Source organism: Flavobacterium sp. DG1-102-2, assembly GCF_033042555.1.
Lineage (GTDB): Bacteria > Bacteroidota > Bacteroidia > Flavobacteriales > Flavobacteriaceae > Flavobacterium.
Genome location: NZ_JAWLIK010000012.1, coordinates 1 through 57,049, shown reverse-complemented (window position 1 = coordinate 57,049; position 57,049 = coordinate 1). Strand labels below are relative to the sequence as shown.

61 protein-coding genes are annotated in these 57,049 nt (G+C 40.1%); 31 read left to right on the top strand and 30 right to left on the bottom strand.

The window, feature by feature from the left end; genetic code table 11:
- Positions 1-131: 131 nt before the first annotated feature.
- The gene (locus tag R1T16_RS15565; protein WP_317502048.1) at positions 132-506 is read left to right on the top strand and encodes a hypothetical protein; all 375 of its coding nucleotides are present in this window, start codon (positions 132-134) and stop codon (positions 504-506) included.
- A gap of 69 nt (positions 507-575) precedes the next feature.
- Here R1T16_RS15565 and R1T16_RS15560 read toward each other — a convergent pair whose 3' ends face one another.
- The 7 genes from R1T16_RS15560 to R1T16_RS15530 all read right to left on the bottom strand — a co-directional run bounded on the left by R1T16_RS15560 (position 576) and on the right by R1T16_RS15530 (position 6,326).
- Complete coding sequence (locus R1T16_RS15560; RefSeq protein ID WP_317502047.1) at positions 576-1,412, bottom strand: GIN domain-containing protein; 837 nt, start codon at positions 1,410-1,412, stop codon at positions 576-578.
- A gap of 82 nt (positions 1,413-1,494) precedes the next feature.
- Positions 1,495-1,980, bottom strand: a complete 486-nt coding sequence (locus R1T16_RS15555; RefSeq protein ID WP_317502046.1) for a nuclear transport factor 2 family protein — start codon at positions 1,978-1,980, stop codon at positions 1,495-1,497.
- Positions 1,981-2,021: 41 nt separating this feature from the next.
- Positions 2,022-2,756, bottom strand: a complete 735-nt coding sequence (locus tag R1T16_RS15550) for a head GIN domain-containing protein (RefSeq protein ID WP_317502045.1) — start codon at positions 2,754-2,756, stop codon at positions 2,022-2,024.
- 11 nt (positions 2,757-2,767) lie between these two features.
- Entirely contained in the window at positions 2,768-4,543 is a 1,776-nt protein-coding gene (locus tag R1T16_RS15545; RefSeq protein WP_317502044.1) for a PspC domain-containing protein, read from the bottom strand.
- Between the two features lie 2 nt (positions 4,544-4,545).
- Positions 4,546-4,878, bottom strand: a complete 333-nt coding sequence (locus tag R1T16_RS15540; protein ID WP_317502043.1) for a PadR family transcriptional regulator — start codon at positions 4,876-4,878, stop codon at positions 4,546-4,548.
- A gap of 60 nt (positions 4,879-4,938) precedes the next feature.
- Positions 4,939-5,706 carry a GIN domain-containing protein gene (locus tag R1T16_RS15535; protein ID WP_317502042.1) on the bottom strand — a complete coding sequence of 256 codons (768 nt, stop codon included), beginning with the start codon at positions 5,704-5,706 and terminating at the stop codon, positions 4,939-4,941.
- A 167-nt stretch (positions 5,707-5,873) separates the two neighbouring features.
- Complete coding sequence (locus R1T16_RS15530; protein ID WP_317502041.1) at positions 5,874-6,326, bottom strand: DUF4870 domain-containing protein; 453 nt, start codon at positions 6,324-6,326, stop codon at positions 5,874-5,876.
- A 146-nt stretch (positions 6,327-6,472) separates the two neighbouring features.
- Between R1T16_RS15530 and R1T16_RS15525 the strand changes: the two genes are divergently transcribed.
- From R1T16_RS15525 to R1T16_RS15465, 13 genes are all read left to right on the top strand, one after another.
- Positions 6,473-6,928, top strand: coding sequence for a DUF4442 domain-containing protein (locus R1T16_RS15525; protein ID WP_317502040.1), 456 nt, complete (start codon positions 6,473-6,475; stop codon positions 6,926-6,928).
- Between the two features lie 73 nt (positions 6,929-7,001).
- Positions 7,002-7,907 carry a TIGR01777 family oxidoreductase gene (locus tag R1T16_RS15520; RefSeq protein WP_317502039.1) on the top strand — a complete coding sequence of 302 codons (906 nt, stop codon included), beginning with the start codon at positions 7,002-7,004 and terminating at the stop codon, positions 7,905-7,907.
- A 232-nt stretch (positions 7,908-8,139) separates the two neighbouring features.
- On the top strand, positions 8,140-8,730 hold the full coding sequence (locus R1T16_RS15515) for a nucleotide exchange factor GrpE (protein WP_317502038.1): 591 nt from the start codon (positions 8,140-8,142) through the stop codon (positions 8,728-8,730).
- Positions 8,731-8,756: 26 nt separating this feature from the next.
- Positions 8,757-9,875 (top strand): molecular chaperone DnaJ, encoded by a 1,119-nt coding sequence (gene dnaJ / locus R1T16_RS15510; protein WP_317502037.1) that lies wholly within the window; start codon positions 8,757-8,759, stop codon positions 9,873-9,875.
- 205 nt (positions 9,876-10,080) lie between these two features.
- A complete protein-coding gene (locus R1T16_RS15505; RefSeq protein ID WP_317502036.1) occupies positions 10,081-11,007 on the top strand; it encodes an ABC transporter ATP-binding protein in 927 nt (308 codons plus the stop codon).
- Positions 11,007-12,308, top strand: a complete 1,302-nt coding sequence (locus R1T16_RS15500; protein ID WP_317502035.1) for an ABC transporter permease — start codon at positions 11,007-11,009, stop codon at positions 12,306-12,308. Before R1T16_RS15505 ends, R1T16_RS15500 begins: the two co-directional genes overlap by 1 nt.
- Positions 12,309-12,460: 152 nt before the next feature.
- On the top strand, positions 12,461-13,624 hold the full coding sequence (locus R1T16_RS15495; protein ID WP_317502034.1) for a sigma-54 dependent transcriptional regulator: 1,164 nt from the start codon (positions 12,461-12,463) through the stop codon (positions 13,622-13,624).
- Between the two features lie 133 nt (positions 13,625-13,757).
- Positions 13,758-14,426, top strand: coding sequence for a DEAD/DEAH box helicase (locus R1T16_RS15490; protein WP_317502033.1), 669 nt, complete (start codon positions 13,758-13,760; stop codon positions 14,424-14,426).
- 9 nt (positions 14,427-14,435) lie between these two features.
- Positions 14,436-14,654, top strand: a complete 219-nt coding sequence (locus R1T16_RS15485; protein WP_317502032.1) for a putative signal transducing protein — start codon at positions 14,436-14,438, stop codon at positions 14,652-14,654.
- Positions 14,655-14,662: 8 nt separating this feature from the next.
- Positions 14,663-15,100: a hypothetical protein gene (locus R1T16_RS15480; RefSeq protein WP_317502031.1), complete on the top strand. Its 438-nt coding sequence runs from the start codon at positions 14,663-14,665 to the stop codon at positions 15,098-15,100.
- The gene (locus R1T16_RS15475; protein WP_317502030.1) at positions 15,090-15,581 is read left to right on the top strand and encodes a phosphoribosylaminoimidazolesuccinocarboxamide synthase; all 492 of its coding nucleotides are present in this window, start codon (positions 15,090-15,092) and stop codon (positions 15,579-15,581) included. The genes R1T16_RS15480 and R1T16_RS15475 overlap by 11 nt, the downstream gene beginning before the upstream one ends.
- A gap of 94 nt (positions 15,582-15,675) precedes the next feature.
- A complete protein-coding gene (locus R1T16_RS15470) occupies positions 15,676-16,281 on the top strand; it encodes an alpha/beta hydrolase (RefSeq protein WP_317502029.1) in 606 nt (201 codons plus the stop codon).
- Positions 16,251-16,466: an alpha/beta hydrolase family protein gene (locus tag R1T16_RS15465; protein WP_317502125.1), complete on the top strand. Its 216-nt coding sequence runs from the start codon at positions 16,251-16,253 to the stop codon at positions 16,464-16,466. The genes R1T16_RS15470 and R1T16_RS15465 overlap by 31 nt, the downstream gene beginning before the upstream one ends.
- On the opposite strand, the gene R1T16_RS15460 is transcribed toward R1T16_RS15465, so the two are convergent.
- Genes R1T16_RS15460 through R1T16_RS15440 form a run of 5 tightly spaced genes read right to left on the bottom strand, consistent with a single transcriptional unit; the run spans position 16,467 to position 17,467 of the window.
- Positions 16,467-16,649, bottom strand: a complete 183-nt coding sequence (locus R1T16_RS15460; RefSeq protein ID WP_317502028.1) for a hypothetical protein — start codon at positions 16,647-16,649, stop codon at positions 16,467-16,469.
- Positions 16,633-16,842: a hypothetical protein gene (locus tag R1T16_RS15455; RefSeq protein WP_317502027.1), complete on the bottom strand. Its 210-nt coding sequence runs from the start codon at positions 16,840-16,842 to the stop codon at positions 16,633-16,635. Before R1T16_RS15455 ends, R1T16_RS15460 begins: the two co-directional genes overlap by 17 nt.
- Entirely contained in the window at positions 16,826-17,029 is a 204-nt protein-coding gene (locus tag R1T16_RS15450; protein ID WP_317502026.1) for a hypothetical protein, read from the bottom strand. Before R1T16_RS15450 ends, R1T16_RS15455 begins: the two co-directional genes overlap by 17 nt.
- Before the next feature lie 8 nt (positions 17,030-17,037).
- The gene (locus tag R1T16_RS15445) at positions 17,038-17,250 is read right to left on the bottom strand and encodes a hypothetical protein (RefSeq protein WP_317502025.1); all 213 of its coding nucleotides are present in this window, start codon (positions 17,248-17,250) and stop codon (positions 17,038-17,040) included.
- On the bottom strand, positions 17,243-17,467 hold the full coding sequence (locus R1T16_RS15440) for a hypothetical protein (protein WP_317502024.1): 225 nt from the start codon (positions 17,465-17,467) through the stop codon (positions 17,243-17,245). Before R1T16_RS15440 ends, R1T16_RS15445 begins: the two co-directional genes overlap by 8 nt.
- Before the next feature lie 117 nt (positions 17,468-17,584).
- Between R1T16_RS15440 and R1T16_RS15435 the strand changes: the two genes are divergently transcribed.
- Complete coding sequence (locus R1T16_RS15435; RefSeq protein ID WP_317502023.1) at positions 17,585-19,219, top strand: ABC-F family ATP-binding cassette domain-containing protein; 1,635 nt, start codon at positions 17,585-17,587, stop codon at positions 19,217-19,219.
- A 43-nt stretch (positions 19,220-19,262) separates the two neighbouring features.
- Here R1T16_RS15435 and R1T16_RS15430 read toward each other — a convergent pair whose 3' ends face one another.
- Positions 19,263-20,225 (bottom strand): helix-turn-helix domain-containing protein, encoded by a 963-nt coding sequence (locus R1T16_RS15430; protein WP_317502022.1) that lies wholly within the window; start codon positions 20,223-20,225, stop codon positions 19,263-19,265.
- 152 nt (positions 20,226-20,377) lie between these two features.
- On the opposite strand from R1T16_RS15430, the gene R1T16_RS15425 reads away from it, so the two are divergent.
- Complete coding sequence (locus R1T16_RS15425; protein WP_317502021.1) at positions 20,378-24,841, top strand: Ig-like domain-containing protein; 4,464 nt, start codon at positions 20,378-20,380, stop codon at positions 24,839-24,841.
- Between the two features lie 65 nt (positions 24,842-24,906).
- On the opposite strand, the gene R1T16_RS15420 is transcribed toward R1T16_RS15425, so the two are convergent.
- The 4 genes from R1T16_RS15420 to R1T16_RS15405 form a co-directional block, all read right to left on the bottom strand.
- A complete protein-coding gene (locus tag R1T16_RS15420; protein WP_317502020.1) occupies positions 24,907-25,257 on the bottom strand; it encodes a hypothetical protein in 351 nt (116 codons plus the stop codon).
- A gap of 65 nt (positions 25,258-25,322) precedes the next feature.
- Complete coding sequence (locus tag R1T16_RS15415; protein ID WP_317502019.1) at positions 25,323-28,613, bottom strand: YfbK domain-containing protein; 3,291 nt, start codon at positions 28,611-28,613, stop codon at positions 25,323-25,325.
- Positions 28,597-29,115 (bottom strand): sigma-70 family RNA polymerase sigma factor, encoded by a 519-nt coding sequence (locus R1T16_RS15410; RefSeq protein WP_317502124.1) that lies wholly within the window; start codon positions 29,113-29,115, stop codon positions 28,597-28,599. Before R1T16_RS15410 ends, R1T16_RS15415 begins: the two co-directional genes overlap by 17 nt.
- A gap of 168 nt (positions 29,116-29,283) precedes the next feature.
- Positions 29,284-30,129, bottom strand: coding sequence for a DUF6929 family protein (locus R1T16_RS15405; protein ID WP_317502018.1), 846 nt, complete (start codon positions 30,127-30,129; stop codon positions 29,284-29,286).
- A gap of 72 nt (positions 30,130-30,201) precedes the next feature.
- Between R1T16_RS15405 and R1T16_RS15400 the strand changes: the two genes are divergently transcribed.
- Complete coding sequence (locus tag R1T16_RS15400) at positions 30,202-31,083, top strand: PPK2 family polyphosphate kinase (protein WP_317502017.1); 882 nt, start codon at positions 30,202-30,204, stop codon at positions 31,081-31,083.
- Between the two features lie 109 nt (positions 31,084-31,192).
- Here R1T16_RS15400 and R1T16_RS15395 read toward each other — a convergent pair whose 3' ends face one another.
- Both R1T16_RS15395 and R1T16_RS15390 read right to left on the bottom strand, forming a co-directional pair.
- Positions 31,193-31,522 (bottom strand): hypothetical protein, encoded by a 330-nt coding sequence (locus R1T16_RS15395; RefSeq protein WP_317502016.1) that lies wholly within the window; start codon positions 31,520-31,522, stop codon positions 31,193-31,195.
- Positions 31,523-31,618: 96 nt separating this feature from the next.
- Positions 31,619-32,134 (bottom strand): hypothetical protein, encoded by a 516-nt coding sequence (locus R1T16_RS15390; protein WP_317502015.1) that lies wholly within the window; start codon positions 32,132-32,134, stop codon positions 31,619-31,621.
- A gap of 192 nt (positions 32,135-32,326) precedes the next feature.
- Between R1T16_RS15390 and R1T16_RS15385 the strand changes: the two genes are divergently transcribed.
- Both R1T16_RS15385 and R1T16_RS15380 read left to right on the top strand, forming a co-directional pair.
- A complete protein-coding gene (locus R1T16_RS15385; protein ID WP_317502123.1) occupies positions 32,327-33,742 on the top strand; it encodes an MATE family efflux transporter in 1,416 nt (471 codons plus the stop codon).
- 126 nt (positions 33,743-33,868) lie between these two features.
- Positions 33,869-34,099 carry a hypothetical protein gene (locus R1T16_RS15380; RefSeq protein WP_317502014.1) on the top strand — a complete coding sequence of 77 codons (231 nt, stop codon included), beginning with the start codon at positions 33,869-33,871 and terminating at the stop codon, positions 34,097-34,099.
- 111 nt (positions 34,100-34,210) lie between these two features.
- On the opposite strand, the gene meaB is transcribed toward R1T16_RS15380, so the two are convergent.
- From meaB to R1T16_RS15365, 3 genes are all read right to left on the bottom strand, one after another.
- A complete protein-coding gene (gene meaB, locus R1T16_RS15375) occupies positions 34,211-35,296 on the bottom strand; it encodes a methylmalonyl Co-A mutase-associated GTPase MeaB (RefSeq protein ID WP_317502013.1) in 1,086 nt (361 codons plus the stop codon).
- 159 nt (positions 35,297-35,455) lie between these two features.
- Complete coding sequence (locus R1T16_RS15370; protein WP_317502012.1) at positions 35,456-36,103, bottom strand: NAD(P)-dependent oxidoreductase; 648 nt, start codon at positions 36,101-36,103, stop codon at positions 35,456-35,458.
- A gap of 56 nt (positions 36,104-36,159) precedes the next feature.
- Entirely contained in the window at positions 36,160-36,567 is a 408-nt protein-coding gene (locus R1T16_RS15365) for an Rrf2 family transcriptional regulator (protein ID WP_317502011.1), read from the bottom strand.
- 175 nt (positions 36,568-36,742) lie between these two features.
- Between R1T16_RS15365 and R1T16_RS15360 the strand changes: the two genes are divergently transcribed.
- The 5 genes from R1T16_RS15360 (at position 36,743) to R1T16_RS15340 (ending at position 41,399) form a co-directional block, all read left to right on the top strand.
- A complete protein-coding gene (locus R1T16_RS15360; protein WP_317502010.1) occupies positions 36,743-37,654 on the top strand; it encodes an AEC family transporter in 912 nt (303 codons plus the stop codon).
- A 9-nt stretch (positions 37,655-37,663) separates the two neighbouring features.
- Positions 37,664-38,890: an MFS transporter gene (locus R1T16_RS15355; RefSeq protein WP_317502009.1), complete on the top strand. Its 1,227-nt coding sequence runs from the start codon at positions 37,664-37,666 to the stop codon at positions 38,888-38,890.
- Positions 38,891-38,974: 84 nt separating this feature from the next.
- The gene (locus tag R1T16_RS15350; protein WP_317502008.1) at positions 38,975-39,508 is read left to right on the top strand and encodes a YceI family protein; all 534 of its coding nucleotides are present in this window, start codon (positions 38,975-38,977) and stop codon (positions 39,506-39,508) included.
- A 2-nt stretch (positions 39,509-39,510) separates the two neighbouring features.
- Positions 39,511-39,942 (top strand): DoxX family protein, encoded by a 432-nt coding sequence (locus tag R1T16_RS15345; RefSeq protein WP_317502007.1) that lies wholly within the window; start codon positions 39,511-39,513, stop codon positions 39,940-39,942.
- Between the two features lie 47 nt (positions 39,943-39,989).
- Positions 39,990-41,399, top strand: a complete 1,410-nt coding sequence (locus tag R1T16_RS15340) for an FAD-binding oxidoreductase (protein ID WP_317502006.1) — start codon at positions 39,990-39,992, stop codon at positions 41,397-41,399.
- Positions 41,400-41,435: 36 nt separating this feature from the next.
- On the opposite strand, the gene R1T16_RS15335 is transcribed toward R1T16_RS15340, so the two are convergent.
- The 7 genes from R1T16_RS15335 to R1T16_RS15305 form a co-directional block, all read right to left on the bottom strand.
- Complete coding sequence (locus tag R1T16_RS15335; protein WP_317502005.1) at positions 41,436-42,674, bottom strand: sodium:proton antiporter; 1,239 nt, start codon at positions 42,672-42,674, stop codon at positions 41,436-41,438.
- A gap of 221 nt (positions 42,675-42,895) precedes the next feature.
- Positions 42,896-43,468, bottom strand: coding sequence for a hypothetical protein (locus tag R1T16_RS15330; protein WP_317502004.1), 573 nt, complete (start codon positions 43,466-43,468; stop codon positions 42,896-42,898).
- A 51-nt stretch (positions 43,469-43,519) separates the two neighbouring features.
- Positions 43,520-44,242, bottom strand: a complete 723-nt coding sequence (locus tag R1T16_RS15325; protein ID WP_317502003.1) for a hypothetical protein — start codon at positions 44,240-44,242, stop codon at positions 43,520-43,522.
- 142 nt (positions 44,243-44,384) lie between these two features.
- A complete protein-coding gene (locus tag R1T16_RS15320; RefSeq protein WP_317502002.1) occupies positions 44,385-45,344 on the bottom strand; it encodes a transketolase family protein in 960 nt (319 codons plus the stop codon).
- Between the two features lie 85 nt (positions 45,345-45,429).
- Entirely contained in the window at positions 45,430-46,278 is an 849-nt protein-coding gene (locus tag R1T16_RS15315) for a transketolase (protein ID WP_317502001.1), read from the bottom strand.
- Positions 46,279-46,394: 116 nt separating this feature from the next.
- Positions 46,395-47,720: a serine hydrolase domain-containing protein gene (locus tag R1T16_RS15310; RefSeq protein ID WP_317502000.1), complete on the bottom strand. Its 1,326-nt coding sequence runs from the start codon at positions 47,718-47,720 to the stop codon at positions 46,395-46,397.
- A gap of 361 nt (positions 47,721-48,081) precedes the next feature.
- Entirely contained in the window at positions 48,082-48,567 is a 486-nt protein-coding gene (locus R1T16_RS15305) for a thioredoxin domain-containing protein (RefSeq protein WP_317501999.1), read from the bottom strand.
- Between the two features lie 174 nt (positions 48,568-48,741).
- On the opposite strand from R1T16_RS15305, the gene tgt reads away from it, so the two are divergent.
- The 6 genes from tgt to R1T16_RS15275 all read left to right on the top strand — a co-directional run bounded on the left by tgt (position 48,742) and on the right by R1T16_RS15275 (position 55,258).
- Positions 48,742-49,872, top strand: a complete 1,131-nt coding sequence (gene tgt, locus R1T16_RS15300; protein ID WP_317501998.1) for a tRNA guanosine(34) transglycosylase Tgt — start codon at positions 48,742-48,744, stop codon at positions 49,870-49,872.
- A 17-nt stretch (positions 49,873-49,889) separates the two neighbouring features.
- Positions 49,890-50,966: an LptF/LptG family permease gene (locus R1T16_RS15295; RefSeq protein WP_317501997.1), complete on the top strand. Its 1,077-nt coding sequence runs from the start codon at positions 49,890-49,892 to the stop codon at positions 50,964-50,966.
- Positions 50,953-51,927 (top strand): DMT family transporter, encoded by a 975-nt coding sequence (locus R1T16_RS15290; protein ID WP_317501996.1) that lies wholly within the window; start codon positions 50,953-50,955, stop codon positions 51,925-51,927. Before R1T16_RS15295 ends, R1T16_RS15290 begins: the two co-directional genes overlap by 14 nt.
- Positions 51,928-52,003: 76 nt before the next feature.
- The gene (locus tag R1T16_RS15285; protein WP_317501995.1) at positions 52,004-52,957 is read left to right on the top strand and encodes an acetyl-CoA carboxylase carboxyltransferase subunit alpha; all 954 of its coding nucleotides are present in this window, start codon (positions 52,004-52,006) and stop codon (positions 52,955-52,957) included.
- Positions 52,958-53,109: 152 nt separating this feature from the next.
- Positions 53,110-54,651, top strand: coding sequence for a replicative DNA helicase (gene dnaB / locus R1T16_RS15280; RefSeq protein WP_317501994.1), 1,542 nt, complete (start codon positions 53,110-53,112; stop codon positions 54,649-54,651).
- A 217-nt stretch (positions 54,652-54,868) separates the two neighbouring features.
- Complete coding sequence (locus R1T16_RS15275) at positions 54,869-55,258, top strand: tautomerase family protein (RefSeq protein WP_317501993.1); 390 nt, start codon at positions 54,869-54,871, stop codon at positions 55,256-55,258.
- Between the two features lie 38 nt (positions 55,259-55,296).
- On the opposite strand, the gene R1T16_RS15270 is transcribed toward R1T16_RS15275, so the two are convergent.
- Positions 55,297-55,473, bottom strand: a complete 177-nt coding sequence (locus R1T16_RS15270; RefSeq protein WP_317501992.1) for a histone H1 — start codon at positions 55,471-55,473, stop codon at positions 55,297-55,299.
- Positions 55,474-55,664: 191 nt separating this feature from the next.
- On the opposite strand from R1T16_RS15270, the gene R1T16_RS15265 reads away from it, so the two are divergent.
- Positions 55,665-56,927, top strand: coding sequence for an asparagine synthetase B (locus tag R1T16_RS15265; protein WP_317501991.1), 1,263 nt, complete (start codon positions 55,665-55,667; stop codon positions 56,925-56,927).
- Positions 56,928-57,049 lie beyond the last annotated feature (122 nt).

Genomic DNA, 57,049 nt, shown 5'->3' with positions numbered 1-57,049 from the left:
GTTTATAACCCAAATATACCAAAGCTGTCAATGTATTATTGGCAGCTTTTTTCATTGTATACAAACTCAGATTGTATAACTTCGTTTGAAAAATATAATATGCGCTACTTGGTGCAAACATAAAAATAGAAGTGAAAGCATTTGAAAATGATAATTGCATAAAAGCAATACGATTGTTTAACCTGCCTGATGGCAGCTGTACTTTTGAGTATGGAAGAATTCCGAATATGACTACCATTGAGTCGGCAGGTTTTTTTGCACAGACCCACGTAGATGAGTATGAAAAGGTACCGCATCCTGCACCAAGGAGGCAGTATGTTGTTACTTTAAAGGGCAGACTTGAGTTTAAGGTTACCAGTGGCGAAACATTTATAATTGAACCTGGTATTATACTTATTGCAGAAGATATGATAGGAGCAGGGCATACCTGGAATTTATTAGATGGTGACAAGTGGGAGCGCCTTTATATTATCCTGAACGGAAATGGCCATTTTATAAAGGACTGATTATAATAAATAACAAAGCGGGCAGTTCATAGAGAGCTGCCCGCTTTGTTTGTATAATGGATATGTTGATTACATTTCTTTCTTAAAGATGGTTGCGCTGTCGGCAAATTTAGAAATCTCGACTTTAGGATTTCCAAAAAGCTGTACCTGGGCTTTGCCCGATGCGCCAATGTTTGCAGTTTCTGTTGCATTAACATTACAGGTAGTATAGCTTTCGGCTACAAGCTGAAGATTTTTAACGGTAAACTTTTTGCCTGTAAATGTTGCATTATTATCTACCCGTATCTTGGCATTGGCAGCATCGCCCTCAATTATCGCTGTTGTTTTTTGGTACAGGTCTATCTTTGCAGATACTCCGGCGGCGATAAGTGCTTTTAGCTGCGAACTCTTGCTAAGCTCTATTGTTGCATTTTCGCCCTGAAAATTCAGTTCGGCAGAGGTCTTGTCATTCATGATCAAGGTAAAATTCGTCGACTTTACATTAAGGTATGATTTAGAATAATCAAGCGTTTTTATGGTTATGTTTTCCAGCTGAAGATCTGTAAGCGAGTTAAGTACAGCCTCATTTTTAGTGGTAATAGATTTAAGATTGTCTGTATATGTAACGCGTACACTTAGTTTTTTTGCGCCGCTAAGGTCTTTATCAGTATATAGCCTAAGTGTACCACCGTTTATATCTGTCTTTATGGCTTCGTGCAGGTTATCGTCGGCTTCTATCTCAAGGCTCTGGGTTCCCCCTTTGGCTAAAAATATCTCAATGTTGTCTTCAACTTCAAGATTTTCAAAACTTTCAACTTCTTTTTGGGTAACGGTTACGATTTTGCTGCCTTTAAGCTTTTCTTTTTTCTGGGCAAATGTGGTAGCAGAAAAAGATAGTGCCAGTAGCAGCAGGAGAACTTTTTTCATTGTGTAGATGCATTATTGGTTAAGGCAAATATATAAAAAACACCGGCAGGCTGTCGGTGTTTTTGTAATATGATGGTTAAAATTATTCTGCTGCGTGGTGGTCGTAACTCAGGACGCGCGCCATTTTCCAATAACCATCTTTAAGTATCCATAAATGGGTAAATTTTGCTGTGCCGGTTTTTTTCTCAATACCATTTTTTACGATATAAAAATCGTGGTCACCGGTAAGTAGGGCTCCATATCCTCCCATAGTATAAACTTTAAATGAATCTTTAACGGCTTTTCGCAGCACTTTGCCATTAAGATTATTACAGATATATTTGTTGGTGCTGTCAATAAATTTAGCAACTCCTGTAGTATATCCGCCTTTGTCATGATAGAATTCTAAGTCATCTGTAAAGTAAGTTTTAAATTTTTCCAGATTGCAGGAGTTGTAGTGCTCAAACGCATCATTATCCATCTGCATTATTTTTGCAGTCAGGGCAGCTTCTGTTGCAGGATAAATTTCCTTTTGAGCCCGGACAGCAACTGTTGCAAAAAGCGTAGCAAATAAAAGTAAAGTCTTCATAAATTATCCTATAAAAAAGCCTCCTTACGGAGGCTGATTAATTATTGTATTTTTGAGATGTTTCCTCCTGAATTTGCATTTTGCTTTAATTGCTCCGGAGTCGTAACATAATTTATATTAGCGCCACTTGTGGCCTCTGCCGTAAGATTCCTTACCGGGTTTACGGTGGCATTGGCACCGCTTGAAGCTTCAGCGCGAACATTTTCTGCTTTAAGCTTAATTGCATCAACAGTCGCTCCGTTTGAGGCATGGAACTCATAATTTTGAGTGGTTCCGCTGAGCTCAGTGTGTGCACCTCCCGAGCTATCAGACTTCACATTCCTGCAATCCAGAGAGGCTTTACAAAAGCTTCCTCCGCTTGACTGGATTTCAATACTGTCTTCTTTCAGAGTACCATTAGAAGATACAGTTGCCCCGCCAGCAGATTCTAAACGTTTTATTTGTGGCATAACAACAGTGATACGCTTTGCCTTTGCATGGCCTATGTTTGTATCGGCTGTAATTTCAAGAGTTGTCCCTTTAAGTTCAGTTTTAATATGTTCCTGAAGGTTTGTATCGGCTTCCACCGTTACAGAAACCTGATGCCCCTGCTCAATAACTACCTCAAGCCCTTTGCCTGCAGATACTGCTGTGAAATTACCTGTTACATTGCGATCCTGGGTGATTACATTACCATCTCCGTCCAGCGAGTTAAGGTCGAAACCGCAGGAAGAGAACAGTAACGCCGCCATAACAGCAACTACTGCTTTTGCTAAATGAACAATAACTTTTACCATACCTTTTGTATTTAATTATTTCTTTTTGATTTTGCCCTTACGTGCAGCGAGTCAACATTCACGTGGATGTCTACATTATCATCGTTTATATGTATCTCTCCTTTGCCACCTGCATTGATCCTTACATGCTCGTGTTCCGGAGCGGGAGGTGGTGGTGGGATCTCATCTCCATTCTCGCCAAATTCGGCACCTTCGCCATCTACCGGGCAGGTAAGACATTTTACATTATCTTCGGTAACCATGTAAGTGTATGATGAATCATCCCACCACAGGTTAAAGAAATCATCGTCAGACCTGTCATATTTCTGTACGTTCTCATCACACTTAAATACTGTATTTTCCGGTAGGTAAAGATAAACCTCTACACTCTGATTACGGTATTTGTTATTAAGGTCAGTCAGGAGATAATTATCTAAAGTCAGGATGTTGTTTTCAAACTTAAATCCGTATTTTATTTTTTCAGCCCTTTCCCTTGCTTCAGATGACGATTTGCCATTAGCAAGTTTTTCTATCTGAAGAAATGGTTTTTTCTCGTCAGTCTTGAGTATGTAAAGCGAAATGTTGTTTGAATAGATAACATCATTGCCTAACGAGTCCTGCCTAAACTTAAAGTCGTCGTTATAATCGATGGATTTGTCAAAGTAATTATTATACCTGAATTTTATTTCAAGCATCTCACTATCGGTAACGTTCAATGTTGTTTTAGAAACTATCTTTCCTTCAGCGCTTATCTCTGCTGCCTGGTTTACGCTGATATATATAACGCTGATGGCAGATATGAGCCATATTGCTAAAAGCGTGTAGCGGGTAACATTTCCTATGGGTTTAAGGTTATCTACTAATATTTTAAGGCCTAAAAGGAAAAGGATGAAAAGCGGAATGGCTACTACAAAGAATACTGCCACACCCATAAGCGGTACAGATGTTTCTGTATAATTGAATCCGCCCAGCCAAGGGTACCACATTGAATTTTTAAACGATGACGTAAATAACAGTGAAATAAAGAAGACTACTGCTACGCCCAGCATTATAGCCGATGTTACAGCTATAAACGCACCTACTACTTTAGCGATTACCGTGAAGATTGCCGAAAATACCGTGCCAATACCGCTGCCTAGTTTTTCGGCACCATACTTTGCGTTTGCGCCCAGTTTGTCATAATCAACACTTTGTAGTTTACCTGCAATCTGGTCAATTTCTTCTTTTACCTTTTTTTCAATATTGGAGATATTTATAGGCTCTCCCGTCATTTCAAGTTTCTCTGTAGTGCTTACCGCTTTAGGAATAAGTACCCATAAAAGCAGGTATATGAATGTACTTGAACCAAAAGACACAAACAATGACAAGATAAACACTATCCTTATCCATAAGGGATCGATCCTGAAGTAGTGCGAAAGTCCGGCGCATACGCCGCCTATCATGCCCTTTTCGCCATCCCTGTAAAATTTCTTTGTCCTTGGGTAGCTGTAATCAGGAATGCCTGTATTGTAAGTATCTTTAAATTTTTGCTCTCCTGTAGTATCTTCATCTATCTTGTAGTCTTCGGGCTGGCCCATTACAGCAATGATATCTTCTACTTCTTTAGTCCCTACTACCTGCTTGTCGCTTTTCAGCTTTTCAGACAGTAATTCTGCTATCCGGCCTTCAATATCGCTCATGATTTCATCTTTCGTATCGGGAGACAGTGAACGCCTTATAGCGTCAAAGTAGCGATTTAGCTTTTGGTAGGCATCTTCATCTATATGAAAATAGAACCCTCCTAAATTTATACTAACTGTTTTGTTCATGGCTATGCTTTTTGACTGGTTATTATGTTTACTGCGTCGGACAGTTCGGTCCAGGTAACGTTAAGTTCTTTTAAAAATTCTCTTCCTTCATCGGTAAGGCCGTAATATTTTCGCGGCGGCCCCGATGTTGATTCTTCCCAGCGGTAGCTGAGCAGTCCATCGTTTTTTAGTCTTGTAAGGAGTGGGTAAACCGTACCCTCCACCACAAGCAGCTTCGCGTTTTTCAGCGTGTCCAGTATTTCTGATGTGTAAGCGTCTTTGCCTTTTAATACGCACAGTATACAGAATTCCAGAACGCCCTTACGCATCTGGGCCTTTGTGTTCTCAATATTCATTAGCTTTCATGTTTTTCGTTCATTTCTTTTTTTGGCACATTCTGCTCATTGTCTTAATGCCTAGTTATTTAAGGCTAATTTAAGATTATCTCTTTTTACAGCATACGAATTTTCGCCTAAATTTACTTTTTGTGGCTCTCCATAATACGTTATAGACGAGCTGTTGTCTGTATTTGCAATAATAGATTCTTCACTGTTTACAAATGCTGCCGATGCATTTGTGGCCTTTACGTCGGCATTTTTGCTTATAAATCTTCCGGCCAGGAAAGTTCCGCTGTTGCATATAACGGTTGATGCAGTAGCATGCCCCGTTATTTTTACGCTGGCTCCTGATGTGATCTTTGTGTCAAATATTTCCGTCTTTATTATTCCTCTCATTACACCGCCGGATGAAGCTCTTACCGTACATTTTTCTTTACATGCAGCTTCACCCGAAAAAGCGGCTCCTGAAGCCAGTTTAATCGTAAGCTCATTTACAGTAAGCTTTCCGTCAACTTTAATTAGGGCGCCGCCTTCTGCTTTAAAGCTTGCAACATTTTCAGCTGTTACAAATACCTTAGCGGTTCCCTGCATTGGTTTATTATTCACCGGCTCTCTAAGGTATATTTTAAGAGTGCCGTTTTTTACTTCGGTGGCAATTTCATTCAGGTTATCCCTGCTGTCAGATTCCACTTTAATAGAAGTATCATTGCCCTGGGTAAATACTACCTCTATACCATTCTTTACTTCAAGGGCATTAAATGCCGATGATTGCCTTGTTTCACTTTTTTGTGCCTTTGCGCCTGAACCTGATAATAGTATAAGTGCTGTAATTGCTAATTGTTTCATAACTGTTCGTTTTTTTTGATTTGATTGATGATTGAACTCTGATGATTTTGCCTTGATGAGGGGCATTTGATTTGATGATGATTGAACTCCTTTTGTATTATCTGTTTCTGTTTTGTAATAGTTTTATTTGTTGCAGTACTTCCTGCATTGTCTTTTTCGAAATTTCGCTATCGTATAAAACTTATGGTTAGCGGATAATTATATTTTTCTCCTTTGCTGTTTTTTACCGATGCATAAATTATCAAAACAAACTCGGCTACTTTAAGGGCTACTGCAATACAGCAAGCAACTATGCCTATCATAACCAGCCATGTTATTTTTCCCATTGAGAAATCTTCAATTAAAAAGTCACCACCGTATCTCATTTTAAAATCGATGTTGTCCATCAGGGTATAGATGAAAATTAAAACACCAGTTATGATCAAAACGAAAGAATATAAGAACAGGCTTAACTGGAAATTAATTGCCTGTTTACCATTATAATCTATAAATTCTGAATCATTTCTTTTCAAGCTCCATAGCAAAGCGGGGAATATAAGGTTACCAAATGGAAAAACATACTGAGTCAATGCGCTCAATTGTAGTAAGGTAGCTAAGTTTTTGTTGGTTGTGGTTTCCATAGTAGATGCTTATATCAGTTAATATTCTATGCAAATATATGTCTATTGGAAGGTATTGTGCAATACAAAGTACTAATATTTAACATAATTTTAACATTTTAAAGTTAGAGTAATTATCTGTATTTTAGCTGAAAATCAGATATACAATGGAATTTACACCAGCCAAACTAAATAGTTTTTTATTTTTCAAACTGCCTTCAGCTTTTTGGAGCGGAGTTAGGGTAAAGTCTATTTTACCTCAATCCTGCACGGTTACCGTAAAGCACAGATGGTTCAACCAGAACCCATTTAACTCAATGTATTTTGCAGTCCAGGCCATGGCGGCTGAACTTACTACGGGAGCACTTGTAATGTACCAGATTAAAAACAGTGGTAAAAAAATATCTATGCTGGTGGCCAATAATAAAGGTAACTTCACTAAAAAAGCTAAAGGCAGGATCACCTTTGTTTGTAATGACGGCCATCTTATAGAGGAGACTATAAAGGTTGCAGTAGCAACAGGCGAGGGGCAAACCTTATGGATGAAGTCCATCGGTATAGACGAAAAGGGCGATCAGGTATCGCACATGGAGTTTGAATGGAGTATTAAAGTGAAGCTATAAAATCTAAATATTTAGTTAAACAAGTTATTTTTAACAATGTCAGCAGTTACATTTGAGGAATAAATAAAGAGATATGAAAGTATTAATTACTGGGGCAACGGGTCTTGTAGGGTCTGAACTTGTATCGCTGCTGCTCAAAAATGGTGTTCATATCCATTACCTTACCACTTCAAAAGATAAACTGCAGGACGAACTTAATTATAAAGGATTTTTTTGGAATCCCGAAAAAGGTATTATTGATGAAAGCTGTATTGATGGTGTAGATGCAATACTCCACCTTGCGGGCGCGTCTATAGCTAAAAGATGGACAGAATCGTATAAACAGCAAATACTGGAAAGCCGCGTACTCTCTACAACGGTACTGTATGGGCTGCTAAAAAACAGGTCTAACAACGTTCATCATTTCATATCCGCTTCTGCTACCGGTATATATCCAAGCAGTTTGGAAAAAGTGTATTCTGAAGACGATACTGATTTTGATAATTCTTTCCTTAGTCACGTTGTACAACGCTGGGAATCGGCTGTAGACAGAATAAAACAACTGAACATAAGAGTATCTAAGGTGCGTACCGGACTTGTATTGTCAAGAAAAAGCGGTGTGCTGAAAGAAATTGCTGCTCCTGCGCGATTTGGGTTTGCAGCAGCTTTTGGCAGCGGAAAACAAATGCAGTCCTGGGTACACATTGATGACCTTTCCGGTATCTACCATTATATACTTAATAATGAATTAGAAGGAATTTATAATGCCGTGGCACCTTTTCCTGTAGATAATAATAAATTGACAAAACAGGTTGCGAAAGCGCTGGATAAACCTTATTTTATGCCTAATATCCCAAAATTTGCTATGGAAGCAGTGTTGGGTGAAATGCATACCCTTCTTTTTGACAGCCAGAATGTCAGTGCAAAGAAAATTATTGGCGAAGGCTATCAGTTTAAATACCTTTCCCTTGAAAAGGCACTAAAGGCGGAATTAGCATAATCGGTAGTTATAGAATTGATTTTATCAAAATAGCTTTGCATACATTTAGGTTGCAAAGCTTTTTCATTTTCTACGACTTCGTAAATATTAGCAGTTGCAGCATTTATGGTTGACAGGTGCTTGGCATTTATCTAACATATCTGCAATAAATAGAAAAATGCAATGACAATTTGACATTTTACTGGTTTTGGCAATACTTTTGCAATTCGCTAAAGCGAACGAAAACAAAATAATGTTTAAGAAATTATTTAAGAATAAGAATATGAACCAGGAGAATTCTGAAAGCGTAGAAAAAGACTTAATAAACGATGAAATAGTAAATGAAACTGAAGCTGCTGCACCTGCAGAGGGCGTGGAATCAGCTGAAGAACTTACTGTAGAAGAAAAGCTTGGTGAAGAACTGGCTAAAGAGAAAGATAAGTTTTTACGACTGTTTGCTGAATTTGAAAACTACAAAAAAAGGACTTCTAAAGAAAGAATTGATCTTTTTAAAACAGCAAACCAGGAGGTGCTTCAGGCGCTTTTACCTGTTCTTGACGATTTTGACAGGGCTATGGTACAAATATCAAAATCTGAAGATGAGGTTTTGCTTAAAGGAGTGGAACTTATACATACTAAACTTAAAGATACATTAGTATCTAAAGGACTTGAACAGGTTGAACTAAAGGCAGGTGATGCATTTGATGCAGATTTTGCTGAAGCCATTACACAAATACCTGCACCAACTGCAGACCTTAAAGGTAAAATTGTAGATGTGGTAGAGAAGGGGTACAAACTGGGTGATAAAATTATCCGTTTCCCTAAAGTTGTTCTTGGTAATTAATTTTAACCTGTAAGCATTACAGCAAAATGAAAAAAGATTTTTACGAAATATTAGGTATCGACAGAAACGCAACTGCGGAGCAGATAAAAAAGGCTTACCGCAAAAAAGCTATTGAATACCACCCTGACAAGAATCCGGGAGATAAGGAAGCCGAAGAGAAATTTAAGGCTGCTGCCGAGGCGTATGAGATATTAAGCGACGCTGATAAAAAAGCACGCTATGATCAGTACGGTTCTGCTGCATTTGATGGCTCAGGAGGCTTTAGCGGCGGTGGCGGAATGAACATGGATGATATCTTTAGCCAGTTTGGCGATATCTTCGGTGGTGGAGGCTTTGGTGGTTTCGGAGGCTTTGGCGGCGGAGGCGGCCAGCGCAGGATGAAAGGCAGCAACCTTCGTATAAAAGTTAAGCTTACTCTCGAAGAGGTAGCTAACGGAGTTGAGAAAAAAGTAAAGGTAAAAAGAAAGGTTCAGGCAAAAGGCGTTTCTTTTAAAACCTGTCCTACCTGTAATGGTGCCGGCCAGGTAATGAAGGTAACCAACACAATTTTAGGAAGGATGCAGACTGCTGCTACCTGCCATACTTGTGGCGGTACAGGCCAGATCATTGAATCTAAACCTAACCATGCCGATGCACAGGGAATGGTAATGGAAGATGAAACGGTATCTATCAAAATTCCACCGGGAGTTGTAGATGGTATGCAGTTAAAAGTTAGTGGTAAGGGCAACGATGCGCCTGGTAACAACAGTGTGCCGGGAGATCTTATTGTTGCTATTGAAGAAGTTGAACACGAAACACTTAAGCGTGAAGGGGAAAACCTGCACCTTGACCTCTATATCAGTTTTGCAGAAGCAGCGCTTGGGACGTCTAAAGATATTGAGACGGTAAGTGGTAAAGCAAGGATAAAACTTGAAGAGGGTATCCAGTCAGGTAAAATTTTGAGGCTTAAAGGTAAAGGTGTGCCGAGTATAAACAGCTATGGCAGCGGTGACTTGCTGGTGCATGTAAATGTTTGGACTCCAAAGACTTTAAGTAAAGAACAACGTCAGTTTTTTGAAAAATCTCTTACAGACGAGAACTTTATTCCGCACCCTGAAAAGTCGGATAAATCTTTTTTTGAAAAAGTTAAAGATATGTTTTCATAATTTAAGATAAATTTATATATTTGGAATTCACTATTCAATTAGTGAATTTTTCTTTTTCATAGCAATTTTTCCCATCCTTGTGCAAATAAGGGTGGGTTTTTGCTTTACAGGGGTTTCAGAATGCATTTTATAGTGCTGAAAGTGTAGTATAAGTTATATTATCTTCATCTTATTCTTTACTTTTACATTCTCAATCAAATTCTGAATGGAACCAATTCTTGAAGTAAAAAATGTTGTTAAGCAATACGGCGATTACACTGCTCTTAACAGCGTTTCACTACAGGTGCCGAGAGGCAGCATCTACGGCCTTTTAGGTCCTAATGGAGCGGGAAAAACATCCCTTATCCGAATAATCAACCAGATAACAATGCCAGATAGCGGCGAGGTTTTTCTTGACGGCGAAAAGCTCAACCCTTCTCATGTAAGCAATATTGGGTATATGCCCGAAGAAAGAGGGCTTTATAAAAGCATGAAAGTAGGTGAGCAGGCATTATACCTTGCTCAGCTTAAAGGCCTTTCTAAAAAGGAGGCAAAAGCGCAACTTGACTACTGGTTCCAAAAACTGGAGATAACCGGATGGTGGAATAAAAAAATTCAGGAACTGTCTAAAGGTATGGCACAAAAAATACAGTTTGTGGTTACGGTACTGCACCAGCCCAAGCTGCTTATTTTTGATGAGCCTTTCAGCGGTTTTGACCCGGTAAATGCCAACCTTATAAAAGACGAGATACTTGCGCTTAGAGATAAGGGCACAACCATAATTTTTTCTACCCACAGGATGGAAAGCGTTGAGGAGATGTGCGACCATATCGCGCTTATACATCAATCAAACAAGCTTATAGAGGGACCGCTTCATGAAGTGAAGAAGCAATACCGTACCAATACATTTGAAGTGGGTATCCTGGGGACCAATAATCACCAGATAACAGGAGAGCTTGGACAAAAATACCAGGTTGCTGCCGCAAACTTTAAAACGCTTGATGACGAACTTAAACTGCAGGTAACACTGCCGGAAGGAACATCTTCGCGACAGCTGCTTAATGACCTTATCCAAAAAGGTGACGTGACCTATTTCGTAGAAAAGATACCAAGTGTGAACGATATATTTATTCAAACCGTAAGTAAGAAGTAATGAGCAGCCTATCCTTAATCATAAAAAGAGAATTTACTGCCAAGGTGCGTAATAAATCTTTTATCGTAATGACATTTTTGAGTCCGTTGCTTGTTGTGGCGATGGGCGCGCTGATAGGTTATCTTGCTAGCCTTAATGGCAGCGAAAAGGTAAAGATTGCTATCTACGATCCGTCTGCGGTACTGAAAGAAGAATTTAAAAGTACAGATAAGACCGAATATACTGATCTGTCAGGATTATCATTGACGGCAGCTAAAGAAAAGGCTTCGGTAGATTATGAAGGGCTTATCTACGTCCCAAAGGTAGACAGTCTTAGGCAGTTGGCAACCAAAGTTGAATACCTTTCTAACGAATCGCCAAACCTTGACTTTGTTTCTGGTATCGAAGATGTAATCAACGAAAAGCTGACTAAAAACAACCTTAAGACACTTGGTTTTGACTACGACAAAATAGAAAAAGCAAAAACCGACGCTTCAGTTCACCTGAGTAAATTTTCGGGCGAAGAAACCTTTAAAGAAGCAAGCATCATTAAGATTGTTATCGGCGGGCTGTCAGGTTATCTTATTATGATGTTTGTCATTATCTATGGCAACATGGTAATGCGAAGCGTTATCGAAGAAAAAACAAACCGTATCATCGAAATCATTATTTCATCGGTTAAGCCATTCCAGCTTATGATGGGTAAAATTATAGGTACATCGCTGGCAGGTATACTTCAGTTTATTATTTGGTCTATACTTGGATTAGGTTTATTCTTTGTATTGAGTACTATTTTTAATGTAGAAATGGGTAGTGCGGCTACTGCTACTCCGCAGGGAGCGCAGGCATCTGCCGAGGCTATGCAGGGGATAAATATTTATCTTAGCGAGCTTTGGAAACTGCCATTGCTAACAATATTTATATCGTTTATCGTATACTTCATAGGAGGATACTTTCTTTACAGCTCATTATATGCTGCAATTGGGGCGGCTGTTGACAGTGAAACCGATTCACAGCAATTCTTACTGCCTATTATCATGCCGTTGATGCTAGGCGTTTACGTAGGCTTCTTTACAGTGATAAGCGATCCTCATGGAACGGTGGCGACTGTTTTCTCCATGATACCCCTTACATCGCCTATTGTTATGCTTATGCGTGTACCATTTGGAGTGCCGCTATGGCAGCTGGCATTATCTGTAGCTATATTATTTGCAACGTTTTTCTTTGTAGTGTGGTTTGCAGCAAAAATATACCGTATAGGTATTTTGATGTATGGCAAAAAACCTACATACAAAGAGATATTTAAGTGGCTTAAGTATTAAGAATCCTATATCCGAAAAAGGGATGTTCTGCAAATGATGTTAAATGTTATTTAGCAGGTTTGTTAACTTTTGATTTAATAGCTACTTTTAAATCAGAAGGCTTAACACTAAAAAAACCACCCGCCGGCAGGCAGGTCTAACAATTAAAAAGAATGTCGAAAATATTAATTATAGAAGACGAAGCTGCCATCCGCAGGGTATTGGGAAAAATACTTTCGGAAGAAAGCGACACATATAAAGTTGAGGAAGCCGAAGACGGTCTTCAGGGACTTGAAAAGATAAAAAACGAAGACTATGACTTAGTGCTTTGCGATATAAAGATGCCCAAAATGGATGGCGTTGAGGTGCTTGAAGCTGTAAAAAAGTTTAAGCCTGAAATTCCGTTTGTAATGATATCTGGGCACGGTGACCTTGAGACCGCCATTACTACGATGCGCCTCGGTGCTTTTGATTATATCTCCAAGCCGCCTGATCTAAACCGCCTGCTCAATACGGTGCGCAATGCATTAGACCGTAAGGTGCTTGTGGTAGAGAACAAGATGCTGAAAAAAAAGGTTAGCAAGAACTACGAAATGGTAGGTGCTAGTGAGCCTATAAACCATATAAAAGAAATTATAGAAAAAGTGGCACCTACAGATGCACGTGTTCTTGTCACTGGTCCTAACGGAACAGGTAAAGAGCTTGTAGCGCACTGGCTGCACGAAAAAAGCGAGCGCTCAGGTGCGGCTTTTATAGAGGTAAATTGTGCTGCTATACCATCTGAACTTATAGAGAGCGAGCTGTTTGGCCACGTGAAAGGCGCATTTACCAGTGCGGTAAAAGACCGTGCCGGTAAATTTGAAGCTGCCGATAAGGGTACAATATTTCTGGATGAAATAGGCGATATGAGCCTCCCGGCGCAAGCCAAGGTACTGCGTGCACTTCAGGAAAACATGATACAGAGGGTGGGAGCCGAAAAAGATATAAAGGTAGACGTGCGTGTTATAGCTGCTACAAATAAAGACCTGAAACACGAAATTGCAGAAGGCCGTTTCCGAGAGGATCTTTACCATCGCCTAGCCGTTATACTGGTAAAAGTGCCGGCGTTGAACGACCGCAGGGATGATATTCCTATGCTGATAAACCACTTTGCCGAGAAAATAGCGGCAGAGCAGGGATCGGCACCTAAAAAGTTTTCGGCAGATGCTATAAAACTTTTGCAGGACTATGACTGGACGGGCAACATACGCGAACTGCGTAATGTGGTTGAACGCCTTATCATATTAGGCGGAAGTGAAATCAGCGAAAGCGATGTAAGGCTTTTTGCAAGCAAGTAATATATCACGATGACAGAATAAAAACCTCAGAAACTCTCTGAGGTTTTTTCTTTTTCTTTTTGCTACTTTTGTGGTCTGCAAATTGAAAGCCTATTCTATTTGTAATTCGTAATTGATAATTCGTAACTAAAGAATGTTTTTAAAGAAAATAAACGAAAACCTAAACCGTGCTCTTGAAGAAGCGGGTCTTACTGAGCCTACAGAACTTCAAAAAGAAACCTGGGGAACCATTAAAAGTGGTGCCGACTGCGTATTTTTGGCCGACTCTGAACTGGGTAAAACGACTACCATTGTTATAAACGTAATTCAGCGCCTTGAAAAAGAGTTTGAAGAATCGCCACGTGCCCTGATCTTTGTAAAAGACAAAGCTAAGGTGCTTGAAATGCTTGAGATGTTTAAAAAATATGGTAATCATACAGACCTTAGAGTATATGGTGTTTATGAGCAGGGGGATATAGATTATGATAAAAACCAGATATCTCTGGGCATTGATGTGCTTATAGGTTCTACTAACAGGCTTAACGATATGTTTTCTACAGCCGGGTTTGACGTAAACCAGCTGAAAATGTTTATCGTAGATGATACTGAAGACCAGCTTAAAGTAAGGATGGACACTAAGATCACGAGGATATCTAACAGCATAACCAAAACGCAGCGTTTATTTTTTACCGATGTTATTACTGACAGGGTAGAGGCACTTGCTGACAGGATAATGATTGAGCCTGTTTTCTTTGAGTTTGATGATGAGGGAGAAGACGAAGAATATGAGGAGGAAGAGGGAGAAGAAGAAAACAACAATTAAAACAGAATTATGGCATTAGTAAAAGTATTTTCGGGGAGTGAAATTTTAGCGCAGTCGCTAAAAGTAAGGATTGAAGCGGCGGGAGTTAATGTTATTGTGAAAAACAATATACAATCGTCTAACATGGCCGGTTTTGGATCTTTAGGACAGGCTGTAGAGGTTTTTATTGAAGATAAAGACAAAGAGAAAGCTGCCCAGGCTATCGAAGATTTTAAAATGGGGAACTAATTGACGGAATGAATTCGTTCAGAATATACAATAAAGGTGTACGTTCGTTTTTCTTTCGTAAAAGAGTTGAAAGCCATGCAGATGGAAATATTACTTTTTCTACTGAAAGTATAACAGTTAAAGATGAAACTTTTACTATTGATACCGTCAACACTATATATTTTTCCAGTTTTGATGATTTCAACGGCAGGATGATAAACCATGCTGAAAACAAATTATCAGATGGAGTTAATAATAAAGTAGAGCTTCATCTTAGTAGCGGTCAAAAAATAACCTGTAATTTCCAGCTTACACAGCGTTACCAGATACGTGACTTACGCGAGCAGTTGATACATTATCATCTGGCAGGAAAACTTGACTTTCTTAATCTTACCGCTATTCTTGGCATAGAAGAGTATAATGCCATCAAGAATTTTAGACAGACATTAGCGTCTTATGGAAAATAACACAAATACATTCCGTACAAAATTTGGCTATTGCCATATATTGGCAGACAGGATAGTACTAAACACCAGCCATAATCCTGATATTGTAGGTAAAGCGGTGCATAACAGCAGTATAATGAGAACACTTATCATGTATGGGCTTTTATCTTTATGCCTGATTTATCAGGCTTATGTAAGTCTTATAGATGATTCTGTGTTTTTCGGAACGTTTTTTGGAGCAGGAGGCCTGTTGTTATTATACGCTATCTTTACCAGTTTTACCATCTCTACAAACCCGGTTATAGAAAGAGTTGCGATTGAAAAAGTAGAATACACTAAAACTATACCGGGTATTACACGGTCTCGGTTTGTTGTGTTCTTTAAGGAAAATGGCAGGCGAAAGAAAAGGATGATAATGCTTCCGGGAACAATGGCAGGTGGAGCACACGAATCGGAAAAGGCACTCAAGATCATGAGGCGTGAAGGGCTGATCGCAAAATAAATTATATCAAAGCTATTGTTAATCAGTAGCTTTTCTTTTTATATATTAGGATCAATAAATAATCCAGAAAATGGTTAAAAGCCTAAAATTTATAATGATAAGCATTCTTTGTTTCTTCGGGGTATCGTACCTTCTTATAGTGGCATATCTCTATTTTAACCAGGAGGGAATGATATTTCAGCCCGAGGTTTTGGTAAAAGATTACAAATTTTCTTTTTCGGGTAGGTTTGAAGAAGTTATGATTCAGGTGGAGGATAATGTAAGTTTGAATGGTGTACTATTTAAATCTGAAAGAACTAAAGGTCTTGTGTTCTACCTGCATGGTAATGGAGGATCGCTCAAAGGATGGGGCGATATCGCAAAGACTTATACCGATATGGGCTACGATATCTTTATACTCGATTACAGGGGTTATGGCAAAAGCGGCGGAAAAATAATAAGTGAAAGTCAGTTCTTTGATGATGTAAAAAAAGCCTACGCCTTTCTCTTAAAGTCTTATTCTGAGGATACAGTTATTATAACAGTTTACTCTATTGGTACGGGTCCGGCCACTATGCTGGCATCTGTAAACCATCCTAAAGCGTTAGTGTTGCAGGCTCCTTATTATAGTCTAAAGGAAACCGTGAGCACAATCGTACCCTTCGTACCCGGTTTTATTAAAAAGTACAAATTGAAACTTATAAATATCTGCGCAATGTAAAAGCACCAGTTTGTATTTTTCATGGCACGGAAGATAATCTGCTGCCATATAATAACGCTGAAAAACTACTGAGAGAGTTTAAAAAGGGAGATATTTTGATTACGCTTCCCGGACAGGGGCATAACGGGATTAATGACAATGAGCTTTTTAAAATAGAATTTAAAAAGTTTGCCGATGGATTGTAATTAGGACGTTTTCTTTTTCTTAAGAAGGTAACCGATGATAAGCCCAACAACAATCCAAAGCGGAACTCCTAAAAGTATTTTAGTAATCGTAAATCGTTCATGATCAAAAAGAGGAAACAATATCATTGTAATGATATACAGGATACCTCCCCATACTAGACCTGATCTAACCCATTTTTTCATGGTGTAATTTTTTTAATTCTCTTTTTCTTATCCAGAAATAGCCTAAACTAAAAGCAAGAGCAGCTGAGATACAAAGAGCTATTGTAATATTCTTTACGTTAAATTCGCTTCGGTCTGCATAAGGGATTATTATACCCGATATCAGTGTATTATATAGTGTCCAGCCTATGCTCTGCTTAACCCACTTTTTCATCCTGCAATTTTTTTGGATGTCTTCCCAACATAAAGTAACCCCAAAGCAGTCCGGATAGCATAAAGACCGGAATACCTGTTAGCAGCTTTATTGTAGAAAAGGTTCCGTCTATTAACGGGAACAATACCGTAATAATTACAGCCATCAACGTTCCCTGAATTAATCCATATTTAATCCATCTTTTCATCTGTAACCTTACTTAGATGTTTCTATCTGTTTCTTAGGCCCTTTCTTCCTTGATACATATCCAAATATAAGCCCGAAAATCAGCCATACAGGTATGCTGACAAGTGCTTTAAGCGGAATTATTTTGGTGCCATCTATCAATGGAAAAATAACATTTATAGCAAAAGCCATAAATATCCCCCAGTATAATCCAAATTTCACCCAGCTTTTCATGTTAGACATCTATCTGTTTTTTTATTTTTTTTCCATTTCTGTTTACATAGCCTACAATTAATCCCGCAATGGTTAACATTACAGCAAAAATAGCAATCTTTAAAGGTGGCTGTTCTTCGGGTACTTCATCAAATCCCAGCCATACCATAAGGTAGGGTGAAACGAAGACCATGAAAACAATCATCCATAGAGCCCATAAGAGCCCAAATTTTACCCATGGTTTCATAAAAAGTCAGCTTTATATTGTTAAGCCAAATATAACCAATCTTTTTTCTTTCTGCAAGTAATGCGTCGTTGTGCAGTAGCCTAATTATCCTATCTTTGCGGCTTCAAAAAAATAGTCATGATCAGTATAGATGCGCTTTCGGTACAATTTGGCGGTACCACGCTTTTCAGCGATGTTTCTTTTTCAATAAATGAAACCGACAAAATAGCCCTTATGGGTAAAAATGGTGCGGGCAAAAGTACCCTGCTAAAGATTATAGCAGGAGAAAACAAGCCTTCGTCTGGAAATATATCATCACCTAAAGGTACTGTTATCGCTTACCTGCCGCAGCATTTGCTTACCGAGGATAATGCTACCGTATTTGAGGAAACGTCTAAAGCATTTGCAGGTATCTTTAAGATGAAGGCCGAAATTGATGCCCTTAACGACGAACTCACCGTGCGTACTGATTATGAATCTGATGAATATTACAAGATTATAGAAAAAGTATCTGAGCTTAGCGAAAAGTTCTATTCTATAGAAGAAGTGAATTATGAAGCCGAGGTAGAGAAGGTACTTATAGGTATGGGTTTTAGCCGTGAAGATTTTACAAGGCCAACATCTGAATTTAGCGGAGGCTGGAGGATGCGTATCGAGCTTGCCAAGATACTTTTGCAGAAACCTGATCTTATTCTTCTGGATGAGCCTACTAACCACATGGATATTGAAAGTATACAGTGGCTTGAAGATTTTCTTATAAACAGCGCTAAAGCCGTTATGGTGATATCGCACGACAGGGCTTTTGTAGATAATATTACAACCCGCACGATAGAAGTTACTATGGGAAGGATATACGATTACAAGGCAAAATACTCACATTATCTGGAGCTTCGTAAGGATCGCCGTGCGCATCAGCAAAAGGCGTATGACGAGCAGCAAAAGATGATTGCTGAGAATACTGAGTTCATTGAGCGTTTTAAAGGTACTTACTCTAAAACATTACAGGTGCAGTCGCGCGTTAAGATGCTGGAAAAACTCGAACTTGTTGAAGTTGATGAAGTAGATACATCCGCACTTCGCCTTAAATTTCCTGCCGCGCCGCGTTCAGGGCAGTATCCGGTAGTAGTTACTGAACTTTCTAAAGCTTATGGCAGCCACGTAGTGTTTAAAGATGCTAACCTTGTTATAGAACGTGGAGAAAAACTTGCTTTTGTAGGTAAGAATGGTGAGGGTAAATCTACCATGATCAAAGCGATTATGGGCGAGATTGACTTTGAAGGTAAACTGGAACTGGGCCATAACATACAGGTAGGTTACTTTGCCCAAAACCAGGCTGCAATGCTTGACGAAAACCTTACAGTTTTTGAAACGATTGACCAAATTGCAGTAGGAGAGATACGCACTCAGATCAAGAACCTGCTTGGAGCATTTATGTTCAGTGGCGATGATACGACCAAGAAGGTTAAGGTGCTTTCAGGTGGCGAAAAAACACGTCTTGCGATGATAAAACTGCTGCTTGAGCCGGTTAACCTCCTTATTCTGGATGAGCCTACCAATCACCTTGATATGAAAACCAAAGACATTATTAAAGATGCCCTTAAAGCGTTTGACGGTACCGTTGTACTGGTGTCTCACGACAGGGATTTCCTTGATGGCCTTGTAACAAAAGTGTTTGAGTTTGGCAACAAACGCGTTAAAGAACACTTTGAAGATATTAAAGGTTTCCTTGAGCATAAAAAGATGGAAAACCTTAGGGAGATAGAGAAAAAGTAAATGTATTTTATAATGTAAAAAGCAGGTTTTAAACCTGCTTTTTTTATGACCTGAATTTATCGGGTGTCGTGCCGAATTCCTTTTTAAAGGCTTTAGTAAAATTCTGAACAAATTTATAACCACAGAATAGGGCGATATCTGCAATAGGTGTGGCGTTTTCAAGCAGCATCCTTTTTGCTCTTAGCATACGAATGTCTTTTAGGTAGCCAAAAACAGTAGTGCCAAAAATTTCCTTGAAACCTTTCTTTAGCTTAAAATCGTTGATGCCTGCTTCGCGGGAAAGTTCCCTTATAGAAAAACTCTTGGAGATATTGATATCCATGAGAGCTTTTACGTAATGTATCTTCTCTATATCATGATTTTTAAGCCAATTAGTAGCGTTGTGTTCAAGCTGCTCAAATTGTTCCAGTTGCAGCATAATAAGCTTTATAATTTTTGCTTCCAGGAAAAGCGTTTTTAGCATACCCTGCCTTTTGCAGGTCATCATTTCCTGGAGTATGCTGTTCATCTCGGGGATGATGGGCATATTGTTTTGCGACAGCAATGCAAATTGTCGTTTCAGCATCTCTGTACTAAAGCTGTTTAATACAGGATATACTTTATTTACAAGGCTTAAAAAATACTGCTCTGAGAAAATAATATGAAACGTGTACGAAGTTTCTTTTTCATCTGGCGATCCTATGAGGTATTTTTTATCAGGACAAAAAATAAGGTTGTGCTGGTTACCTGCAAAGTGATACTCTGAGCCACTTTCTGCTTTAAGAACTGAACTACCTAACACAGAAAAATACATCTCTATAACGGGAGCGGGGAATGTTATGCCTATAAAAAAGTTTTTATTAAGCCGTACATCCCCATAACATAAATGAATATTCTTAAAAGTAAATTTCCTGAAAGAACCCTGTCCATTAGCAGTGTTAAATTGTTTTTCATGTTCTGCAATTCCGCTGTAGTCCCTGTTAAAGAGATCGATGTCAAAATGACCATGAATGTTTAAACTATCCATTATTCATGTTATAAATAATCCTTTATTGATAATATTTAATCCTTACCGCATAAATGGCGGTATGCATTAATAAGGATATTTGCACGCAAATATTGCTATTATTTAGACTAAATACAAATTATAATTCAATTACATTCAAATACAAATTTTAGATGAACACTTTTTACATTCGTAAACAGGAACGGTATAGCCGAGAAAAGATGCTTCGTGCATTTTTTACCTGTTTTATCTTACTATCTTTTTTCGGCCTTAGTGCCCAGCAGTGGCAATACCTTGGGGCTCAGGACGGCATTTCTGCCGGTGGTGCAAGTTTTAATAATCTTGCAAAAGACTCTGCAGGAAACATTTATGTTTCTTATTATGATGTGAGCGTTACTAAAGGCTCAGTACAAAAATATGACGGAACTGCCTGGACCTATGCAGGTGGAACAGCTGGCATAACAAACGGTTTTGCTACTTACAACTCGCTATGTGCAGATGCTTCAGGAAATGTGTATTATACTAATCAGGGTACGGGCATGGAGGTTAGAAAGTTTAACGGAACAGCATGGTCTGTACTTCCGTCAGTCACTTCAAACACAATAAACTTTCAAAGTAGCGCAGTAACACCTAATGGTACTCTTGTAGCAGCAAACAATGAAGCCTCGGGCACAGTAAAACGTCTTGTAAACGGCGCGTGGGAACAGGTAGGTTCTACTGGTTTTGCCGGTGGCGTTCCGTATTATCTTGATATGGTAACAGGTTCTGATAATACTGTGTATGTTAGCTTTGTTAGCGGAGGGAACATTAACGTTATGAAAAACAATGTGACAGCCGGATCTTCAACCTTATGGACGTATGTGGGAGGAGCTGCAGTTGCTCCTGCAACGTCAAGTGAGCAGTATCGTGCTGCCCTTGCTATAGATGCATCAGATAATATTTATGTGGCTTACACCTCGCTTTCGGCTTCGGGAAACAAGATTAACGTTAAAAAATTCAACGGAACTGCTTGGTCTCAGGTAGGTGCTGAAAACTTCTCAGAATACCGAGTTCACTATGTTAACATTGCTGTAAGCCCTACAGGTGTTCCTTATGTGGTTTTCTCTAACTTTGAGAACAGCCCTAATAACAAGAACAGCGTAATGAAATTTAATGGTTCAGGCTGGGAAACCGTGGGGGATAACCCTGTAGCAGCATCTGAGGCAAAATGGAATGCAATAATTTTTGACAATGCAGGTAACCCTGTAATAGCCTATACCGATTCAGGGTCGGGTAAGACAATAGTCAGAAAATTTGCAGCGGCTACGGCTGTGCCGGTGCAAAGTATTTCAGTTGCAACACAAAACAGCGTGCCTGCGGCAATTTCCGCTAATGATGGTACACTCCAGCTTACATCGTCTGTTCTTCCTGCAACGGCAGATCAGGCTGTAACGTGGAGCATAACCCAGGGTTCGCAAAATGCAGCCATAACCCAGGGCGGGCTGGTTACTGCTTCAGAAAACGGGAGTATTACGGTAACAGCCACTTCAGTTCAGGATCCTGCAAAGACCGCAACAATAGTAATCACAATTACAAATCAAACAGCTGCGGGAACAGGTAATGGCATCACAGGCTTTAACCGGGATATCATCGCTAATGGTGTTGGTAATGCTTCGGCATCATCAGAAATTGGCCTTGACGAGGTAAATTCAAGGGCTTTGGTTTCTCTGGATTTTAAAGCTACATCTTCAAGCCCGACACCTGCCTATGGACTGCCTGCAAACGGACTTATAACAAGCGCTGCTACTCCAGCAATTACATATCAGCTGGCTAATTATACTGGGCCTAATGCGCTATACCTTACTCCATCTTATGTAACGGGATCTATAAATACAGTAAGCTCAGGAACATTATCGTTCCAGGCACAAAATGTAGGTAAAGTATATGTATTATCGTCTGCTGCAGGCGGAGGCTCAACAAACCTTCCGTTTACTGCAACAGTAAATTTTAGCGATGCAAGCATGCAGGTTGTTACATTACAGGCTAAAGACTGGTATAGTGGTACGGGCTATGCTGCAAAAGGTATAGGGCGTGTTAACAGGACGAATAACAACCTTGAAGGAGATGCCGAAAACCCAAGGCTTTATGAAAATGTTATTACCATTTTAGATGCAAATACAGCTAAGACAATAACAGGGATTACGTTCTCTTTTGATGGTGATGCAACAGCAGAATATGGAGAGCAGATAAGGCTTGCCATACTTTCTGTAGCGACAGCTGCACCATCAGCCGTTACTGCTCCGGGATTAGTTGTTAAAACATCAGCAGGACAAACATCTGCCACGATAGATACAAATTCGGACTCTATTGATCTTGATGCCTATCAAAATGACCTTTATGTAGCTGATAATGATATAACCTGGTCTATCGTTCCGGGTGGAACAGGAACAGCAAGTATTGGCCAGTATGGTGTTGTTACGGCTGTTGCTAATGGTACGGTTATCATAAGGGCAACACTAATTTCTGACCCATCAGTTCACGGCGATTTTGTACTTACCATTACAGGGCAGCAGGCAGGATACTGCGATGCATATCTTATTAATGGATGTTCTAACCTGTCAATATCTAGTGTAGTTACTACAGGAGGTTACCCTAATCTTAACAATGCGACTACAGGCTGTCTTGGTACAAATAACCTGAATGGATACAACGATTATACAGTACAGACATTAGGTGCTGCAAAAAACAGCACTGTAACATTCAACTTTAATTTTACAGGATCACTTGTTCAGTTTACTTATCTGAGTGTATATATCGACTGGAATCATGATATGATATTTTCTCAGGATGAGACAGTATATCTTTCTACAACAGAAGAGTCTACAGGCGTGCTTCAGTTTACGGTTAATGTGCCTTCTACGGCAATATTAGGAAATACCAGGATGCGTTGCAAAGCAGTTAGCGGCTTTATAGGCTCTGGCCCGTGTGGCTATAACTCTCAGGGAGAGGTAGAAGATTATACTATCAACATACTTGCAGAAGGTGCTGTGCCGGGTGTAACCGTTGTTACTCAAAACAGTGTGCCAGCGGTTATAAATACAAACGATGGTACGTTGCAATTAGTGGCAAACACAACACCCACAACAGGTGCTCCGGTAACATGGAGTGTGGTTGCAGGAAATATTTTTGCTACGGTAGATGCAAACGGACTTGTTTCTGCGGAGGCAAACGGAACGGTTACAGTCAGGGCTGCATTGGTTTCAGATCCAACCCTTAAACACGATATCATTATTACAATTACCAACCAGATTATTGATGTTACCGCAATTGACGTTGTTGTACAGAATAACGCACCGGCAGTAATCACTGCAAACGAAGGTACGCTTCAGCTTAACGCTCTTGTGTCACCTGTAAATGCTACAAATACGGCTGTTACCTGGACAATTGTTAGCGGCTCTGAATTTGCTTCAATAGATGAAAACGGACTTGTTACCGCTGTTGCCAATGGTACGGTTACACTCAGGGCTACATCGAACGAAGATGAAACTTTGTTTGATGAGATAGCAATAGTAATTTCTAATCAATACGTTGCAGCTACAGCATTAGTTGTATCTGTTCAGGATGATGCAGAACCTATTATCAATACTAACGTAGGTACGCTTCAGCTTGTAGCAACAATTGCTCCGGCAGAGGCCACAAATGCTGATGTAACATGGACAATTGTTAGCGGCGCTGAATTTGCTTCAATAGATGAAAACGGACTTGTTACAGCAAATGCAAATGGTACAATTATGATCAGGGCTACATCTAATGACGATGAAATGCTGTTTGATGAAATAGAAATCGTAATTTCTAACCAATACGTAGCAGCGACTGCATTGATTATATCTGTAGAAAATGATGCAGAACCTGTTATCACGACAAATGAAGGTACACTTCAGCTTGTAGCTACTATTGCTCCGGCAGATGCTACTGATGCTTCGGCTACATGGACAATTGTTAGCGGTGCCGAATTTGCTTCAATAGATGAAAACGGACTTGTTACCGCTGTTGCCAATGGTACGGTTACAGTCAGGGCTACATCTAACGACGATGAAACTTTGTTTGATGAGATAGCAATAGCAATTTCTAACCAATACGTAGCAGCGACTGCATTGATTATATCTGTAGAAAATGATGCAGAACCTGTTATCAATACTAACGAAAGTACGCTTCAGCTTGTAGCAACAATTGTTCCGGCAGAGGCCACAAATGCTGATGTAACATGGACAATTGTTAACGGCGCTGAATTTGCTTCAATAGATGAAAACGGACTTGTTACCGCTGTTGCCAATGGTACGGTTATAGTAAGGGCTACATCTAACGACGATGAAACTATTTATGATGAAATTGAAGTAGTGATCAATGTGCCTACGGCAGGTCTTGGCGACTTTGATGCCTCTAAATTTGTGTTGTATCCTAACCCGTCAAACGGTGTTGTAACGATACAATCTTCACAGGTTGTAAAAGAGATTGCAGTGTTTACTATGACAGGACAACTTGTGTATAAAGGTACAGGTGCTTCGGTAGATATCTCTGCACAGCAGGAAGGTATTTATCTTGTAAAGGTAACGCTTGAAAATGGTGCAGTTGCCACACAGAAACTTATCAGGAGATAAACATCCAACATAAGAATAACCATTATTAAAAAAGGCAGAAGTAATTTTACTTCTGCCTTTTTGCTTTATGATTTTTCTTTCCATCTGTTCCAGCCTAAAATATCTTTTCGGATGTCTTTTTCCCATTCACGACCGTGCTGTCTGGTTAAATAAGCCATCGCTAAGAGGTTGTAATCCATGTATGGGTTGAGGTTAGGTGGCGCAAGGCATCCAAAGTCATGATAGCTTACGTGATACTTCTCTGCAAAATCAGCATCTTTATCTGTAGCTCTCGAAGCTATACCTCCCAATATGTAAAGTGTTACCTTGTTATCTTTAAGATCCTGCTCAAATTTCTCTACAGGAGTCTTTCTGTTAAATTGCGCAGAGGATATGAGGCTGCAAAGCAAACTTATTATAAAGAATATTTTTTTCATGTTGTATTTATTTTTAGCCACAAATTACACTTATCTATTATTGGTATGTATTCATAGTTTTATCATTATTTAACCATTTCTACAAGGCGTATAAATTCTGCCCTGTAGCCATCAGTGTCATTTTGCAGTCCCTGTTTTGCAAGTGCTTTTATATCGTCAGTTTTTTTGTTGGGAACAAGTTTTGAATCCCTCAGTTTCAGCCCGAACCATGCCACAGCAGCCGAGAATTTATAGTCAGCAGAGGTACTGTTTAACGGCAGCGGATTATTAGGAATGATCTTAACGATCTCGGTGCTCCTGTCTTCATCCGGTTTTTTAGACCTGAATTTTATGGTTGCCAGTTCGTCGCTGTATTGATTAGGATTACCAGATGGCTGGCTGTATTTTAGTTCGGAAACAGGATTGAAGAACTCGCTTTTTATACCGGTCGGTATAATTTCATAAAGTGCTGTCACAGTGTGGCCGCTGCCAAGTTCGCCTGCATCAATAGCATCGTTAGCAAAATCTTCGTCGCGCAGCTTACGGTTTTCGTAACCTATCAATCGGTACGATTGCACATACTTAGGATTAAACTCAATCTGAATCTTAACATCTTTGGCAATAGCATACATAGAGCCTTTAAATTCCTTGTTGAGGTAACGATCGGCTTCCTGCATGTTATCTATATAGGCATAGTTGCCGTTGCCTTTGTCAGCCAATGTTTCAAGCTTAGAATCTTTGTAATTACCCATGCCATAACCAAGGCAGGTTAAGAACACGCCGTTTTTGCGTTTCTCTTCAATAAGGGTCTGCATATCGCTGTTAGACGATGCGCCCACATTAAAATCGCCATCGGTTGCCAGGATAACGCGATTGTTGCCGCCTTTTGCAAAATTTTCCTGCGCTGTTTTATAGGCCAGTTCAATGCCTGCGCCTCCTGCGGTACTGCCTCCCGCCGAAAGATTATCAAGGGCTGTGTAGATCTTCTCTTTTTCCTCGCCGCTGGTAGATGGCAGTACGAGCCCGGCAGCGCCGGCATATACTATAATTGCAATCTTATCTTTTTTACGCATTTGGTTTACTAATAGCTTCATGCTTCGTTTTAGCAGCGGTAGTCTATTGGCTTCATCCATTGAACCTGATACATCTATCAGGAACACAAAGTTAGAAGCAGGCAGATTTCCATCTGGTATTATCTTACCCTGAAGGCCTACTTTTAGCAGTTTATGCTGTGTATTCCACGGTGCGACACTGTACTCGGTATTAATAGAAAACGGCTCATTGTTTACAGGCTGCGGATACTGGTACTTAAAGAAATTTATCATCTCCTCCACGCGTACCGCATCTTTAGGCACAGTTTCACCGTTATTGAGAAAGCGTCGGATATTAGTGTACGAAGCATTATCTACATCTATACTAAAAGTAGAAAGCGGGGTAGTGGCAGGATTTTCAAACTGGTTCTCTGCAAAGTTTTCATACTCTTCCTGGTCAACCTCGATGGTTGGTTTAGTAGTTTGCATGAATTTAATGTACTCAGGATTTAGCGTTGCAGCTTTTCCTTTCTTTTTCTCTTCACGTTTCAGTCTACGCAGTTCCTTTTTAGAAAGCCCTTTTTTTGTTTTTACCAAAATTACCCCATTTGAACCCCTGTTGCCATATAGCGAGGAAGCTTCATCATCCCTTAATATTGACATGGATACAATATCATCCCTGCTTATATTCTTAAAATTATCGGCGCTTACGGGAACACCGTCTATCACATATAGAGGATCCGCACTATTTGAACCAAAACCTCTGAGTATAGTTGTGGTTCCTGCCCCCAAATTATTCTCCTGCCCCGGTAAAGCGGCCTTCATTCTTTCGGCAAAAACCGCATTAGGCTGGCCTTTAAGAGTACCGTAAGTTAGTTCTTTAGAAAGCGTACCGTTTAATTCATCAGTTTTTGACAAATATCTCGGGCTATTTAGTTTATATGTTCCCGGCTCTCCCGATCCCGTTGTTATGGCAAGCCCCGGAGTCTGGCCTTGCAGTGTCTGTACAAAATTAGCATTAGACTGGCCCGTAACTACTTTGGAAGCTACTGTTGCTACTCCTTGTGATATATTTGTATCTGATATTACTGATTTTTTGCCCTGAATATTCCTGCCTCTGTATGTTTGTGTTGGTGCGGCAACGTAAGCTGTGGCAGGGTTATTAATGTATGCCTGTTCTTCTGCTTTTTTCCTTTCTTTTTTTGACTGGTGTTTTTCCATCACTTTAGGAGTAATAGTAGTTACAGCAATATTACTTGTCGCTCTTGTAGTGCTTCTATAACCTTCTACAACTACTTCCTGTAATGCTTGGGCATCATCCTGAAGTCGTATGTTAATATCTTTTTGTTTGCCAACAGCCACAACCTGTTGCTGCATACCTATCATTGATGCCAAGAGTTTTTCGCCTTCTTTAGCATCGATGGTATATTTGCCATCAATGTCTGTAGATACTGCTTTAGTCGTACCTGCTATAGCAACGCTCACACCCGGCACAGGTAGTCCCTGGCTGTCGGTAATCACGCCGTTTATTGTTTTAGTCCCTTTTATTTCCAATGGTGCAAGGCTTGCCGAGATTTTATCTTTTTCAAATGACTCTGCCTGTTTAAAAGTATTTGCCGTTACAGGCTGGCTTTTTTCGGCATACGACGGCGAATAAAGATTTACATCACCTGTAGGGCTGGCAGCAGCGTAGCCTTTAGCGAGTGCATCAGTTTCATTAGGTTTCCCCTCGCCAGGAACTAATGTTATTTTATTGGTATAAAAATAATATTCAGGATCATCAATCTTTTTTGATGTTACAAAGCGCTGTCCTTTTATGAAATAAACCGAATCGTCTGCTCTTTTGGTTATAGTTCCGGCAACTCTAAATTCACCTTTATCACTTCTACTATTCCAAACGAGGGCTTTTTTAAATTGAGTGTTAAAACGTATAGAGTCACGAACTTTTTCCGAATTTGCTTTCGCTACAGTAGCATTTTCGTCATAAAAAGATTTTACTGCTTCATTGCTTACAACAGCTTCTTTAGGTTCTGTCTTAACAGGGTCAAACGTTTTTTTTACCTTTTGGGTGTCTATAACCGTTACGTTATTTTGCGGTGTAACCTTTGGAGCAGCAACAGGGTTGTCCTTTTCATTGTTCAATAGAAATACCCCTACGAACATAAACAACAGGAAAACGGCAGCAATACCGGTATATTTCCACCAGTTGGCTATACTGCGCTGCTTTTCATTGTCCAGTTTCTCTTCTACGCGGTTCCATACCGCATCCATGCGTGCAAAACCTTTGTCTTCGGTCCTGCCTGCTGCCTCTTTAAACTGTTGGTATATTTTATCTTGATTTTCCATGACTGTTCTCATTTTGATAATAAACATTGTTTACTAATTCTTTAAGCTTACCGCGGGAGACGTTTAATTGTGATTTGGATGTTCCCTCAGATATATTCAGCATGGCGGCGATCTCTTTGTGTGAGTAGCCTTCTATGGCAAACAGGTTAAAGACGGTCCTGCAGCCTTCCGGCAGATAGGTGAGCAGGTTCAGCAGGTCTTCTTCCTCAAGTCCGGCCGACTGGACGTCAGAAGGTTCTGCGCTGCGGCTCATGTCTTCAATATAAATATTAAAGTTGGTGTTTTTCTTTAAGCTCATGAGGCACTGGTTCACGGCAATTTTGCGTGCCCACGCTTCAAACGCTTTGGTTTCTTTCAGCTGGTCAAGCTTGGTGAAAATAGTGTAGAAGGCATCGGCCATGGCCTCTTCTATTTCCTCCTCACTTTTCAGGTACCTTTTGCAGGTATGGTAGAGTTTGGGAGCCAGTAGCTCATACACCTTTCTCTGGGAGTCCCGGTGCATTTTCCTGCATGCTGTTATTAGTTTTTCGTCCATCACAATTAGTCTCTTTTATGTATAGATTAGAAAAACTTAGAAAAGGTTGGGAGAGGGAATAAAAATAGTTTGTTTTTTTTCCGATGTCTAAAGTCCGTTGTCCGATTATCGCTTCCGACTTCGGACCTCCGACTTCTATTCCTCAAGCGTCAGCTTATAAATGTCAGATGCAGTTGCATCACTGTCGGTATCTTCAGAAAGCAGGAATTCTAACGATTTGTCATTCTTTTTGTAAAGCGTAATGCCTTCAAATTTATTTTTTTGTGAGATAACCTGCGTCCATTCCACTTCCATAGATTCGGTATCCATTCGGCCTATAAGCGTTCCCGCAACTTCGCCGTCTTTATAGGTTGAAGTAGTTTTTTCGGCTGCAGCCAAAAAATAAAGTTTGTCGTCAATAAGTACAGCGTCGGTAAAGCTCGACTGAAAACCGTTTATTTTAGGCAGTTTCACCTCATTGAATATAAACTGAAATGATGTTTCGTTGATGTCGCCTTCAAGGGTAAACACACCGTTCTGCTTTTTAGGGCCGTTGCCGCGATTAAATAAATACCAGGTACTGCCCGCATTTACTGCTGCTTCAATATTGAAATTTTCTTTATTGATCTCGCCAAATTCCTGCATAGACAGGTAAAGGTCGGTAGCATCAATAGCCGGGAAGACTTTTTTAGATTGTGAATCTACATGAAGTATCGTATTACGCTTTTCGGTAGACCCCGAACCAAAAAGATACAGATCATCGCCAAGAGCTGCAATAGCTTCAAAATCGCGCTTCTCTTTTTTAGGGACATTTTCGAGTTGGCCGGTATAATCCTGGGGTGCAAGGTTAATCTTTTCGAGTTTTTTATCGATCAGGCTGTACTCATACAACAGGTGGCTGTTATCTGAAACCACATATATTGATGTACCGTTAAAAAATAACCCGGAAGCTGAACCGATACCTATAATGTGGAACAATACTTCCAGCTGAAACTTTTGCATAATATTATGTTTTTGTAAAAAATACCCTAATGTTTTAATGCTTATATTTATATAAAGATAAATCAATTATCGATGAAAGCAATAGATACCGACGATTTTAGAGTGAAAGATAACTTTGATATCCACAAGGCTCCAACCCTTATAGACATGGAGGCTTCTGAAAAGAAAGTACACTCAGAACTCAAGAAAACCAGCCGTAAGCTCGGTAAGCTGCAGGACAAAATGTATGCCAACAACCGCTATAGTGTTTTGGTTTGCTTACAGGGCATGGACACATCGGGCAAAGACAGCCTTATACGAGAAGTTTTCAGGCGGTTTAATGCGAGGGGTGTAAATGTTTACAGTTTTAAGACACCGTCTTCGGCAGAGCTGGAACACGATTACCTATGGCGTCATTATATTGCCCTGCCGGAGAAAGGTAAGTTTGCGGTTTTTAACCGTTCGCATTATGAAAATGTGCTTATTACACGCGTGCATCCTGAATTTATATTGAACGAGAATTTACCAGGCATAAGCACCGTAGAAGAAATACCCGAAAATCTTTGGGAACAGCGTTATGAGCAAATGAATAATTTTGAAAAGCACATAGCGCAAAACGGAACGATTGTCTTTAAGTTCTTTCTTCATTTAAGTAAAGAAGAACAGCGTCAGCGTTTATTGCGACGACTTAATAAAGAAGAGCATAACTGGAAGTTTGCACCAAGTGACCTTGACGAAAGGGGGTTTTGGGACGATTACCAAAAATACTATGAAGAGGCGATAAACAGCACGTCAAAAAAACACGCACCCTGGTATATCATTCCCGCAGATAATAAAGAAACTGCGCGTTATCTTGTAGCCAAAACTATCTTTGATCACCTTAAAAACTATGAGGATATTAAAGAGCCGGCCGTTAACGAAGCTGTGTTGGAAAATATAAATTTATATAAGAGTAAGCTGCAAAATGAGAAGTAGCAGATGCTGGCCACAAATTACTCGAATAGCACTAATTGTTTTAGTCCTAGTAAATTGAAACACAGCATTGATTTGAGAGAATTAGTGAAAGGAATTTGTGGCAAAAAAATCACTCTGCGAGCAAATCTTCCAGTTCTTCCTGAGAAAGGCAGATGCCAATGTTGTCTGCTTTTTCATTTTCGTCTTCTGCGCCGTCAATAAAGTAAATAGGGGTGTTAGCCGTAATTTTTCTTTTACGGATACTCTCGGCAGCCGTACGCCCTTGAGATGGTTTACTCGAATAATTGATTACTATTGCATCCAGCTTAAGTAATCCTGTTTTACGATAAGCTTCAGCACCGTCATTGAGTTCAATACCCACAACATCGGCATTTTTTTTACAGTAATCTATAAGCGGTGTGGTAAGTTCTTTAGTCCAGTCAATAATAAATAATTTCATGGCATACTATCTTGGTTGTTACAAAAACAAAAAACCCGCGGTTATAAATCCGCAGGTTTTTACAAAGGTTACTTCTTGCACTTAGGTTAAATTATATTACAGGTCAAATCCATATGCTAAACGCAGCGCAATCTGGTCAGCATGAAAATCTGTCATTCCTTCATATCGTATACTTGCATCAAAATATTTGTTGGCATACCCAATACCCGGTGCCCATAAAAATGATGTCTGGTCATAATCATTGGTAACTGCAAAACCGGCACCCAGTTCGCCTAATACATAAAATCTGTCTTCCCATATAAAGGCTTTAAATCCTGCCTTTGCAGGAATAAATCCAAGATCCTTAACATCGTCATCGCCAAAAAGATTAGTAAATCCTGTTGTCAGCGTAAGCGATGTCCTTTGGCTAAGATTATATTGCAGTCTTACGTCTCCACCCAATGCCCAGTTAAAATAATTTCCTGTTGTTGCACCAACGTTAACACCAAAGCCAAGTTTGAATCCCTGATCGTAGCCGTCTGTTGATGATGCACCTACCTGTGCAAATGCTGTAAAGCCCAATGTCAACATTGCAGCTAATAACAGACCTCTGAATTTTCCTGTCTTTTTCATAATTTCCAGTATTTGTTAGTGAGGTAAAATTAGTATGCTTGCCTTATTAAAAAATCCAATAAATTGTTAATTAGTTGTAATTAATTCATAAAATTACAAATGAATCTTGTTAATATTGTGATTTATAAGATTTTAGCTTCGACTGATTTTTAATATGAAACCTACTGACTACCTTTGCAAAAAATTGCAGAAGTGACTTTATCAGCTTACACAAAAGAATTTGGCGCAAACATCCGCCTGGCTTACCCGGTTATACTGGGTATGTTAGGGCATACGCTTATCAGCGTGGTAGATAATATAATGGTGGGCAGGCTCGGCGCTACCGAGCTGGCAGCTGTATCGTTGGGGAACAGTCTGGTATTTATAGCCATGTCTGTAGGTATAGGTTTTTCTACAGCTATTACACCTATAGTAGCACAGGGCGACGCTGCAAAAGATACTGCGACGGTGCGGTCTGCATTTCATCACGGACTATTACTATGTACTATTTTAGGTGTCTGCCTTTTTGCAGTTGTATCGTTAGCTAAACCGCTGATGCATTTAATGCACCAGCCTAAAGAGGTAATAGACCTTGCATCGCCCTTTGTAGACTGGGTTGCCTTCTCATTGCTGCCTATGGTAATCTTCCAGGGATATAAACAGTTTGCAGATGGTATGTCGCTTACGAAATATGCCATGCGTGCCGTTATTGCATCAAATGTAATACATATAGGTATTAACTATATGCTTATATATGGTATATGGTTCTTCCCAAAAATGGGAATAATAGGTGCAGCTTTAGGAACGGTCATATCGCGTTTGTTCATGCTGGCATATATGCACATATCGCTGTCGCGTAACGAAAAAGTAAAGCAGTATTTTCAGGATTTCAGCTTTAGCGAAATTAAAAAGAGCATGCTTAAAAAGATAACATCGTTAGGGCTACCATCGTCTATGCAGATGCTTTTTGAAGTAGCGCTGTTTACCGGAGCTGTATGGCTTTCGGGTTCGTTGGGTAAAACCAACCAGGCAGCTAACCAGATTGCCCTGAGCCTGGCTTCCATGACCTTCATGTTTGCTATGGGGCTTAGTGTTGCCGCTATGGTAAGGGTAGGAAACCAAAAAGGGCTTCAGGATTATAAAAACCTGCAAATTGTTGCCAGGTCAATATTTCTATTGGCAATTATAATCGAGATCATATTTGCGCTTATGTTTGTGGCGCTGCACGATTACCTCCCCTATATTTTCCTAAATACCGAAAACACCATTCAGCTTAGTGATAATACAGAGGTAATATCTATCGCGTCAACATTACTGATAGTCGCTGCCATTTTCCAGATTAGTGATGGTATACAAGTGGTGGTACTTGGTGCACTTCGCGGATTACAGGACGTTAAGATACCAACGATAATAACATTTATTGCCTATTGGGTAGTTGGGTTCCCTGTATCCTTCTACTTGGGGATTTATACAGAATTAAAAGCAATGGGAATATGGATAGGACTGCTTGCCGGACTCACCGTTGCTGCATTATTTTTGTATCTTCGCTTTAATTATTTAACGAATAAATTTATTGAAGATGATGTTCAAACGGATTCTTTAAATTTGAAACCTGAAACAATATTATAAGCGTTCTGTCATTTTGAGCAAAGCGAAGCGTAGTCGAAAAATCTCAGAGATTTCTCCACTTCATTTCATTCCGGTCGAAATGGCACAAAATTTAGAATCTACGACTTTAAAAACTTTTGACTTTATATGGAATTACCAAAATTTGTACTTGCCGATAACACCGACTTTCCTGAGGATATCTTTATCATCCATTTAGATTATCCACGTTTTATCATTAACCTTAAAGACGATGAGGTAGAATTTATGGAAGAACCGGAAGACCTTGACGAAAATGAGCTTAACGCCGAAATGGAAGGCCTTATCGAGGAGGCTAATAATTTCTACGATAGGGAAGTAGAACGCTACGAGAAACAGTAATCAGTTTACAGTGATTAATTAGCGGTTCGTCATTTTGAGCGCAGCATAGCAAAGTCGAAAAATCTCAACTTTTATAGAAAGATTTTTCCTTTGTTGGAATGATAAACGAGGCTACTCAAAATACTTACTCAATAAAATACCTGCGGCTGCAAAAGGCGATAATTCGTTATTTTGCACCGCTTTTTTGTTTTGTTCCAATAGCATAGCAATATCATCGCGTGAGTAGAAATTATTTTTCAGCTGTTCGTTGATGGTTTCGGTGAGCCAGTAAGAGTTTTGTTCGCTTCGGCGGATTCCAAAAAAGCCATTCTCTTTTGTCAGGCTAAAATATTCATTGATTATCTGCCAAACATCAGCCACGCCATCATGTGTTACAGCGCTGCATGTCATAACCTTTGGCTGCCAGCCTGAGCTTTTAGGCGGAAATAAATGCAGTGCGCGGTTAAATTCGGTTTTGGCAAGCCTGGCTTTCTTAATGTTATCGCCATCGGCTTTATTGATAACGATCAGGTCGGCCATTTCCATGATGCCGCGTTTTATACCTTGTAGTTCGTCACCAGCACCTGATATCTTCAGCAATAAGAAGAAATCTACCATACTGTGTACGGCAGTTTCACTTTGGCCTACACCAACAGTTTCTATAATGATGGTGTCAAAACCACAGGCCTCACAAAGAATGATCGCCTCGCGGGTTTTGCGTGCCACGCCGCCCAGCGTATCGCCGGATGCAGATGGGCGTATATAAGCATTTTCATCTTTAACCAATTCTTCCATACGGGTCTTGTCGCCCAGTATGCTGCCATGCGACAATGAACTGCTTGGATCTACCGCGAGCACGGCAACCTTTCGGCCCAATGCGGTAAGCTGTTTGCCAAAAGCTTCTATAAAGGTACTTTTGCCCACACCGGGAACACCTGTAATGCCTATGCGCACCGATTTATCCGCATGCGGAAGGCACTTGGTAATAACCTCGTTTGCTTTTTGAAGATGCTGCGGATTGGTGCTTTCTATAAGGGTAATAGCACGGCTAAGGGCGGTTTTGTCTCCTGCCAGTATGCCATTTACAAGTTCCTCTGCAGAAGGCTGTTTTTTCCTCAGGCGGGTAATATGTTCTATAGATGCCCTGCTGATGCTCTCCGGACGTTCTACACCATCTACTTCATGCAATGCGGTTTTTTGGGCTTTAGGCTTATCCACGGTAATTGATTAGAGAAGTAAAATTAAGCTTTTTCCTTTGTTTTTTGTCGCTAATTACACGAATTGGCATAAATTTTAAAAGCCCCTGCTGTGATAACAACAAGGGCTTTTTTACTATGGCTTTAAGGATGTAAGTAAGAACTTTAAACCTTAACAAAATTAATACGCTGCTGTAAAACGCTGTTGGTGGTGTTTAGGGTTTTCCACTTCGTCTGCAAGCACGACAGCTACATCTTCGCCAGACATAATGCTGCGGTTGTTTTCGTCAAAAACAGGGTTTTCAAGTCCAAGACGGTACTTGCCTCTACGGCCCGTCGTAATTCCCTGGTGCATTTCGAAAGCAGGGCTAAAGAACACCCAGTCAAGGTCTTTTTCTTCTCTAAGTATGTTAAGGTAATCTCTTGCAGCCGATGCACCCGGATAGATTTCTTTTGGGAAATCCGGGCCGTCTACAGCCTGTACACCTGGCGCAACAAAAAGGCTTCCTGCGCCGCCTACAGTTATATAACGCTTAACGCCCGATTTTTTAACTGCTTCCTGTAAAGACGCTGAACCTTTCAAGAAGTCATTATAAATATTTGGGTTTGTCCATCCCGGATTGTAAGCGCTTACAATTGCGTCGTGGCCTTTAAGGATATCCGCGAGGGCACCTGTATCAAAGATGTCTGCTTTAACAAGCGTTACGTTTGCAGGAACATCCTCTGATGGATTTCTTGCAATTGCTGTTACTTCGTGACCGCGTGATGCGAATTCTTTTACTAACGATGTGCCCAGAAATCCTGTGGCGCCGATGATTGCTACTTTCATAATTATTGAATTTATTTATATGTAATTTAAAATGTTACAGTTTTGTATAAAAAATTTTAAAACTCCTTTGTGAATTCAAGAAGTGAGATCTTGTCTAATTGTTTGCTAATGCTGCTGTTAACGTCTTTGTACAAAATGTCAAGCCTGTCGTTTATTTTAAGTCCGACAGGACAGGCAGGGTTAGGGTTATTTTTAGAGTATCCAAGGTGCACCGACTCAAATGTCATTGCAAAAATATCGTTAAGGGTAATGTCCTTAGCCGGTTTAAGCAGTCGGGTACCACCATATTTACCCTCTCGGCTTTCTACAATATTGTGTTTTTTAAGATTGGCTATCTCTTTACGTACCAATACAGCATTGATGTTCATGCTCCCTGCCAGATATTCTGACGAAAGGAATTCTTCCGGCTCCCTGGAAAGAAGCGAAAGGATGTGAAGCGTTATGGCAAATTTGCCTGATATCATACTGTAATAATTTCTGTTACAAATATAGGCAAGTTATTATAAACTGCAAACTTATTATTTTCAGCTATATCAAAATGAGGTCTATATCCTGCGATTGGAAAATATTACATCTGTTTTATTGGGTGTTTAGGCAATGTAGCCGTAAATTTGGTGCAATCACGCATAGCCCGTCTTAATGGATAGCATTATACTGATATTTATCTGCCTGCTGGCAGGCGTTGCCTTAAAGCGCATTACGGCCGTTCCGGCTAATGCGCATGTGGCCTTAAATCAGTTCGTCATTTATATTTCGCTTCCGGCGCTGGCGCTCTACTATATCCCTAAAATAGAGATAAGTGCTAAGCTGCTGTATCCGCTGGGTGCGGCATGGATAGGTTTTTTGCTCTCATGGGTTATTTTTTCAATGCTGGGTAAAATGTTCAGTTGGCCCAAAAAGCTTATTGGCTGCCTTGTACTTACAGCAGGTTTAGGCAATACATCTTTTGTAGGCTTTCCAGTTATAGAAGCACTTTATGGCAAACATGGACTCGAAACTGCCATAATTGTAGACCAGCCGGGAACCTTTGTGGTAATGGCTACCTTAGGTATTATTGTCGCTGCCGCTTATTCAAAGGAAGTAGCAGGAGCGTCGGGAATACTGAGGAAAATAATAGTATTTCCACCATTTTTGGCTTTTTTCACGGGGGCTGTAATGAATGTTTTCGGCTACGACTTTATAGATATATTGCAGCCTGTATTCCAAAAATTAGGGAGCACGGTTACACCTGTGGCACTTGTAGCAGTAGGAATGCAGTTAAAAATAGAATTACGCAGCAGGCATTGGGGCTTTTTAGGATTAGGCCTCTTGTATAAACTCATTTTGATGCCGGCTTTATTTTATCTGCTGTACAAATCAATACTTGGTGGAGACGGACTCGAAATTGATGTTGCTATAATGGAAGCCGCAATGGCACCTATGATAACCGCTGCCATACTGGCATCGGCACACGGACTTAAGCCACGGCTAGCCGGAATGATGATAGGGGTAGGGATACCGCTTTCTTTCCTCACGCTGGCGTTGTGGTATTATATTTTGAATACATTTTAAATTTTTCTGATGGAAAATATCAAAACAGCTGCGCCAGACCTGGACAGCAAAATAATTGTACAAAAAACAGTTTATTCCATACTTTTTTCGGTTGCTATAGCCCATATGCTAAACGATTTGCTACAGGCAGTAATACCGGCAGTATACCCAATACTTAAAGATAAATATGACCTTACATTTACCCAGATAGGTCTTATTACATTTGCCTATCAGTTGGCCGCATCCATATTACAGCCTTTCGTTGGCTTTTATACAGATAAGAAACCGCAGCCGTATTCTAAAATATTTGGTATGCTGTTTACTCTGGCGGGAATTGTTATGCTGTCGTACGCATCAGGGTTTGCCATGCTGCTGGTATCTGTAGTACTGGTGGGTATAGGCTCATCCATTTTTCATCCTGAGGCTTCAAGAGTCTCCTACCTGGCATCGGGCGGAAAAAGAGGGCTGGCACAATCTATCTTCCAGATTGGCGGAAATATGGGTACCGCTATAGGGCCACTGCTTATCGCATGGATCGTAGTGCCAAACGATCAGCATTATATTATATGGTTTGGCATCATAGCACTTTTGGCAATTGGTGTTTTATGGCGCATAGGCAACTGGTACCGCGACCATCTTACCCTTAATGCAGGTAATAAAAAAGTGATAGTATTGCCAGACCTTTCGCAACGGCGAATAGTCATGTCGGTAATTATTCTTCTGGTTCTTATTTTCTCAAAATATTTTTACATAGCAAGCATTACAAGTTATTTTACGTTTTACCTTATTGACAAGTTTCATCTTTCGGTACAGGATGCGCAATATCACCTGTTTATATTTCTTTTGGCTCTGGCTATAGGTACGCTGTTGGGCGGGCCGCTTGGCGATAAGTTTGGGCGTAAATATGTAATATGGTTCTCGGTATTGGGTGTTGCACCATTTGCGTTGCTGCTTCCGTATGCCGATTTATTCTGGACAACTATACTATCAATAATCATCGGTACTTTGCTGGCATCGGCATTTCCTGCCATATTGGTATATGCACAAGAGCTGCTCCCTAAAAAACTGGGTATGGTTTCAGGACTGTTCTATGGTTTTGCATTCGGGATGGGCGGGTTAGGAGCTGCATTATTAGGTTACCTTGCTGAGAAGGAAGGTATAAATTATGTGTATGATATTTGTGCCTACCTGCCCCTTATAGGTATTATAGCCGTGTTTTTACCTAACCTTAAAAAGAAAGAAGCACCAAAAGCCTAATAATTACTGATTGTTCACAAAACTTTAACGCTCAGGTTGTAGCATATTTCCTAACTTTATAAGATAACCAAAATCTTATACATTATGTCTACAAAAAAATGGGCTATAGACCCTGCACATTCTGAAATACAGTTTAAAGTAAAGCACCTCGTAATTTCTACAGTAACGGGTTCTTTTAAAGAATTTACCGGAGAGGCATCCACTCCTGAAGATACTTTTGAAGGAGGGGAAATTGCTATTACCATAAAATCAGAGAGTGTAAATACAAATAACGGCCAGCGCGACGGACATTTAAAAAGCGCTGATTTCTTTGATGCGGAAAATTATCCTGAAATCACTGTAAAGACTACCTCCATAAAACAGATAGATGAAGACGAATATGCGCTTACAGCAGAGTTTACCATGAAAGGTGTTACTAAAACTATCGAGTTTAAAGGTGAATATGGAGGTATAGCTAAAGACGGCTATGGAAATACAAAACTTGGCCTTGAGGTAACAGGCAGGATTAATCGTAAAGATTATGGGCTTAACTGGAATGCCGTTGTAGAGGGAGGCGGACTTACGGTAAGCGAAGACGTTAAACTTATTGGTAACCTGCAATTCATTCAACAGCAATAATTATGTGGCTTTTTAATACATCCAGAGATAAGAAGCTGTACCATACCGGCCTGTTTTTGCTCCGGGTTGTGGTTAGCTGTTTTATGCTTACGCATGGCGCTAAAAAGTATATGATGCTTTTTTCTACAGAACCGGTAACATTTACCGACCCGTTGGGTATTGGCTCTGATGCATCACTAATATTAGCATTTGTAGCAGAGTTTATCTGCTCCATCCTGATTTTGATAGGTTTTACAACAAGGCTGGTAGTACTGCCGCTTATCGTAAATATGTTTGTCGTAATTTTTGTCGTACACGCTTCGGACGGGTTTGAGAAACAGGAACTACCTGGATTGTATCTGGTAATCTATGTGCTGCTGTTTATTACAGGAAGCGGTAAATATTCTATAGATCATCTTATATATAAAAAGAACAGGCCCAGGACGTATTCATAACATCAAATTATAGTATTTTTGAAGCTTATTACAGCTGATAGAATACCATGAAAAATATAGAATTATCACAGGAAATGATTGCCTCACTTACAAGTGTAGTAGGGCAGTCATTTTTGTTTTTAGACGAAGCTACAAGAAAAGACTACGGCCACGATGAGACCGAAGATTACTCCTTTCCGCCATCAATAGTGCTTAAGCCAGGTACTACGCAGGAAGTATCTGAAATTATGAAGATTGCCAGCCAGTATAGAATACCTGTTGTGCCTATAGGCGGGCGTACCGGCCTTAGTGGCGGCGCTTTAAGTATTTATGGAGGCATAGGTCTTTCCATGGAACGTTTTAATAAAATAGAGATAGATGAACAAAACCTTCAGGGTATTGTTGAGCCTGCGGTAATAACACAGGTTTTCCGTGAAGCTGCCTTTGAAAAAGGATTGTTCTATCCGCCAGACCCAAGCAGCCAGGGCAGTTGTACCATTGGAGGCAATGTTGCCGAGAATGCAGGAGGTGCAAGGGCACTTAAATATGGTGTCACTAAAGATTATGTATTGAATCTCGAAGTGGTTCTCCCGTCAGGCGACATTATCTGGACGGGTGCTAACACGCTAAAGAATTCTACAGGTTATAATCTTACTCAGCTTATGGTAGGCAGCGAAGGTACATTGGGTATCATTACGAAAATTGTAATGAAGCTGCTGCCTGCAAATTCGCATAATATTCTTATGATGGTGCCATTCTTTAAGGCAGAACAGGCATGCGAGGCTGTTGCGCAGATATTTCGTGCCGGAATTGTGCCTAGTGCGCTGGAGTTTATGGAGCGCGATGCAATAGACTGGACGCTGAAATATGTAGACGGCGTAAGCCTTGATATTAAGGACAATGTTGAAGCCCACCTTTTAATTGAAGTAGATGGTAATTACCCTGATGTGCTCTTTACAGAAGCGGAAAAGATTATGGGTGTCCTTGAACAATTTGAAATTGACGAAATATTATTTACCGACACCGAAGACCAAAAGAACGCACTATGGAAAATGCGCCGTGCAGTAGGGGAGGCTGTAAAATCGAATTCGATATATAAAGAAGAAGATACTGTTGTGCCGCGCTATGAACTACCGGCATTGCTTGCAGGTATTAAGGCTGCCGGTAAAAAATACGGATTCCATTCGGTTTGTTATGGCCATGCCGGCGATGGCAACCTGCACGTAAACATTATTAAGGGCGATATGACTGATGAAAATTGGAATACTGAAGTTCCTAAAGGCATACGCGAAATATTTGAGCTTACAGTTTCACTCAAAGGAACGCTTTCCGGGGAGCATGGCATCGGTTATGTTCAGAAGAATTATATGGATATCGCTTTTAATGACGTCCAGCTCCAGCTGATGAAAAGCATCAAAAATGTATTCGATCCGTTAAATATCCTTAATCCGGGTAAGATATTACCGGATCATCTATAAAAAGAAAGCCGCTCCTAATCTGGAGCGGCTTTCTTTTTATGTTTTAGGCAATACCTTTGTTGCAACATGACCTATCGTGAGTCCCTGTACAACGATAGAAAATACTACCACAAAATAAGTGATTGCTATAATTATATCCTTATAGGGTCCATCATTTATAGACAGTGCCAGGGCAATGGAAACCCCGCCGCGCAGTCCGCCCCAAACAAGCATTTTTATGGTGCCGGCGGTAAATTTATTGCGAAACTTGATGAATTTTGTAGGCAGCCATATCGAGATAAAACGTGAGAACAGCACAAGTACTATACAAGCCATTCCTGCAAGCCAGTAATGGTTAAGGTCTTTTATAACGAGAAGGTTAAAGCCTATAAACAGGAACAGTATTGCATTAAGTATTTCATCATTAAGTTCCCAGAATTTATCAAGGTAGTCTTTAGTAACCGGAGACATGGCAAACCTCTTTTTAAAGTTACCAATTATTATCCCTGCAAACACCATGGTTAAAGGGCCCGAAACGTGAAGAGCCGAAGCAATAAGATAGCCGCCCATTACTACAGATAATGTGATAAGTACCGATACTTTATAATCGTCGATTTTTCGCATGGCACGCGACGCGCCTATACCTAAGGCGATACCAAGAATAAATCCGCCTCCTGCTTCCCTTAGCAGCAGCCATGCTGCATAGCCTACGGTTGGGTTAGGGCCTTCCTGCGCAAGCTGGAGTATTACGGCAAACACTACAACAGCGACACCATCATTAAACAGCGATTCGCCTGCAATTTTTGTTTCCAGCGATTTCCTCACATTAGCTTTTTTAAGAATACTAAGTACGGCAACAGGATCTGTTGGGGATATTAGAGCTCCAAAAAGCAAACAATAAATGTAAGGCAGTTGTATAGATAATAAAGGCAAAAGGTAATAAAGGAGTGAACCTACAGCAAATGTTGAAATGATAACACTTACGGTAGAGAAAACCATGATAGGCCCTCTCTGTTCGCGTAAATCTTTAAGGTTAATGTGTACGGCGCCTGCAAACAGCAGGAAGTTAAGCATAGCACCCATTAGTACCTGGGTAAAGTCGAAACCGTGTATAAGGGTAGAAATCCGGTGCAGTGGTTTTGGAAAGATATTACCAAATACTACTAAAAAAATAGATACTGCCATTGCAAGTACCATGACACCTATTGTTGAAGGCAGTTTAAGAAAACGTACATTTAAATAGGCAAAGAACGATGCGAGTACAATAAGTACAGAAAGCGAATAGTATAACTCCATGGGCTTATAGAACGTGTTTACAATCTCAGCAGTATAGTTTTCAGCACAATGATTTGATGATGATTAAATTGCATGCCTTGCAAAGCTGAGACTGCGACTGAAAACTCTATAAAGGCGTATATTCACAAATATAACAAAAAATAGCGGTTAAGCCTGCAAAATATGGTTTTAATAAAACAAAAACCCTGCAATTGCAGGGTTTTTAGATTAAAATATCAATGTTACAGCCCAAGGCCTTTTCTTATGTTTTCCGAAAACAACTTTTCAATAAGCTGAGGATTTTCATTGTTTAAAAATGTCCATTTCTGGCCGGTAGCTGCATCTGCGGCAGCAATCATTTGCGACCTTTTTTTGATAAGGAAAGAGTTGTCTGTTTTATCAAAAGTAGCTACAGATGCTTTCATGTTTTCTTTAAACATTGTAGTCATTGTTTCAATTTCCTTGTCGGCAGGCCTTTCTGTAAAGATCATTCGCATCTGGGTATCATAGCTAACGACTGCATAGCTGCCTCCTTCTATTTTTTTTATATCCCCAAAAGTAAAGTTTTCAGGTACTTTATCCAGCTTTATGGTGTATCCTTCTCCCTTAAGCATTTTTGGCAGCATTTCAAGCATCTGTTCCTTAGGTATAAGGTCAAATATCTTAGGGTAGGTAAGGTCCATTAAGCCTTTATAGTTTTCGGCAAATGTATAGTCAAGCATTCGCTGCGCATCTTTAGCTAACGAAGCTTTGTCCTGCGCTGTAGCAAATAGTGGAGCAGTAACTAAAAATGCCAGTAAGATTATCTTTTTCATATATGTACTATGGTATTGAAAATCCCCGCTTACTGGGGAATAAAATGTATATTATTTACCTCCATTCAGTTTTTTCTCAAGTGCAGCTTTTTCGGCAGCAGCTTTTTCTACTGCAGTCTGGGTTTCAGATTTTGCACTGTTATCTGATTTCTTTGTAGTTGCCTTTTTATTAGTGTTGTCAGCAGTTTCTTCAGTGATGGATTCCGGATCGAGAGCATTTCGTATATCTTCATGTAATATGCCTTTTGCATAAGCGGCAGCAGGGTTTACAAATGTCCATTGCCCATTGGTAGATCCATCGGCGATAGCCACGACTTGTGTACGGTTTTTAGAATGGATAGTGTTGCTTGGCTCATCATAATATACATTTTTGCTATTAAATATTTTACCAAATTTCTTTATCACTTCAGCCTGTTCTTTTTGCGGCACTTTGTTTTCAAGCGCAACTTTGTTAGACACATTATATGTAATGATGCAAAAATAACCATCGGCGCCGCCCTGTACAGCTCCGTAATCAATCTGCGGTTCAATTCTTTCCGGATAAATAGTGTAACCTTTACCGTTCATGGATTTCTCAAGGTCACTTATAAATTGTTCCCTGCTTGTTTTATCAAAAACTTTAGGATAGATGATATCGACAAGCGATTTGTAGTCCTGTTTGTCGTTGATATCTATAAACTTCTGCATGTCTTTATCAAGAGTAGCTTTGTCCTGTGCAAAACCGCAAAGTGATACAGCGATCAGAAGTGCCGATGTAAAAAGTTTTATTTTCATGTTTACGTTTAGTTTTTTCAAATATAGTTAAATGAGCTGAAATTGGCTAAATGGCAGTCTTAAATTTTGTTTGTTCGACGGTCTGAAACAAAAAATCCCGTTCGCGAAGGCGAACGGGATTTTTATATATGTAAAAGAAAAATTATTTCTTTCTGTTGATCACTTTTTCAGCAGCTTCAACAATTGCCTGGTTGTTCAGTTTGTACTTGTCCATAAGCTGGGCAGGTGTTCCTGATTCTCCAAAGCTGTCATTTACAGCAACGAACTCCTGTGGTGCAGGGTTGTTAAGCGAAAGCACACGTGCAACGCTCTCTCCAAGTCCGCCAAGTATGTTGTGTTCTTCTGCAGTTACGATACATCCTGTTTTACCTACTGACTTAAGGATAGCCTCTTCGTCAAGCGGTTTTATAGTGTGTATGTTGATAACCTCTGCAGAGATGCCTTTAGCTTCAAGAGCTTCAGCAGCGATAAGCGCTTCCCATACAAGGTGTCCTGTCGCTACGATAGTAACATCTGTACCTTCATTAAGCATAACTGCTTTTCCGATAACGAAATCTTCTCCTGTTTCAGAAGTAAAGTTAGCTACAGACGGACGGCCGAAACGCAGGTAAACAGGCCCGTGGTGCTCTGCTATAGCAATCGTGGCTGCTTTTGTCTGGTTGTAGTCGCAAGTATTGATTACGGTCATGCCCGGAAGCATTTTCATCAAACCGATGTCTTCAAGAATCTGGTGGGTTGCACCATCTTCGCCAAGCGTTAAACCGGCGTGAGAAGCACAAATTTTTACGTTTTTGTCTGAATAAGCAACAGACTGACGGATCTGGTCATATACCCTTCCTGTAGAGAAGTTGGCAAAAGTACCTGTAAAAGGAATTTTTCCGCCAATGGTCATACCTGCAGCCATACCAATCATGTTAGCCTCGGCAATACCTACCTGAAAGAAACGCTCCGGGTGGTTTGCTTTAAAGTCGTCCATTTTAAGCGACCCGATAAGGTCGGCACAAAGAGCAACTACATTTTCATTAGTCTTTCCAAGTTCTGTTAATCCCGCGCCAAAACCAGAACGGGTATCTTTATTGCCTGTATTTGTATATTTTTTCATTTGTAGTTCATTTAAGATTTAAAGATTAAAAATTTAATAATTGCCGTATGGCTTAAATCTTTAAATCATTCAATTTTAAATCTTATTAATAATCGCCTAACGTCATTACATTCTGGTCAAACGCTTTTTGAAGCTGGTCATCGTTTGGCGCTTTACCGTGCCAAGCGTGCGTGTGCATCATAAAGTCTACACCGTTACCCATTTCGGTATGAAGCAGTACACAAACCGGTTTCCCCTGGCCTGTTTTAGCTTTAGCCTGGGCCATACCTGCAAGGATAGCTTCTATATTGTTACCCTGAGGTATTTCAACAACATCCCACCCGAAAGCAGTAAACTTAGCGTTGATGCTTCCCATATTAAGTACTTCGTCTGTTGGGCCGTCAATTTGTTTTCCGTTAACGTCTACAGTAGCGATATAGTTGTCTACTTTATAAGCAGATGCATACATCATAGCTTCCCAGTTTTGTCCTTCCTGAAGTTCCCCATCACCGTGAAGGCTGTATACAAGGTGGTTATCACCGTTAAGCTTTTTAGCCTGTGCAGCACCAATGGCTACGCTCATTCCCTGTCCAAGAGATCCAGAAGCCATACGGATACCCGGAAGCCCTTCGTGAGTTGTAGGGTGTCCCTGAAGCCTTGAGTTGATAAGGCGGAAAGTAGCAAGCTCCTCTACAGGAAAGTAACCGCTGCGTGCAAGTACACTGTAGAATACCGGAGAGATGTGACCGTTAGAAAGGAAGAATAGATCCTCGCCGATACCGTCCATATCAAAACCTTCTTTGCGGTCCATAATAACCTGGTAAAGGGCTACTAAAAATTCTGTACAGCCAAGCGATCCTCCAGGGTGTCCTGAATTTACCGCATGAACCATACGAAGGATATCCCTTCTTACCTGAGTCGTTAAGTCATTTAGTTGTTGTGTGTTAGGCTTCATTTTTTCGATTAAAGTTAAACTGGTGCAAAAGTAATTTTAATTTTCAGGACTGGCAAAAATATTTTAGCCTCAATCCGTTAGGATCAAGGCTAAAAATTTATTGCTTAAATATGAGGTTACTTCGCTTTCGTAAAGGTAAATACGCCGCCGCTCTGCTTTAATATCATTTGGTTTTGTGCAGGTTTAAACTCCAGTATTATGCCTGCCGGGCCGAATTTAAAAATGTTTTCTTCGGCCGCCTCTAAAGGAAATGCACTTTGCCCTGTTGCCTGTGCCATTAGTGTCGTGCCATCTTTTGTAATAGAAATGCTGATAGGAATTTCTGTGGTAGTATAGTTTCCGGTATATTTATCAAGCTGTTCTGTGGTGTATTCTGCCGTTTTAAAATCAGGGATAGTAAAAGGCTTTTTGTATGTCCAGCTAAGCAGTGCATCGGCAACATCGCTGTTGCTGAAGTCTGTTGAACCGTTAGATACAATGGCAATCGTAGTCTTATCCTGAGGGAAATAGTTAAGCCTTGACCTAAACCCGTCTATTCCGCCATCGTGGCCGTAGCTTTCTTTAGAATCATACTGTTTTGTAAACAATCCCAGCCCAAAGCCGTTTTTCATGGTTTTCATCTGCTCCAGGCTTGCTGAAGAAATTATCTTTCCTGCAAAAAGGCCGTCTATAAATCGTGAAAGGTCAGTGGGTGTAGAAACCATTGCACCGGCCCCCATGGGTATAGACATATCGGTTTCATCCTCTTTACTCCATTTGCCAACAAAAGAATAGGAGTAGGCTTCGTTGTTTGCAGTGTTGGTTTTTACGCCATAATAGGTATTTTTAAGCCCAAGTGGCTTAATTATTTTTTCTTCCACTATAGCCTTAAAAGGTTTTTTATACGCCTTTTCTAAAATATAGCTTAGTAACACGTAATTAGAATTACTGTATTCACCTTTGCTGCCGGGTTCATAGTCACCTGGAGCTTTTGCTATGATCGTAATCATCTCTGCTTCCGTTTTGGGCTGCGACATGTACGACATGTACTCAGGGTCGTTTGTAAAATTGTGAATGCCGCTATGGTGGTTAAGCATATTTTCTATAGTAATTTTTCCTGCATTGGGTACAGTAGGAAAGTATTTGTCCAGCTTGTCAGTCAGTTTCAGTTTGTTTTCCTCTGCAGCTTTAAGAACTAATGCGGCAGTAAAAGTCTTGGAGATAGACCCAATCCTGAATTTTGTATTCTCATTGGTTTTTAAGCCCTTCTCATGGTCGTAAAGCCCCACTGAACGGGTATAGATTGTTTTCCCGTTTTGCGAGATGGCCACGCTTCCACTAAATTTGTTGTTAGCCTCCAGTGCTGCAAAATACTGGTCAAGTTTGGTTTTGTCTGGAGTTTGGGCGAAAGCCGTCAGAGCTGTCAGGAAGCAGGCCAGAGCCAGTGTAAATTTGTTTTTCATGATTTGATCGATGTTGATTTACCTGATAGGTAGCTAAAAGCTTGATTGTGTTACAAAATGTACAAAATATTCTGCCCATCTCAATCCCCGCCATCAAAAATCACGACTGTAAAAGTACTACAGGTTAACGATTATTTAATGCAGTGGTTTTTTCAATGAATTTGGTTTTTTCCCCATACCCCTCATTCCGATAATCAATTATAACTTCAATTACCCCTCCATCTTTATTTACATATGTTTAAGCATGGCTTAAACGAAGCCTGTTGATTTAGATAAAATGATTTTTTGTACTAGTGTAAATTTTGCGGTTTACAAAGTAAAAAGCGTAACATTATGTTTGTATAAACATAGTAAAAAACGATTACAATACTTTTTTCAGCTTCTCCGGTTCAACGTCAATGGCGTCGCCGTAGTAAGTTACCTTACCTTTTTTGTCAATGTACATTGTCAGGAAATCACTTTTCTTAAGCTGAAGCAATTGGCAAACTCGGGCAGCAAAGGTTTCTCTTCGTGCAGGCAGCTCTTCATTCACCAGGGGGTCGGCAATGTATATCTTGTGGCTGAAATTTGTGCTTTCAATAAGAGTGCTCACAAGGCTTTCTTTATTGGTTATCCCGATAAAATAAAAATCTACAACATTAGTATACTGGTTTTCCAACTTATTATAATGGGCTACGATCTCTTTTGCGTTGGCACAATTGGGAATCCAGAATTGTATAACCGTAGCTTTAGTGGTATTACTTTTTATGTTTTCAATAAGCTGATCAGGGGTAATATAAACAATAGATTGCTGCGCAAAGCCGCAAGGTGACAATAGAGATAGCAAAAGCAGTAGGTAATATCGCATAGATAAAGAAATATTGGTTTACTGTAAATGTAAGAAAAATTTAAAAATGCAAAACCCGGATTCAAGTTAACAAAGCCGACAGCTGATAACCAACGACCGTCAACCAAATTACCAAATCCGCGTGCAACCAAATAAACTATAAATGCCTATCTTTGCCCGCTGTAAAAGACACCCATGAAATTTGACCTTATAACTAAAGACCCGCAGAGTAAAGCAAGGGCGGGCAGCATAACTACCGATCACGGGGTTATTGAAACGCCAATCTTTATGCCGGTAGGTACTGTAGGTACCGTTAAGGGCGTGCACCAGCGCGAACTTAAAAATGATATTAACCCTGATATTATACTGGGTAATACCTATCATTTATACCTTCGCCCGCAAACTGAAATCCTTGAAAAAGCAGGAGGTTTACACAAATTCATGAACTGGGACAGGCCTATCCTTACCGATAGCGGCGGTTACCAGGTGTACTCGCTTTCGGCAAACCGCAAGATCAAGGAAGAAGGTGTGAAATTTAAGTCGCATATTGACGGTTCGTACCATTTCTTTTCGCCCGAGAGCGTAATGGAGATCCAGCGTACCATTGGTGCCGATATTATCATGGCCTTTGACGAATGTACTCCTTACCCATGCGATTACCGTTATGCAAAGCGCTCTATGCACATGACGCACCGCTGGTTAGACCGATGCATTACGCACCTTGAAAAGCTTCCATATAAATATGGTTACAGCCAGGCATTCTTTCCTATCGTTCAGGGTAGTACGTACACCGACCTCAGGGCGCAGTCTGCCGAATATATTGCCAATGCAGGTGCTGTGGGTAATGCCATTGGCGGGCTATCTGTAGGCGAACCGGCAGAAGAAATGTATGCGATGACCGATGTGGTATGCAGTATCCTTCCTGAAGATAAGCCGCGTTACCTTATGGGTGTGGGTACGCCAATAAACATCCTTGAGAATATTGCCCTTGGTGTAGATATGTTTGACTGTGTTATGCCTACGCGTAATGCTCGTAACGGAATGCTGTTTACTGCTAATGGCACCATTAATATAAAAAACAGAAAGTGGGCGGACGATTTTTCGCCAATAGACGAAATGGGCATCACTTTTGTTGATACAGAATATACCAAAGCCTATTTAAGGCACCTTTTCTCTGCCGATGAATACCTTGGAAAACAAATTGCCACCATTCACAACCTTGGCTTTTATATGTGGTTGGTTCGTGAAGCAAGAAAACATATCTTAGCAGGAGATTTCCGTCAGTGGAAAGACATGATGGTTAAAAACATGAGCCAAAGGCTTTAATTTAAAGTTATTATCGGGTGAAAATAATAGACTGGTACATTTTAAAACGCTACCTGGCAACATTTTTTGTGATGCTTATTATGTTTATACCAATCGGTATAATTATAGATGTGTCTGAAAAGATTAATAAGATACTTGCCAATAAAGTGCCTTTTCTTCAGGTTGCCAAATATTATGGCGACTTTACCATCTATTTTGCTAATATGCTGTTCCCTATATTCCTGTTCCTTTCGGTAATATGGTTTACATCTAAGCTTGCCAATAATACCGAGATCGTTGCGATATTAGGGTCAGGTATATCGTATACCCGATTTTTGAGGCCATATCTTATGGGGGCTTCGATAATATGTATCCTTTCGCTGGGCATGGGATTCTTCTTTGTGCCAAGGGCGAGTAAGGGATTCAACGATTTTAGGTACAAATACCTTAAGAACAATTCAGAAACCCGCCAGAGCCAGGATGTTTACAAACAGATAAGCGATAACGAATACATTTATGTAAGCAGTTTTAGCTATGCTGATAAAATTGGTTACAATTTTACACTTGAGAACTTTAAGGACAACAAGCTGGTTTCTAAAACAAACGCTACCACCATACGTTACAACGAGAAAGACAGTACCTATACGCTAATGAATTATGCTAAGAGGACTGTGGGTGCAATGGGTGATAAGCTGGAGTCGGCGGCAGAAAAGAAGTTTAGATTTAACTTTGAGCCCGATGATCTTACGCCAACTATCTACGCCGCTGAGACCATGACCCTTACACAGCTTAATACGTTTATTGAAAAAGAAAAACAGCATGGGTCGGGTAATATAAATGCCTACCTTGTGGTGTTATATAAAAAATACAGTATTCCTATTTCGGCATTTATCCTTACCATCATCGCCGTTGCGGTTTCGTCTATGAAACGCCGAGGGGGTATGGGTATTAACCTTGCCATGGGTATATCATTGGCCTTTGTTTATATTTTCTTTGATAAGGTATTTGGAACCCTTGCCGAAAAATCGGCCATGTCGCCTATCGTGGCAGTATGGTTTCCTAATCTTGTATTTGGAATATTAGCGGTATATCTGTTACGCAATGCAAGGCGATAATCTTAAAAATTACCTTCATCTCCATTTAATTGTTTTTATATGGGGGTTTACGGCAGTTATCGGCAAACTTATTACAATAAGTGCATTTTCATTAGTATGGTATCGCATGACTATAGCAGTTGTACTGATGCTTGTATATGCTTTGTTCACAAAAGTGCCATTTAAGGTATCAAGAAGGGCATTGATAAGTTTTGTAGCTGCCGGGCTGGTTATAGCATTGCACTGGTTTACTTTTTTTGAAGCCATTAAAGTCTCTAATATATCCATAACCCTTGCCTGTCTTAGTACCGGTGCATTTTTTGCCTCGTTGCTGGAATCGGCATTTTATGGCAAGCGAATCGTTTGGTATGAACTGTTTATGGGTTTTATTATGATAATCGCATTGAGCATTATCATATACGGCGATTTTCTTATAGGCGTTTTAAATGAGCTAAATAATGGCACATATACTTCAGAAAGAGCAGGGGTATTGTTTGATGCCATGCAGCTGGGTAAAGGCGACCTTTTTGGCGGTGTAATTATAGCACTGATATCGGCCTGCCTTTCGGCAACCTTTGCTATTATAAACGGCAGGTTTGCTAAAGAGCATAATGCGGTAACCATTTCATTATATGAGCTGCTGGGTGGTATCTTCTTCTTTTCGCTGTACCTGTTGTTTTCAGGACAGTTTACGCAGGAGTTCTTTGTGCTTTCGTCTAACGACTGGTTATGGCTTTTTATACTGGGTTCTGTATGTACAGGTTATGCCCAGATAGGCGCTGTAAAAGTAATGAAGACAATAACGGCCTATACCATGATGCTAACCATTAATCTGGAACCTGTATATGGGATAATTCTTGCATTAATCGTTTTTAAGGAAAGCGAAAAAATGAGCAGCACGTTTTACATTGGCGCTGCTATTATTTTAATTACAGTGATTATCAATGGTATACTTAAAAACAGGACTAAAAAAGTAAACTAAATGCGGTCAGGCTGTTTTCAGTCCCGCTTAAAATTTTATCTTTGCATTTCGCAATAAATTAAAAATCTGCCCTACTATGGAATATTTAGATTTTGAACTTCCTATCAAGGAGCTTGAAGACCAACTGGATAAGTGTACGATTATAGGCCAGGAGTCTGATGTTGATGTATCTAATACATGCAAACAGATTGAAGAAAAACTGGAAGAGACAAAAAAGAAAATATATAAAAACCTGACTGCATGGCAAAGGGTTCAGCTGTCCAGGCACCCAAGCCGCCCTTACACAATGGATCACGTGCGCGCGCTCACAGGCGACACATTCCTTGAACTGTTTGGCGACAGAAGCTTTAAAGATGATAAAGCGATGATAGGCGGTTTAGGCAAAATAGGCGGACAATCGTTTATGATTATCGGCCAGCAAAAAGGTTTTAATACAAAAACAAGGCAGTACCGTAATTTTGGTATGGCTAACCCGGAAGGGTACCGTAAGGCACTTCGCCTTATGAAAATGGCCGAAAAATTTGGTGTGCCTGTTATCACTTTAGTAGATACTCCGGGAGCATATCCTGGTCTTGAAGCAGAAGAAAGGGGACAGGGAGAAGCCATTGCAAGAAATATTTTTGAGATGGTACGCCTTAAAACACCTATCATTACCGTTATAGTAGGTGAAGGAGCTTCGGGCGGGGCATTAGGAATAGGTGTGGGAGACAAAGTATTCATGATGGAAAACACGTGGTACTCTGTAATTTCTCCGGAATCTTGTTCATCAATCCTTTGGAGAAGCTGGGAATATAAAGAGCAGGCAGCCGAAGCGCTTAAGCTTACTTCTTTTGACATGAAAAAGAATGGCCTGATAGACGATATTATCCCGGAACCGCTTGGCGGAGCCCACTATGACAGGGAAACAGCATTTAAAGCAGTAGAAGAATACATCCTTAAAGGATATAATGAACTTAAAGACTTATCAACAGAGCAGTTAATTGCTCAAAGAATGGATAAGTACAGTAAAATGGGCGAATTTAAGGAATAATAAGCCGATAGCGCATAATTAGTCCGAAGCCCTATAGCTTCGGATTTTTTTTGAGTTGTCAACATAAAACAGCGTTTTATCAACACGATATCAACAGGTTGCGCTTAACAATTCCTTAACCTGGCCAACGCTATTTTAATTACATTCGTACTATGGAAAACATCAAAAACATAAACCCCGTAAAAGTTGATAAGACAACCATTATCAACTTAGAGAAAGGCAAGCTGCCACCACAGGCGCTGGACCTTGAAGAGGCCGTTTTAGGTGCAATGATGATTGATAAAAAAGGGGTAGATGACGTAATTGACATCCTGCAGCCCGATGCTTTTTACAGAGACGGGCACAAGCATATTTATGAGGCAATCGTTGAGCTTTTTAACGATACGCAGCCTATTGACTTGTTAACAGTATCTGCACAGCTTAAAAAGACAGGAAAGCTGGAACTTGCCGGAGGCGATTTCTACCTTATCCAGCTTACGCAGAAGATATCATCATCTGCACACATCGAGTTTCACTCAAGGATCATTCTTCAGAAATACATTCAGCGAAGCCTTATCAGGATTTCGAGCGAGATCATTGAAGAATCGTATGATGAGACTACTGATGTATTTGACCTGCTTGATAAAGCCGAGTCTAAACTATATGAAGTAACGCAGGGTAACATCAAGCGTAGTTCTGAAACAGCACAAAGCCTTGTTATCCAGGCAAAAAAACGTATTGAAGAGATTGCCGGTAAAGAAGGGCTTAGTGGGGTGGCTACAGGTTTTCATGACCTGGATAAGCTTACATCAGGATGGCAGCCGAGTGACCTTATCATTATCGCGGCAAGGCCTGGTATGGGTAAAACTGCGTTTGTACTATCTATGGCGCGTAATATCGCTATTGATTTTGGACACGGTGTGGCACTGTTCTCGCTGGAGATGTCCTCGGTACAGCTTATTACCCGTTTGATTTCTAGTGAAACCGGGCTCTCATCAGAGAAACTGCGTACCGGTAAGCTTGAAAAGCATGAATGGGAACAATTGAGTATTAAAGTAAAAGACCTTGAAAAAGCGCCTTTATATATAGACGACACACCATCGCTTTCTATCTTTGACCTTAGGGCAAAAACACGAAGGCTGGCATCCCAGTATGGGATCAGGATGATTATTATCGACTACCTTCAGCTGATGACTGCAGGAGGAAGTGGAAAAGGAGGAGGTAACCGTGAGCAGGAAATCTCGACCATTTCGAGAACCTTAAAAGCATTGGCAAAAGAACTTAATGTTCCTGTTATTGCACTGTCTCAGTTATCTCGTGCGGTAGAAACCCGTGGATCGAGTAAAAGGCCGTTACTCTCGGATTTGAGGGAGTCGGGTGCGATTGAGCAGGATGCGGATATCGTATCGTTCATTTACCGACCTGAATATTATAAAATTGATGAATGGGATGATGAAGAGCGTTCTCCTACACAGGGACAAGCCGAATTTATCGTAGCAAAACACCGTAACGGTGGTCTTGACAACATCAGGCTTAAGTTTATCGGTAACCTCGGTAAGTTTGATAATCTTGATGATTTTGGCTCTCCGTTTGACGAACTGCCATCAAGCATGAACAGCAACAATGATTTCATCAAAAACCTTCCGTCTGCAAATGACGCTTTTGGCAGTAACATGAACAGCAGCGGACCGAATGACGACGATGTTCCGTTCTAAAAATTAAATACGATAACCATCTAACCTAAGATATATGTCACATAACAATATTGAAGATTTCGCATTAACCGAAGCTATACGACAAATGGATGTTAACGGTGCCGAGCACATCACTGTAAATGATTAAGGCGGCATTATCCATCAACTAAACTTTAAACTATAAATGCACCGTGGGAAGCGGTGCATTTTTTATTTTTACCCTTTAAATTTTACAGATATGCCATTAGTTAGAATTAGTTTACCGGAAGGATTATCTGCTGAGACAAAAACCAAGGTCTCGCAATCAGTTCATAATGCACTTATGCAGGAGTTTCATATTCCTGCGGATGATTATTTCCATGTTATTGAAGAGGTCAATAAAGAAAATCTAATTTGTCCTGAAAGTTATTTGGGGATAGATCATACATCATCTATGATCTTTGTTCAGATTACGGCTGCCCAGGGAAGGACATCTGAGCAGAAGAAAGCGCTTTATGCCCAGATTGCCCAAAATATATCAGCATCAACCGAAATAAGAAAAGAGGATATTCTTATTGTGTTATTAGAAAACAATAGGGAGAATTGGTCTTTCGGAAATGGTGAGGTGCAACATTTCACTCATATATAGTATAAAAAAACCGCCCTTAGTACAGGGCGGTTTCTCAATTATTTTTTAGACTCTTCAACAGATACTTTTCTGAAGTCTTTTAAAAGTTTGCTTAGTTCTAAAGCCGATTTACGAGCTCTTGTTCCTGCAGCTTTGTTACTTTTTTCAATGTGTAATTCTGCTTCTGATTTAAATTTTTCAATCTCTGCGTTGATTTGAGCAAATAGATCTTTCATGATATGTGATTTGTTATTAAATTATTTGTGCAAAAATAGCCATTTTGCTGTATCTACAAGGGGTTTTAGTCATAATGTAGTGTTATTTTCCTGCTAAATTTTCAGCTTATTTGTTGTTTTGGCCTAACAAAAGTAATACCCTTAGATTTCTATCGTTAGTTTAGTATCTTTGGGTTAAATCTCTTTACGAAATGAAGTTTAAAAATATATATCTTATCCTGCTGTTAATCATAGGTTTTACTTCAAAGGCTTCTATGGTATTGCTGCCAATGGACGAAACATCCCAGCAAAACCATCTAAAAGCATACGGGATTACGTTTTGGGCTCTTGAAAAAGGGTATAAGGCCAACTGGCTTCTAAATTACAGGGGAGGCTCGTTTTTACTTCCCGATGCCGACCAGATACGACGTGAGTGCCAGATAAGGGGTGTAAGCTTTGAAGTGCTTAGCGATGGCGCAGCAAATGGTATACTTGATGAAATAAGCAGTCCATCAGTAAACATGGAAAATGTATTGCTTGAAAAAGCACCAAAAATAGCTGTGTACACCCCACCCGGAAAACAGCCTTGGGATGACGCTGTGACAATGGTGCTGACCTATGCTGAAATTCCGTTTACTGCTGTATATGATGAGGAGGTTCTTAACGACGGGCTTGTGGCTTTTGAATGGCTTCACCTGCATCACGAAGATTTTTCGGGACAATATGGTAAGTTCTTTGGAGCTTACCGCAATGCCCCATGGTATATAGAGCAGAAAAAAGATGCCGAAGCATTAGCTGCTAAACTTGGTTATGCTAAAGTGTCTGAGGAAAAACTTGCAGTAGCCAATAAAATAAAGAATTTTGTAGTCGGTGGTGGATTTATGTTTGCCATGTGTTCGGCAACCGATAGTTTTGATATTGCACTTTCTGCTGAAGGTGTGGATATCTGCGAACCGATGTTTGACGGTGATGCAAGCGAACCGAATTACCAGTCCAAGATAAATTACGGTAATTCTTTTGCCTTTAAAGATTTTATCCTTGAGCGTAATCCTAATGTATATGAGTTCTCTGATATTGACACGACAAACGATAGAAAGATTCCTATGGACATGGATTATTTCTCACTGATGGATTATTCGGCAAAATGGGACCCAATCCCGTCTATGCTATGCCAGAACCATACGCAGTTGGTAAAAGGATTCATGGGGCAGACTACTGCTTTTAGGGCAGATAAAGTGAAATCAAGTGTATTGGTTATGGGTGAGCAGAAGCAAACCGGCGAGGCGCGTTACATTCACGGTACTAAAGGTAAAGGAATGTTTACTTTTTACGGTGGCCACGACCCTGAAGATTACCAACACAGGGTAGGGGATGCACCTACAGTGCTTGACCTGCATCCTAATTCTCCGGGTTACCGACTCATACTTAATAATGTATTGTTCCCGGCTGCAAGAAAAAAGAAACTTAAAACGTAATGAGTTTCTAAGTTGCAAAGCAGCAACGTTTCAAACTAAAAAGATATTGACTAGTCCTAAAATAGGTTGACTATTTTTGATTATACAAATTTGGTAAAAGTTCAGGCATTTTCAAGATGTCT

Coding starts and splice junctions, on each gene's coding strand:
- R1T16_RS15560 (WP_317502047.1), bottom strand. CDS start 1,412: ATGAAAAAAGTTCTCCTGCTGCTACTGGCACTATCTTTTTCTGCTACC.
- R1T16_RS15555 (WP_317502046.1), bottom strand. CDS start 1,980: ATGAAGACTTTACTTTTATTTGCTACGCTTTTTGCAACAGTTGCTGTC.
- R1T16_RS15550 (WP_317502045.1), bottom strand. CDS start 2,756: ATGGTAAAAGTTATTGTTCATTTAGCAAAAGCAGTAGTTGCTGTTATG.
- R1T16_RS15545 (WP_317502044.1), bottom strand. CDS start 4,543: ATGAACAAAACAGTTAGTATAAATTTAGGAGGGTTCTATTTTCATATA.
- R1T16_RS15540 (WP_317502043.1), bottom strand. CDS start 4,878: ATGAATATTGAGAACACAAAGGCCCAGATGCGTAAGGGCGTTCTGGAA.
- R1T16_RS15535 (WP_317502042.1), bottom strand. CDS start 5,706: ATGAAACAATTAGCAATTACAGCACTTATACTATTATCAGGTTCAGGC.
- R1T16_RS15530 (WP_317502041.1), bottom strand. CDS start 6,326: ATGGAAACCACAACCAACAAAAACTTAGCTACCTTACTACAATTGAGC.
- R1T16_RS15525 (WP_317502040.1), top strand. CDS start 6,473: ATGGAATTTACACCAGCCAAACTAAATAGTTTTTTATTTTTCAAACTG.
- R1T16_RS15520 (WP_317502039.1), top strand. CDS start 7,002: ATGAAAGTATTAATTACTGGGGCAACGGGTCTTGTAGGGTCTGAACTT.
- R1T16_RS15515 (WP_317502038.1), top strand. CDS start 8,140: ATGTTTAAGAAATTATTTAAGAATAAGAATATGAACCAGGAGAATTCT.
- dnaJ (WP_317502037.1), top strand. CDS start 8,757: ATGAAAAAAGATTTTTACGAAATATTAGGTATCGACAGAAACGCAACT.
- R1T16_RS15505 (WP_317502036.1), top strand. CDS start 10,081: ATGGAACCAATTCTTGAAGTAAAAAATGTTGTTAAGCAATACGGCGAT.
- R1T16_RS15500 (WP_317502035.1), top strand. CDS start 11,007: ATGAGCAGCCTATCCTTAATCATAAAAAGAGAATTTACTGCCAAGGTG.
- R1T16_RS15495 (WP_317502034.1), top strand. CDS start 12,461: ATGTCGAAAATATTAATTATAGAAGACGAAGCTGCCATCCGCAGGGTA.
- R1T16_RS15490 (WP_317502033.1), top strand. CDS start 13,758: ATGTTTTTAAAGAAAATAAACGAAAACCTAAACCGTGCTCTTGAAGAA.
- R1T16_RS15485 (WP_317502032.1), top strand. CDS start 14,436: ATGGCATTAGTAAAAGTATTTTCGGGGAGTGAAATTTTAGCGCAGTCG.
- R1T16_RS15480 (WP_317502031.1), top strand. CDS start 14,663: ATGAATTCGTTCAGAATATACAATAAAGGTGTACGTTCGTTTTTCTTT.
- R1T16_RS15475 (WP_317502030.1), top strand. CDS start 15,090: ATGGAAAATAACACAAATACATTCCGTACAAAATTTGGCTATTGCCAT.
- R1T16_RS15470 (WP_317502029.1), top strand. CDS start 15,676: ATGATAAGCATTCTTTGTTTCTTCGGGGTATCGTACCTTCTTATAGTG.
- R1T16_RS15460 (WP_317502028.1), bottom strand. CDS start 16,649: ATGAAAAAATGGGTTAGATCAGGTCTAGTATGGGGAGGTATCCTGTAT.
- R1T16_RS15455 (WP_317502027.1), bottom strand. CDS start 16,842: ATGAAAAAGTGGGTTAAGCAGAGCATAGGCTGGACACTATATAATACA.
- R1T16_RS15450 (WP_317502026.1), bottom strand. CDS start 17,029: ATGAAAAGATGGATTAAATATGGATTAATTCAGGGAACGTTGATGGCT.
- R1T16_RS15445 (WP_317502025.1), bottom strand. CDS start 17,250: ATGTCTAACATGAAAAGCTGGGTGAAATTTGGATTATACTGGGGGATA.
- R1T16_RS15440 (WP_317502024.1), bottom strand. CDS start 17,467: ATGAAACCATGGGTAAAATTTGGGCTCTTATGGGCTCTATGGATGATT.
- R1T16_RS15435 (WP_317502023.1), top strand. CDS start 17,585: ATGATCAGTATAGATGCGCTTTCGGTACAATTTGGCGGTACCACGCTT.
- R1T16_RS15430 (WP_317502022.1), bottom strand. CDS start 20,225: ATGGATAGTTTAAACATTCATGGTCATTTTGACATCGATCTCTTTAAC.
- R1T16_RS15425 (WP_317502021.1), top strand. CDS start 20,378: ATGAACACTTTTTACATTCGTAAACAGGAACGGTATAGCCGAGAAAAG.
- R1T16_RS15420 (WP_317502020.1), bottom strand. CDS start 25,257: ATGAAAAAAATATTCTTTATAATAAGTTTGCTTTGCAGCCTCATATCC.
- R1T16_RS15415 (WP_317502019.1), bottom strand. CDS start 28,613: ATGGAAAATCAAGATAAAATATACCAACAGTTTAAAGAGGCAGCAGGC.
- R1T16_RS15410 (WP_317502124.1), bottom strand. CDS start 29,115: ATGCACCGGGACTCCCAGAGAAAGGTGTATGAGCTACTGGCTCCCAAA.
- R1T16_RS15405 (WP_317502018.1), bottom strand. CDS start 30,129: ATGCAAAAGTTTCAGCTGGAAGTATTGTTCCACATTATAGGTATCGGT.
- R1T16_RS15400 (WP_317502017.1), top strand. CDS start 30,202: ATGAAAGCAATAGATACCGACGATTTTAGAGTGAAAGATAACTTTGAT.
- R1T16_RS15395 (WP_317502016.1), bottom strand. CDS start 31,522: ATGAAATTATTTATTATTGACTGGACTAAAGAACTTACCACACCGCTT.
- R1T16_RS15390 (WP_317502015.1), bottom strand. CDS start 32,134: ATGAAAAAGACAGGAAAATTCAGAGGTCTGTTATTAGCTGCAATGTTG.
- R1T16_RS15380 (WP_317502014.1), top strand. CDS start 33,869: ATGGAATTACCAAAATTTGTACTTGCCGATAACACCGACTTTCCTGAG.
- R1T16_RS15370 (WP_317502012.1), bottom strand. CDS start 36,103: ATGAAAGTAGCAATCATCGGCGCCACAGGATTTCTGGGCACATCGTTA.
- R1T16_RS15365 (WP_317502011.1), bottom strand. CDS start 36,567: ATGATATCAGGCAAATTTGCCATAACGCTTCACATCCTTTCGCTTCTT.
- R1T16_RS15360 (WP_317502010.1), top strand. CDS start 36,743: ATGGATAGCATTATACTGATATTTATCTGCCTGCTGGCAGGCGTTGCC.
- R1T16_RS15355 (WP_317502009.1), top strand. CDS start 37,664: ATGGAAAATATCAAAACAGCTGCGCCAGACCTGGACAGCAAAATAATT.
- R1T16_RS15350 (WP_317502008.1), top strand. CDS start 38,975: ATGTCTACAAAAAAATGGGCTATAGACCCTGCACATTCTGAAATACAG.
- R1T16_RS15345 (WP_317502007.1), top strand. CDS start 39,511: ATGTGGCTTTTTAATACATCCAGAGATAAGAAGCTGTACCATACCGGC.
- R1T16_RS15340 (WP_317502006.1), top strand. CDS start 39,990: ATGAAAAATATAGAATTATCACAGGAAATGATTGCCTCACTTACAAGT.
- R1T16_RS15335 (WP_317502005.1), bottom strand. CDS start 42,674: ATGGAGTTATACTATTCGCTTTCTGTACTTATTGTACTCGCATCGTTC.
- R1T16_RS15330 (WP_317502004.1), bottom strand. CDS start 43,468: ATGAAAAAGATAATCTTACTGGCATTTTTAGTTACTGCTCCACTATTT.
- R1T16_RS15325 (WP_317502003.1), bottom strand. CDS start 44,242: ATGAAAATAAAACTTTTTACATCGGCACTTCTGATCGCTGTATCACTT.
- R1T16_RS15320 (WP_317502002.1), bottom strand. CDS start 45,344: ATGAAAAAATATACAAATACAGGCAATAAAGATACCCGTTCTGGTTTT.
- R1T16_RS15315 (WP_317502001.1), bottom strand. CDS start 46,278: ATGAAGCCTAACACACAACAACTAAATGACTTAACGACTCAGGTAAGA.
- R1T16_RS15310 (WP_317502000.1), bottom strand. CDS start 47,720: ATGAAAAACAAATTTACACTGGCTCTGGCCTGCTTCCTGACAGCTCTG.
- R1T16_RS15305 (WP_317501999.1), bottom strand. CDS start 48,567: ATGCGATATTACCTACTGCTTTTGCTATCTCTATTGTCACCTTGCGGC.
- tgt (WP_317501998.1), top strand. CDS start 48,742: ATGAAATTTGACCTTATAACTAAAGACCCGCAGAGTAAAGCAAGGGCG.
- R1T16_RS15290 (WP_317501996.1), top strand. CDS start 50,953: ATGCAAGGCGATAATCTTAAAAATTACCTTCATCTCCATTTAATTGTT.
- R1T16_RS15285 (WP_317501995.1), top strand. CDS start 52,004: ATGGAATATTTAGATTTTGAACTTCCTATCAAGGAGCTTGAAGACCAA.
- dnaB (WP_317501994.1), top strand. CDS start 53,110: ATGGAAAACATCAAAAACATAAACCCCGTAAAAGTTGATAAGACAACC.
- R1T16_RS15275 (WP_317501993.1), top strand. CDS start 54,869: ATGCCATTAGTTAGAATTAGTTTACCGGAAGGATTATCTGCTGAGACA.
- R1T16_RS15270 (WP_317501992.1), bottom strand. CDS start 55,473: ATGAAAGATCTATTTGCTCAAATCAACGCAGAGATTGAAAAATTTAAA.
- R1T16_RS15265 (WP_317501991.1), top strand. CDS start 55,665: ATGAAGTTTAAAAATATATATCTTATCCTGCTGTTAATCATAGGTTTT.